Origin of the sequence: Candidatus Acidulodesulfobacterium ferriphilum (assembly GCA_004195035.1) — a bacterium.
GTDB classification, from domain to species: domain Bacteria; phylum SZUA-79; class SZUA-79; order Acidulodesulfobacterales; family Acidulodesulfobacteraceae; genus Acidulodesulfobacterium; species Acidulodesulfobacterium ferriphilum.
Genome location: SGBD01000001.1, coordinates 115,033 through 172,703, shown reverse-complemented (window position 1 = coordinate 172,703; position 57,671 = coordinate 115,033). Strand labels below are relative to the sequence as shown.

Sequence of the window (57,671 nt, the reverse complement as noted above, 5' to 3'; positions counted from 1 at the left end):
TTTAACAGGTATTACGTATCGCTTGAAAATGAATATGAACGGTTATACGGCAATAAATTAAGCCAAAAACAATTAAAAGAACTAAATTTATCGGGAGAGGCGCTATCTTCGTTAATCGCGGATAAAGTTCTTGAATCCAGAACAGATACATTTGGAATTTATGTCTCTAAAGGTTTTATAGCAAGAAATATCGCCTTATTTTCCGCATTTCAAAAAAACGGGGAGTTTAGCAATAAACTATTCAATTCCGTTTTGCTGGCAAACCACACCACGCCGTCCGCTTTCGAAAAGACTTATAAATCCGAAATAGCAAGGTCTTACATCAGAAGAATAATAGGAGAATCTTTCAGTATGGCTGATGGACAGTTTTTTGACAATTACAGTATCGACAATAAATCCGTTGCTTTCGAAATTGCGATTTTTAAATCTCAAAAGGACGCAAATAGTTTTCTTCAAAGGTCTATTCTATCTAACAATAATTTTAAAGGGCTGACAAAAGAATTTAAAGGAACCGTAAAATCTGCCCCGTTATATTCCGAAATTGACCTTGTCAAATCAAGTTATTTTAAAAAGTATGGGTTAAACGAGGATATATCGAAGGCTGTCTTTTCAACCCCCGTTAATGTCGTGATAAGCAGGGTTTTTCCCGTGAAATCCGGGTTTGCCGTAATTAAGGTATCGAAGGTTTATTTTCCGAAGTATGTGGCCGTAAATAGCGGTAAAAATAAAAAGAATGCAATGTTAAAGCAAAAGGAGGCATACGCGCTTCAAAAGGAACAGGAATTTTTATATAATTATGTAAACTATCTTGAATCGAAAACAAGCATCAAGATAAATAAAAAAGCGCTTGCCGCCTTTAATTTCTAAGATGGAGAATATCTTAAAAGATAAGATAAACAATCTCGAAAAGTTAATAGAAAATACGGGAAAGATTGCCGTTGCGTTTAGCGGCGGAATCGATTCTACATTTTTATTATTTATGTCAAAAAAGGTTCTCGGCAATAAAAATGTTATCGCTATTACTGGAAATTCTTTTGCCATTCCTGAAAAAGAGCTTAGTTTTTGCAAAGAAAGGGCTAAGGAACTTGAAATAAAACATATAGTCGTAAGAACTTCAGAATTTTTAGAGGAATCTTATATTAAAAATGACAGGATGAGGTGTTATTTTTGCAAAATCTCGCTGTTTAAAACGATAACTGCTTATATCCCAAAAACATACGGCGCGGCGGTTGGAACCAATGCAGACGATGCTTTGAGAGTAAACGACAGACCGGACATGCTTGCCGAAAAGGAATTCGATATTTTGTCCCCCCTAAAAGAGGCCTATTTTTGCAAGTCGGATATAAGGCAGGCGTCAAAATTTTTTGGCATAGATATATGGGATAAACCTCAAACGACCTGTCTTGCGACAAGAATACCGTTTGGAAACATAATAACGCATGATAAAATTAAGATGATTGCCGCATCGGAAGAGATTTTAGCGGAAAATGGTTTTAAAGAGGCTAAAGTTCGTCATTACGGTAAACTTGCTAAAATAGAATTACCTAAGGAACATGCGGCGTTACTTGTTAATTCAGGTTCAATAGGCAGCCTGATAAAAGATATTAAGCATACCGGTTTTAAATATGTCGCGATAGACCTGGAAGGCTACACAATATAGCGCCTATATTAAAAACGGGAAACGTCAAACGAGGTTCGCTCTGCGCTCAATGTTAAGACCCGGCCATGATTCAATGGATATGGAAAAATTTTTGGATTTTGCGGTATCCCTTGCAAAAGATTGCGGCAAAATTATATCTAAATCCTTCAGGAAAACACATTCCATTAAATATAAGGGACCCGTGGATATTGTTACGGAGGTTGACATCGCCTCGCAGCATTTAGCCGTCGGCGGCATTAAAAAAGCATTTCCGCATCATTCTATTCTGGCGGAAGAAGAAAACACTCTTATTTCAAACGAAACAAAATTTAAATGGATTATAGACCCCTTAGACGGGACCACCAATTACGCCCACGGGGTTCCAATTTTTTGTTTTTCCATTGCGCTTGAAGTAGATTCGGAAGTTGTACTGGGATGTGCTTATAATCCTGTTTTAAATGAACTTTTTTATGCTTTGAGCGGGCAGGGGGCATATTTCAACGGAAAAAAAGTAAATGTTTCAAAAAACGATTGTTTCGAAAAAAGCCTTTTATCGACGGGGTTTCCTTACGATAAAAAGACGAATCCTGATAATAATTTCGATCATTTCAGGGATATTTCTATCAGCGTCAGAGGCATTAGAAGGCTGGGGTCCGCCGTTCTCGATTTATGTTATACCGCAGCGGGTTTTCTCGACGGATATTGGGAACTCAATTTAAATCCGTGGGATATGGCTTCAGGAAGCTTAATGGTTAAGGAAGCTGGCGGCATCATAAGCGATTTCTGCCAAAAACCGCTTAATATTTATAACCGCAGGATACTGGCGTCTAACGGCCTAATCCACGATAAACTGTCAAAAATTTTATGCGGATAAGTGCAATATGTCGTCATTATATAATGAAAACGGAATATTAAAAGGGCAAAAAAACAGGATTAATTTATTAGCCATCATATTTACCGTTTTAATTTTTATTTTAATTGCCAGATTATTTTATTTGCAGATAATTAGGGGCGGTTATTATTATAAGCTGGCAAAGAATAATGCCACCAGAATTATATATCTTACGGCTCCAAGGGGCAATATACTTTCAAGCAAAGGTAAAATTTTAGTAGATAACGAATCCTCGTTTAACATTGCAATTACCCTTGCGCATATAGAAAATTTAAAGGCGGAATTAATATTTTTAGCAAGGTTAATGCATCAAAATTATAATAAGTTTTTAAAGACGGTTAAAAAAGAGGAGTTTTTACCCTCTTATGAACCGATTATTCTTATGCGCAATATTTCCGTTAAGGAGTTATCGAAGTTTGAAGTAAATAAGCTGTTTTTACCCGGTTTTTTTATTGCAAAAATTCCGATAAGGCACTACCCTTATAAGAAAATCGGAGCCCAAATTTTCGGATATGTCGGCCCCGTTTCGTCTTCGCAGCTTAAAGAAAAAAAATACGATTATCTTAATTCTTCCGATATTGTCGGTGAAACGGGACTTGAATATTATTACCAAAAATATTTGCATGGCAAGGACGGGGAAAAACGGGTTGTCGTAAATTCCCATGGCGAGCCTATCGGCAAAATTATTATCAAAAAGCCTGTCATGGGGGCAAATTTATATACGACTCTTGATTTGCCGCTCGAAAGGCTTGCGTATAAACTTATGAAAAAAAGGGAAGGGGCGGTAATTGCCATAAATCCAAACAACGGAAAAATACTTGCCATGGTTTCCACACCTTCTTTTAATCCGTTTTATTTTTCCGAAGGGATTAGCCAAAAACGCTGGGATAAAATTATAAAAAACGACCAGCATCCTTTGGAAAACAAAGCTATTCAAAATGCGCTTGCCCCAGGTTCCACTTTTAAAGTGATAGGCGCTTTAGCTGCTCTTTCTTTGCATTTAATAACGCCGAAAGAAAAAATTTATTCCGGTTCTACTTTTAAATTAGGCAATGCCGTTTTTTACAACTGGAATCCCAACCAGAAATCTAAAATAAATCTCTACAGGGCAATTGCGGAGTCCGTCGATACTTATTTCTATTCTATAGGGGTAAAAATAAGCGTGAATAAACTGGCAAATTATGCGTTTAAGTTTGGTTTTGGAAGAAAGACGGGAATAGACCTGCCCGATGAAAACCCAGGTTTTATACCGACGAGGCAGCTTGTTTATAAAATATATCACAGGCACTGGTATAAAGGTTCCACCCTTTCGGCAATTATTGGGCAAAGCTACGATATTGTTACCCCGATTCAGCTTGTGACGGCGTATAGCTCTATCGCCAACGGCGGAAATATGTACAGGCCTTATTTATTAAAAAAAATCGTCTCGCAGAACGGCAGGATTTTAAAGGAGATGAAGCCGAAGCTTATCAAACATATAGATATTAAAAAAAGTTATTTATCGGCGGTAAAAAAGGGGCTTTGCGATGTCGTGAACAAAGACTACGGAACCGCGGTAAACGGCAGGATCGACGGTATAACTTTTTGCGGAAAAACGGGAACGGCGCAGATTATATCGAAAACTTATTCGATTTACGACATTAAAAAGATACCTAGAAAATACAGGGATAATGCATGGTTTGTCGGGTTTGCCCCGCTTAAAAATCCAAAAATAGCCGTCGTCGTTTTAGATATGCATGCAAATTTTCTCGGCGCAAATGCGGCGGTCATAGCTAAAAAAATAGTCGAAAAATATCTGGAACAAAAAGGCTTATGGAAGCCGCCCGTCCGTAAAAAAGTTAACGGCAAGGTTAAGAGTAAAAGCAAAGTGCCGAGCTTTATCTATACAAGTTTTTAATTCCTTATTTCCCCTCCCTTTTATGGGAGGTGGCGGGGGAGGAAATTTATGAAATTATTAGACAACGAATACGCAAAAAATTTTGATTTTGTAATATTTTTTACCGTTATTATAATCTCTTTTATAGGCATTATAAATCTTTACGGGTCGTTAAGCGTAAACCATAAAGACTTTTTTGACCCTTATGTGATTAAGCAGATTATCTGGCTTATGATAGCCTATTTCCTGATGTTTGCAATTATATCAATAGATTATAACACCCTTATAGAAATTGCCTATTATATTTACGGATTTATATTCATATTAATAATAGCCGTGCTGCTAAAGGGCAGAATTACCCACGGCGCTTCCCGCTGGATTTCTCTCGGCATGCTTTCGTTTCAGCCGTCCGAATTTATGAAAATTGGATTGGTATTCGCTCTTGTTAAATATTTAACCTCTTATGAAAACAGAAATTGTTATTCCGTTAAGGAATTAATAATTCCGTTTATTATAATCCTTTTGCCGGCGCTGTTAATTGCTAAAGAGCCCGATTTGGGGACGGCGTTAATAGTTTTTTTTGTCGGTATTATCATAATTTATCTTGCAGGTATTAAAAGAAGCGCTATTTTAATTTTAACCGGCATAGCGCTATTTTTAGGACCTGTTTTATGGTTTCATCTAAAGTCGTACCAAAAAAGCAGGATACTGATTTTTTTACATCCCGCTAAAGATTATTTGGGAGCCGGCTACAATATAATACAATCGGAGGTTGCGGTCGGAGCGGGGAAGCTTTTTGGGAACGGATTCGGCAATGGTTCTCAGAGCACTTTAAATTTTTTACCCGCAAAGCATACCGACTTTATATTTTCCACATTTTCTCAGCAGTTTGGTTTTATCGGAGGATTAGTTCTTATCGTTTTATATTTTATACTCATAATAAGGGGATTTAAAATCGTATATCAGACAAAAAAAATACAGGGATTTTTGCTTGGGGCCGGAGCGCTCAGCATACTTGTGCTTCATACGATAATAAATATTTACATGACGATTGGTTTACTGCCGGTTGTCGGTGTTCCGCTGCCGTTTTTTAGTTACGGCGGAACATCCATTATCGTAGATATGTCGGCGGTCGCGATACTTTTAAATATAAAGGTGAGAAGATATAAATTTCAGTCGGCATAATTTCTATGAAGAAATTTAATTTATCGTTATTTATTTCAACATTTTTTTATGTCGGCTTATTCCCTTACGCGCCGGGAACGGCCGGTTCTATTGCAGGCTTTATTGTATATGTCTTATTAATGAGACTGCTAAACCCGTACGAATATATAATAATCTGCCTGTTTGTTTTTACCGCAGGAGTGTATTATTCCTCCAGAGCGGAAAAGCTGCTCAAGGTTAAAGATCCGCCGCCCGTCGTTATCGACGAGGTTCTGGGATATTTTATAACCATGGCGGGGGGATTCTGGCTGCCCTTTTCGATTCTTTACGCGTTTGCGGGGCTTTTGTTGTTTCGGGTTTTTGATATATTAAAGCCTTTTCCCATTAGATATGTGGATGAAAAAATGGGCTCCGGATTGGGTATAATGCTCGACGATGTCGTTGCCGCCGTATTTTCGGCAATTATTTTAAGGTTTATAATTATTTTAACCGCCGGTATTTAATTTTTAACTTTGAGGCAAGTAAAGTAAATGGATATTAAGATTCTTGTCATAGTGGATGATTATAATTTTGCCGATGCAGGAGAGGCTATTAAGGGTCTATCGGAGGTGCTTTTACACTATAACCTTAGATTTAAAGAGGCTGTCATACTTCCTCAAACCGAAAGAGACAGCATTTACAAGGTAGTGTCGTATATGGCGTCGGAGGGTTCGTTTGTGATAGTTTGCGGGGGAATGAAGGAAGATACCTGTATCACCCAAAATATCGCCTCCGAGGTTTTTAAAAAAGGGTTGGCGAGAAGCAAGGATGCCGCAGATTTAATGAGGCTTGTGTATGAGTTTAATAAAAAGCAGTTAAACTCCTCAAATGAAAAGGCATGTTATTTTCCTGAGAATTCTTTTATTATCCCCAATCAAAACTCCGGAATTTCCGGTTTTTATCTGACGGAGCCTATATTTTTTGCCGCTATGCCGCTTGAACCTAAAAACGCCGTCAATATGTTCAAAAGCCATATTTTGGGAAAAATGCTCGGGAAATTGGGAATTAATTATTTTATAAAATCCAGGAAATATAAGCTGTTTGGTTTAAAAGAAAAGGAATTCGAAAGGCTTTTCGAAAGATTAAAGAACGATTCGGAATATAATTTTAATTTTGAATATTCTTACGGCGAGATTATTTTGAGCGTCTATATAAACGGAATTTCAACGCAAAAACTTAATGAAAATATAAAAGCGGCCGATGCGGCAGTCTTAGGAATATTCAAGGAATATCTTTACGGTTATGACGACGACGAGCTCAATATAGTCTGTTCTTATTTGCTCAGAGAAAAGGGCGTCAGCATTGCTTTGGCCGAGTCTTTGACGGGGGGCTATATATCCAATAAGCTTACCGATTTACCCGGCTCGTCCGGTTATTTTATTTACGGCGGCGTAGTATATTCAAATTATTCCAAAACCGATATACTGGGGGTTGATAGCGGCATTATAGAAAAAGACGGGGCGGTTTCCGAAAGCTGCGCTATGGAGATGGCAAATCAGGTAAGAAAAAAGGCTCAAAGCGATATCGGTCTTGCGGTAACCGGTTTTGCTGGACCAAAAACCCCGTTAGACAATTATCCTGTGGGAACGGTTTTTATAGCCTTATCCTCGGCCAAAGTAAAAGAAGTAAGAAAATATTTGTTTACAGGCTCAAGGCTTGATGTTAAGGCTTATACGGCAAAAATGGCTTTGTTTTGGATTTACAGGCTGCTTAGCGGAACACCTTTGTCTTTAATAAAGGAAGAATGCTAAACTAATAATATTAACCATAATTTAACTTGATATTATTTTCTTTTTAAGCTATAACTTTTAATTAATCGGCTTAATAAAAATCGTATGTCCTCCCCGCGAAGTTTCGGGGCGGGGGATTACCTATAATCTAATTAAAGAATAATTATTATATGAATAAAGGAGCTAAAATGTCTTCAAAATCGGCAGATAACAGAGATAATAAGGTTAAGGAGCCTGTAAACGAGCAAAAGCTTAAAGCTTTGGACTTAGCCATTTCTCAAATAGAAAAACAGTTTGGCGTAGGCGCCATAATGAAACTTGGCGGTAAGCCGCCTGCCGAAAATATTCAAGCCATTCCGACCGGGTCTTTATCTTTAGATATTGCGCTGGGTATAGGCGGGATACCAAAGGGCAGGGTTATTGAAATATTCGGACCGGAGTCCTCAGGTAAAACCACCCTTACGCTTCAAATTGTCGCCCAAGCCCAAAAAAAGGGAGGGATTGCCGCTTTTATCGATGCCGAGCATGCCCTCGATTTACATTATGCCAAAAAAATAGGAGTTAATGTTGACGATTTATTGGTTTCTCAGCCAGGCACAGGTGAAGAGGCGTTAGAAATTGCGGATTCGCTTGTCCGCTCAGGGGGGGTAGATGTGCTGGTTATAGATTCCGTTGCGGCGCTTGTTCCAAAGGCCGAAATAGAAGGCGAAATGGGGGATGCGCATATGGGTCTTCAGGCAAGGCTGATGTCGCAGGCTTTAAGAAAACTCACATCGGCAATAGCAAAATCTAACACCGCCGTTATTTTTATAAATCAGATAAGAATGAAAATAGGAGTTATGTTCGGTTCTCCGGAAACCACGACAGGCGGAAATGCCCTGAAGTTTTATTCCTCGGTAAGAATAGACATAAGAAGAACAGGCTCTATTAAAAAAGGGGATGAGGTCATAGGTTCCCGCACAAAAGCGAGGATTGTTAAAAATAAAGTCGCTCCGCCGTTTAAAGAAGCCGAGTTTGATATAATATACGATAGCGGAATATCGCTTGAGGGGGATGTGGTCGATTTGGGGGCAGATAACGGCATAATAGAAAAGGCCGGAACATGGTTTAGCTACGGCAAGGAAAGGCTGGGACAGGGAAGGGAGTCGGCTAAAGAAACGCTTAAAAATAATCCTGCCTTGAGGGACGAGATATATTCTAAAATTATGGGAAAATTTAACCTTAAGTAAATACCTTAATCCGGCATTAGAATTTTATATTCTGGATTCCCGCTTTCGTGGGAATCCAGAATTATTAAATAATAGAAACGTTTAATTATTTTCTAATGCAGGATCAAAGTAAATATTAACTTTCGGAGGAATACTTATGAATGAACAGCCGTCTTTTATAGAAAAGCTTTTAAAAACAGCTACCGATATGAGGGCATCCGATGTGCATCTTAAGGTAAATTCATACCCTATATTTAGAATAGACGGGGAAATTTATCATCAAGAGGGTTTTGGCATATTGTCGAAGGATATGGTCGAAAAAATTGCATCGAGTATGATGGACAAACATCAGCTTCAGGTATTTCAGGAAAACAGGGATGTGGATTTGGCTTACAGCCTGTCCGAAGTCGGCAGGTTCAGGGTAAATATATTTTCCCAGAGAAATTCCATAAGCGTGGCAATGAGGTATATACCGTTCAGCGTTCCTTCTTTCGATTCTTTAAATCTTCCGAAAGTTATCAAATCTATTGCGCTAAAGGAAAGGGGACTTGTTCTTGTAACGGGTATTACCGGAAGCGGAAAATCGACTACGCTTGCATCGATGATAGATTATATTAACAAAAATAAGGCAGTTCATATGATAACGATAGAAGATCCGATAGAGTATTTACATAAAGATATAAAAGCTATAATAAACCAGCGTGAATTAGGCATGGATGTTTATTCCTTTTCGCACGGCTTAAGAGAAGCTTTAAGGCAGGATCCTGATGTTGTTTTAGTCGGCGAGATGAGAGACCTCGAAACTATCGAGACCGCGATAACGGCGGCTGAAACGGGGCATCTTGTTATGAGCACGCTTCACACGCTCGATGCTCAGGAAACCATTAACAGAATTATCGCGGTTTTTCCGCCGTATCAGCAAAAACAGATCAGAATGCAGCTTGCGTCGGTAATTTCAGCCGTAATATCGCAGCGCCTTATTATCAGAGCCAATAAAAAAGGCAGGCTTCCGGCTATCGAGGTAATGGTTGGGACAGAGACGATAAAAGACTGCATCGCCGATGAAAATAAGACGGCAAGCATCAGGGACTATATAAAAAGCGGCAATATTCAATATGGAATGCAGACATTCGACCAATCCCTCTACAATTTTTATAAGGCGGGTCTGATTACTTATGAAGATGCGTTAGCGCAGTCCACTTCGCCAAACGACCTTGCTTTATTAATATCCGGCGTAAACGCAACGGACGAGGGTATGGACAGGTCTTTGTCTTTGGGCAGTAAGGCAGCCGTTTGGGGTAGCAAGAGTTGAAAGTACTTTCGAATAATATATCGAAAAGAAAATTAAAGACAGCGGGGACGCCTTTGGATTATTCCCTTAAACTTCTTTCCATAAGATCTTATTCGGAAAAATCGATGCTGGAAAAGTTGATTAAAAAAAAATTTTCAACCTGCGAAATAAGCAGGACGGTTAAAAAATTAAGGGAATACGGCTATATAAATGATGAAACCTTCGCCGAACGGCTTATAGAAAGCGGCAAGAAGAAACTTATCGGAAGAATAAAACTAAGTTATGATATATATAAAAAAGGGATAAATAAGCAGCTTGCAGATGAACTTATCGATAAATTTTACACTAAAGACGAAGAAAAGGATATAGCCGTCAAAGCGTTAAACAAAAAAACGGTTTCATTAATTAAATATAAGGAAAACGACCTGATATTCAAAAAAAAGTTATATGATTTTTTACAGCGCAGAGGGTTTTCTTCTAATGTTATCGAAAACATTTTAAATATAAGTTCAGCCGATTAGAAGGGTTAATGGTTTTTTACCGATGAAAAATTTACTGTCAGGCGAATTAAGAGAAATATTTATAAACTATTTTAAGGGGAAAGGTCACACCTTTGTGCCAAGTTCCTCTTTAATTCCCGCCGGCGACGAGTCCATTATGTTTACTAACGCAGGCATGGTTCAATTTAAAGAATATTTTACGGGTCAGGTTAAACCGCCGTTTTTAAGAGCCGTAACCGTCCAAAAATGCATGAGGGCGGGCGGCAAGCATAACGACCTGGAAAATGTGGGCAAGACTTCCCGTCATCATACCTTTTTTGAGATGCTTGGAAATTTTTCTTTCGGGGATTATTTTAAAAAGGATGCCGTTATCTTTGCATATAAGTTCTTAAAAGACATTCTGGAGATGGACGAAAATAATCTTTATGTCTCGGTTCACAAAAAAGATGAGGAGGGGTATTCGATATGGAGAGATATTATCGGATTTGACGAAAGTAAAATTTATAAGCTTGGAGACGATTCGAATTTCTGGCAGATGGGGGAAACAGGTCCATGCGGCTATTCCAGCGAGATATTTTTCGATACGGGTTATTCCGAGCCGGGACATAAAGAGTGCGATATAAATTGCGATTGCGGGAGATATCTGGAAATTTGGAATCTTGTTTTTATGGAATTCAACAAAGAAAGAGACGGTTCCGTTGCAAGGCTTCCGAAACCGTCGATAGATACAGGCATGGGGCTCGAACGAATTGTGAGGGTTTTACAGAATGTAAAATCAAATTATGACACCGATGTCTTTAAGCCGTACATAAGCGAGATAGACGGCATCACGGGCAGAATGTATAACAGCGGCGACGAAAATTACGATACAGCCGTTAGAGTGATAAGCGACCACATCAGGACATCGATGTTTTTGGCTGCGGAATCGGTTTTCCCGTCAAATGAAGGCAGAGGATATGTCTTTAGAAGGATAATGAGGCGTCTTATCAGATTTTCTTTAAAGCTAAATCTAACATTGGAAAACTTAATATATTTGGGAAATATCGTCGTAATTGTAATGGGCGGGTTTTATCCCGAAGTAAGGGACGCCATCACGGTTTTTGAGAAGATAATGTCCGAAGAGCACGATAAATTTAACGATACGGTCGGTTTCGGCTTAAAACTTCTCGAAGAAAAAATATCGGAGTTAAAAAACAACAAGGGGAAAATTATACCGGGCGACTTTATCTTTAAACTTTACGACACTAACGGTTTTCCCTTAGATATGGCTATAGATATTGCATCGGAAAATAATCTGTCTTTAGATTTAAAAAGATTCGACGAACTTATGGATATTCAGAAAAAGGGTTCAAAACAAAAAAAGGAAAAATTTAACATTTTAGATATCGATTTAAATTTTCCAAAGACAGACTTTACCGGGTATAACAATCTTGACGTTCACGGCAAAATACTTGGGTTTTTGAATGAATCAGGTGAATTAACGGGGAGACTGGAAGACGGCGATGCCTGCTATGCAATATCCGATATTACTCCGTTTTATCCGGACGGCGGCGGTCAGTCTGGGGATAAGGGGATAATAGAATGGGAAGACGGGAGCTTAAGGGTTTCCAACACTTTTAAAACAAAAAACGGCATAATATTGCACTATGGAAGGATATTCGGTAAATATATTGCGCCGGCCGCGGCAAGATTTACGGTCGATAAAAATATCAGAAAAAAAACGGCATCGAATCACAGCGCCACACATCTTTTGCAGAGCGCTTTGAGAGCCGTTTTGGGAAGTTATGTCGTTCAACAGGGTTCGTCCGTGGATTCGGAAAGATTGAGGTTTGATTTTACGCAGGCAAAGCCTATTGCTGACGATGAATTGCGCAAGGTGGAATCTCTGACGAATGAATATATTTTTTCCGATTTGGAGGTCAAAGTTGAAGAGCTTGATGTCAAATCCGCGCTTAACGCGGGAGCGCTTCATTTTTTCGACGAGAAATACGAGGATACGGTCAGGGTTGTTTCGATGGGGGATGTTTCAAAGGAGTTTTGCGGGGGAACGCATGTATCAAGAACGGGAGAAATAGGATTTTTTAAGATAATGCGCGAGTCTTCCGTTGCTTCCGGCATAAGAAGGATTGAAGCGGTTACAGGTTACAACTATTTAAATCAATTATATATCGAAGAGGACAACCTGAATAATATCGCCTCATTGCTGGGCGCTTCAAAACCGGATGTGTATAATAAAATAATCAATCTTTATTATGATTACGAATATCTGAAAAAGGAGAACAGCGATATTAAGTTAAGACTGAATACCTTTGAATCGGAAAGGCTTGTTAAAGAATTTAAAAACATCGGCTCCGCCTCCTGTTTAATTTCTAAGTTCGAAGATTTATCTCAGGACGATCTCAAGGAATTGATTAACATATTAAAATTGAGGCGGGATTTTCCAGAGGGGGACAGCGCCGTGATTTTTGTTTCTTTAATTAATAAAGAGAGATTAATTTATATCTGCTCCGCCGAAGGCGGTATAGACGCATCCAAAATAGTTAAACTTTTAAACGGGCAGGTCGGCGGAAAGGGCGGCGGGAAGAGAGACTTTGCGCAGGGCGGCTCAACCGATATTTCAAAATTTAACGAAATCGAAAAAATCTTAGAAAAGATGCTGAGAGATTTATTGCCTTCTAAAATCCATGTCTAAGGACTTTATGCTTACTAAAACAATATGGTAAAGATATACGGAAGGTCGGGTTCGGGGATGTCTGAGGTCGAGGGTTTAATAAGAGAGTTTTTGCTTAAAAGGGAGAGTTTTAAGCTTTATAATATCGACAATTTTGAGCAGGCGCGCGTTGAATTTTCGGATATTACTAAAGGAAGCATTAACGCGCCGGAGGTATTGGTAATAGATGAAAAAGGGGATATTTATAAAAATTAAATTAATAAAATTTTGGAATCTTTAAAGCTGAAATATGTAGCTATATCCGCTATTCTTACTATTTTAATTTTTTCATCTTTAGGCTTTAGCGGATGCGGCTATTACATTAAAAAAACCGAAAAGTTTAAAAAACCGGTTAACACCCCATATAAAACTAAAAAAGAGGTTTTAACGGGGCTTGCAAAGAATTATGAAAATTTTAAAGGAATGTCCGGAAGGTTTGTAATAACGGCAAACGACGGGTATTTTCCCTTCGAAGAAGCAGGGCTTTATAAATACATCAAGAACAAATATATAAAGTTTACTATCCTTGATATGTACGGCACCCCGCTTTTTTATGCTAAAATAATCAAGGGCAAAGATAAAGTCTTTTTTCTTGATTCGGGGAAAAAATATCAAGGAAAAAGACTTTTGTATGGAAAACTTTTTCGGGCGTTTAGAATTTTTTTAAATTTAAACAGCCTTTATAAAATTAAGAATTCCGATGTTTTTTATAATACGGCCGGCGGATTCTTTTTCGAATATCATAAAAAACACGGCGGTCGTCACGGTCATCATAATAGTTATTATATTTATGTCAACAGAAAATACCTTATCGAGAAAATCACCGTCGTAAAACATAAAAAGATGCTCGAGACTATCTATTTTAAACATTATATTCTAAAGGGCGGAGTCATGGTTCCTTTAAAAATAGTCGTTGACGATTATCTTTATAATGTTAAAATAAAAGTGGCGGTTTCAAAAGGCAGCTCGGTATTTTATATGAACGATTTTAACGGGGAGTAATATGAAAAGTAAAATATACCGGTTATCGGTTATAACCATAATGACAATAACAGTATTTATGGCATCGCTTATCTTTTTAACCGGATGCGCTAAAAATGTCAAAAAACATATCCTGCCTCCCGATGTTTATTACAAAAAAGCCCTTTTTTATGCAGGTAAACATGATTATTCCAGTGCGGCTAAAAACTTTAAAGCCCTTATCGAAAACTACCCCACATATCACAATACGCAAGAGGCGGAGTTAAAGCTCGGCGATGCCTATTATCTTGGAGGAAAGTTCATAGAGGCGCAGGGGGCTTATATGGATTTTATCCGCCTCCACCCCAGCTCTAAATATACCCCTTTTGCGATGTATTATGCGGCTATGTCATATTATAAAAGGAAAGAGGCGGCAGGGAGAACACAGAGTCCCTTAAAGCATGCCAAGCTTATGTTCGAAGAATTGGTATCAAAATATCCTTATTCGAAATATTCTAAAACGGCTCTTAAATATATTAAAACAATAAATACAGATTTATCCGAAAACACTTTTTTTACGGGGCTTTACTATTTTAACGCAAGCCTTTGGAAGCCGGCCGCTTATATGTTTAAGACCGTCCTTAAGCAGTACCCCGGGATGCCCATTATTCCAAAGACTTTATATTATTTAACGGTATGCTATAAAAACTTAAACGATAAAAAGACGGAAAATTATTATAAGAATATTCTGCGGCGGGATTATCCGCAAAGTAAATATGCGAAAATGGCATAACGGTATGCTAAATTTTCTTGACACTAAGCGTGAATTATGCAATAATTTTAAAACTATAATTTAATGAATAAAGGAGAGATTCGCATACAAAAAAATACTAAGACAGATATTAACGAAGGCATCAGGGCAAAAGAAGTCAGGGTTATAGACGAAGAAGGCAAGCAGGTTGGGATAATGTCTTTATTTGCTGCTATTAAACTTGCAAAGGAAAAGTCTTTAGACCTGGTTGAAATGTCCAAAGATGCCGCGCCTCCTGTTTGCAGGATAATGGATTATGGCAAATTTAGATACGAGCAAAACAAAAAACTTCAGGAAGCCAAGAAAAAACAGGTTGTTATCCACATAAAAGAGGTTAAGTTTAGACCTAATACCGATGAGCATGATTACAGGTTTAAACTAAAAAATATAATTAACTTTCTTAAAGAAGGAAACAAAGTAAAGCTAGCCGTTACATTTAAAGGCAGAGAACTTGTGCATACCGATTTAGGAATTAGGGTAATATTAAGAGTCATAGAAGATATTAAAGAATTCGGCATCCCCGAATTCCCGATTAAGCCGGATGTTAAAAGAACATTTAGCACTGTAATCGTTCCGGTTAAAGCAAAAAAGGCGCAATAAGCCTGTTTATCGCAAAATATATTATTATAAAGCATAGTAAACTATACAGTTATCGTTATTTATTATTTTAAGGGGTTCTAAAATGGCTAAAATAAAGATTAAGACCAACAGGGGAGCAAAGAAGAGGTTTAAGATTACGGCTAACGGAAAGGTGGTTCATTATAAGGCGAACAAAAGTCATATATTGACTTCAAAGGCTCGGAAAAGAAAGAATAAACTTAAGAAAAGCGCTGTCGTTAATTCGGTTGACGCTATGAATATCAAAAGGCTTGTTCCTTATTTATAATAAAAAGGAGTTAAATAATGTCAAGGGTAAAAAGAGGGATTTTAACAAAAAAAAGGCATAAAAAGGTTTTAAAACTTGCGAAAGGTTATTACGGCGCAAGAAGCAGGCTTTTTAAATCGGCACAGGAAACTGTCTTAAAAGGGCTTAATTACGCTTATAGAGATAGAAAAGTCAAAAAAAGGCAGTTCAGAGGGTTATGGATAGTTAGGATTAACGCCGCATGCAGGGCAAACGGTATATCTTATTCAAAATTTATTAATGCGCTTAATAAGAAAGAGATTAATTTAAACAGAAAGGTTTTGGCTGAAATTGCGTTAACCGATCCGGCCGCGTTTTCCGGTTTGGTTAAAGAAATAACATCCAATTAAAATTTTTAAAGCCCTATTAAATTTAACCCTGATTAGACCTTAATAAACGAGGACCTTAATAATAAATGTCTTTAACTAAATCCGATTTAACAAATAAGATTCGCAGTAAGGTTGGCTTGACCTCCGCCGAATCTTTAACCTATGTAAACTCTTTTTTTGATCTTATAAAATCGGAAGCGGAAATAGACGGACAGGTTAAATTAACCGGTTTTGGAAGTTTTCTCATTAAAGAAAAAAAGCGAAGAAAGGGACGGAATCCCCAAACAGGCGAGCCTATTTATATCAGCGAAAGAAAGGTGCTAAAGTTTAAGTCCTCGGTTGTCTTGAAATCGAAAATAAATAAAAAATATAAAAATGGATCCGGTAGATGAGAAGCTTTATTATAAAATCGGGGAAGTTGCAAAAATAATAGAAATTGAGCCTTATGTCATAAGATACTGGGAAACAGAATTCAATTTCTTAAAGCCGCATAAATCTAAAAGTTCTCACAGGCTTTATTTAAAATCCGATATCGATAAGCTTTTGCTGATAAAGGATTATTTGTATAATAAAAAATTTACGATAGAAGGGGCAAAAAAAGCGATAAAGGCAAAATCATCTCAAAAAGACGATAATATCAAGCTTATAAAAAATATTCATAATGAACTTAATTCTGTTAAGTCCCTTTTGTTATCGAGAAAAAAATAGTAATGAATATTCTTCTTTCAAATGATGACGGGGTTTATGCAACAGGTATAAATATTTTATTCGAAGAGCTTAAAAAATTTGCCGATGTCGTAATTGTCGCTCCCGATAGAGAAAGAAGCGCAAGCTCACATTCTTTAACCATCGATAGGCCGTTAAGAGTCAATGAAATCAAACCTGACATATTTTCAGTCGATGGAACCCCTACGGATGCCGTTAATATTGCCGTTCATTCCGTTTTAAAGTCCAAGCCCGATTTAATCATATCCGGCATAAATTACGGCGGCAATATTTGCGACGATGTCATTTACTCCGGAACCGTGTCCGCGGCAATGGAGGGGGCTATTATGGGAATAAAGTCGATAGCCGTTTCATTGGTTGTAAACAAAGGCGGCGGGTATCTGCCGAAAGACCCCTCTCTCGAAGACAATCTTGAATTATCGTTCCAAAAGGCGGCAGAATTTGTTTCCAATCTTGCCTCTGCCGTTCATAAGCATTCTTTGCCTGAATATACCCTGCTCAATGTAAATATACCCCAAACGATAATAAATAAGCAAAACAGCTTCGAATATCTTATTACGAGGCAAGGGAAGCGTTATTTCGAGGACTTTGTCGTCGAAAAGATAGACCCCCGCGGGAGAAAATATTACTGGATTTGGGGTAAAAATATCAGGTTCGAAGATGTGGAGGGAAGCGATTACGAGGCCGTCCATAACGGGCTTATCTCCGTTACGCCCATACATCTCGATATGACAAATTATAAAGCAATGGAAAGATTAAAAAATATCGATTTTCTTTATAATATTAAATCCTGAACAGAAAGAGGGCTTAATGAATCTTATTGCCGGATTTGAGGGCATAACTTTATGGTAAATTTTAAAAACTCCCCAGACAGGGCTACCGAACAGGCTCTTGTTTCGAAAGGAATTACTGATAAAAATGTGCTCTATGCGTTAAGAACCGTTCCGAGAGAAAAGTTTGTCGAGGAATCGTTAAAAGAATTAAGTTATACCGGTGCGCCGCTTCCCATAGGTCATAATCAAACAATATCCGGCATTTACACTGTTGCTTTAATGACGCAGTCTCTTTGTTTAAATAAAAGCCACAAAATTCTTGAGATAGGAACCGGTTCGGGCTATCAGGCGGCTATTTTGTCCACGCTTTGCATGAGTGTTTTTACGATAGAACGGATAAGGGACCTGTCTTTAAAGGCGAGGGATATTCTTGAAAAACTTAACATTCATAATGTGACATTTATTATCGGAGACGGGACTATCGGGTTTAAAGAATACGCCCCTTACGATAGAATAATTGTTACAGCCTGTTCCCCCGATGTTCCCGAGGCGCTTTTCGCCCAGTTAAGCGAGGGCGGCATAATGATTATGCCCCTTGAAATGAGCGGTGCACAAAATATCTTTGTAATAGAAAAAAAAAATGGTAAAATGTATTCTAATAATATTGCCCCTGCAAATTTTGTTAGACTTATAGGCAAGGACGGTTTTAAATCCTGAGCGTTCTTCCATATAAGATTTTTCTTTATTATATTTGTATTATTATAAATAATTATAATCTTTTATCTTATATTTATAATGCCGGGAACAAAAATTAATAAAGATGAAGAAAAGCCTGCAGTTTTAGAAAACAGCGAAAAAGTCTCCATACCCCCGTCGTATGATAATGTTATATCCCGTCAATACTTAAAGTATCTTAAAAAAAACCCTCTTTTAACAAAGGAAGAGGAGTATAATCTCGCCTTAAAAGTGCAGGAAGGAGACAAGGAAGCCAGAGATTTAATGATTAAATCTAACCTTGGACTTGTTATCAATGTGGCAAAAAAATTTCTCGGAAGAGGTCTTTCGTTCGACGATTTAATTATGGAAGGAAATATCGGACTTATGAAGGCCGTAGATAAATTTATTCCTAAAAAAGGCTTCAGATTCTCAACCTATGCTATATGGTGGATAAGACAGTCTATCGAAAGGGGCATATTAAATTCAGGCAGGCTTATAAGGCTTCCCATACACATTTCCGAAAACCTTTTTAAATATTCGAGGGCAGCGAAAGAGATGACCGGCGAACTGGAAAGAGAGCCGAATATGGGCGAAATCGCAAAACACATGGGAATAGAGGAGAAAAAACTCGAAAAAATTTTGGGTTTTATCGGCAATGTGTATTCTTTAGATTCTTCCTTTCCGCAAAATCAAAATCAGGACGGCGAACAAAATTTAGCCCTTGCAAATATTATAAAAGAAGATGAGGAAGGCACATCCTCTTTTGATATGCTCGATAAAATAGAAACATTAAAGCTCTTAAACAAGTGGCTTTTTATGCTTGGCGATGTAGAAAGAAAGGTCATAATATTGAGATACGGGCTTAACTATGAAAAACCGAGAACGCTTAACGAGATAGGGTTAATTTTTAATCTCACCAAAGAGCGCATCAGGCAGATCGAGGTTAAGGCGTTAAAAAAACTTAAAAAAATGGCAGAGGAAGCAGGTATGGAGGGGTAATGCTAAGAACTAACCCCGAGGAAACTGAGGAAACCCAAAAAATTATTAATGCTATATCTAAATACGAAAAAATCTCTTCAAGCTTAATCCGCATTATCCAAACCCATATATCACGCGTTTTTATAACGCCAAAATTTGTCTATAAGCAAAAAAAAACCGTTAATTTTGGATTTGTCGATTATTCGTCCTTAGAAAAAAGAAGATTTTTTGCAAGGCGCGAACTTTCTTTAAACAGAAGGGCTTGCTCAGGCATTTATATAGATTTGCAGGAATTAAGGCAAAATAAGGGCGGTTATTTTATCGGCTTTAAAGGCGGTATATTAAAAGATGTTTTTGTAAGAATGAAATATGCGGCGGACGAAGGGTTTTTAAATAATATATTGGATTCGTTTAATAAAAATGGCGTTAAAAATTATAAATTTAATAAATTAGATGTTTTAAAAAAGGTTGCCAAAAGAATTTATCTATTTCATAAAAATGCAAACTCTTCAAAAAGGATAAGCGGTTTTGGTAAAACAGAAGTTTATAAGGAGAACTGGGACGATAACTTTTTAGCCGTAAGGAAACTTCTTAATAGTTTTAAAGACGATATAAAGGGACAGGTAAATATAAAAAGTTTTTTTGACCGCTGTCACTCCCGCGGAGGCGTTAATCCAGAGCTCAATGAGGAGCGGTTCAAAATAAATATAAAGAGTCTTTTTGATATTTTGAACTATATGGAAAAGTTTTACAATGAGTTTTTGCAATCGGAAATGTTTAACGAGTTTGTTAATTTAAGAATCAAAAACAGCTTCATCAGAGACCTTCACGGCGACTTAAGAATGGAGCATATTGCCGTGAGCGGCAGGGAAAGGATTAAAGGCGTATGCCTGATGGACTGCGTGGAGTTTAACGAAAAGTTTAGAAATCAGGATTTATATTTAGATATTGCGTTCTTGCTTATGGATTTCGAGTTTCACGGTTTTTTTTACGAATCCGCCGAATTCTTTGATTATTATAAGGGATTTTTTAACTATAAAAAGGATATAGAAAAGTATGAAAAATACGAACCTTTTATAATCCCCTTTTTTAAGGCATACAGGTCCGTCGTAAGAGCCAAAATCGACCTTCTTTCAGGCAGGCACTGCGGAGGACTGAAACATTTAAATTTAGCCCTGTTTTATACCCTGTTTTTTAAAAAACCTGTTGTTATTCTTAATATCGGTTTGTCAGGCAGCGGAAAGACCAACCTTTCCGATTTGCTGGCAAGCTATTTTTATGCCAAAAACATAAAGTCGGATAGATTAAGACAGGAAATGTTCGGTTTTACGGATAAAATATTCAAATACGGCAGGAAGGCAAGCGAAACGGTTTACGACAATATGTTTCAGGAGGGGGCGCAGCGGCTTAACGAGGGTAAAAGCGTAATATTCGACGCAACTTTTTTAAAAAAAGAGCACAGGGAAAAATTTATTAGCTATTTTGAAAAAAAAGACTGTAATTTTGTCGTTATATACTCTAAAATATATGAAGATAAAGAGCATGTTATATTAAAAAGGCTTGAAGACAGGCAGTCAGCCGAACATTTGGCAAATAAAAATGCCATCAAGGACTTAAAAAAGGAGACCGGAGGCGGGGAAAGGAAATTCAAGAAAGAGTATTCGGAAGCAGGTGTTTCGGTTTATCTGAACCAGAAAAAGGCGTTTGAGGAGCCTGAGCCTCAAGACTCATCATCACTTAAAAACCATGCGGAAACCCGGGGTTTTTGTTTTATAACCGTGGATGCGTCTTTGGAATTAAGCGAGCGGTTTAATTATGTAATGGAAGCCTTACGCATTGAAAAGCACAATAGACAAAATTTTGGATTATTTTAATACATATTACGGCAGGTACAGGTACGAATTTTATTTGGTTTCATTATCTATACTTGCATTTATCGTTCATCTGCACCTTGCCTCCACTTTAAACTTAGGCAATGACGAAGCCCACTATTTCGTTTGGTCGCTAAAGCCGTCATTGGGTTATCTTGATGACGCCCCGTTCGTCGGCTATGTTATTTATTTTTTTACGGGGCTTTTTGGAAAAAGCGAGCTTAATGTCAGGCTTGGCGCGGTTATTTTTTCGTTTTTCGACGGCTTTTTAATATATTACCTATCGCACCTGCTCTTTAAAAATAAGAGGGCGTCTTTTTTTGCTTTTTTGTTTTTTTTATCGGCGGTAATATTTAGTACCGCCCTATCAGTTATGATGCTGCCCGACGCATCCCTGCTGTTTTTCTACCTGTGTTTCCTGATATTATTTTATAAAGCCGTTAAAGGCAGCTCGAATAATGTAAAAAATGGGCCTGATTTAAAATCGGCCCCCTTTTTTCGTAATAACCTGATTTTATGGATGCTTGCAGGTTTGTTTTTAGGTCTTGCATTTTTAAGCAAGTATACCGCCGCTTTAATTCCACCTTCCGTTTTATTATATTTATTAGCTTCTAAAAAAAATAGAGCCGTTTTAAAAACTTTTTATCCGTATCTGGCTCTTGCCGCCGCCCTTCTTGTTTTTTCGCCCGTAATCTATTGGAATATTACTCATAATTTTATATCCTTTAAATTTCAGCTCTCGCACGGTTTTTCGCACCCGAAACCCGGAATATCTTTATTTATGCAAGGGTGGCTTGGACAATTTTTAGTGGTTACGCCGTTCGTCTATCTGTTTTTAATCGGGACATTCGTTTATTCCTTAAAATTTATTTCGCAATGGTTTGGCAGGAATATAAATGGGTCTGATTTGAAATCAGACCCATTTATAGATAAGTCCGAGGCTGCATCTTACGCGGATATTGCCGGGGGATTTTTGTATTCCGTCTGCTTATCGCTTCCTGTTCTGGTTTTTTTTATTATAAACGGATATTCCCATAGAATACTAGTTCACTGGCCGGATATAGGCTACATGTCCGCATTTCCTATCATGGGATATGTTGCGGATAGGATTAGTAAAAGCAGAAGCCAAATAAAACTGTGGGAAAAATTAAAATTGAAGGCCGCCAAATCATATCTGTATTTTGCGATATTTTCCGGTTTTTTCTTAAGTTTTGTATTATACAACCAGATATACTATAATTCGATACCGATAGGAAAAATAATAAGGTATATCGATAAGGAAAAAAACCTTAAAAGACGCTGGATATTTTCATTAATTCCCCATATACCCGGAAAACCCAAAACGGCCGACATAACAAACGACCTTTTTGGGTGGGGGAAAGGGGCAAGGTATATCGGTATTGTTTATAAAGGATATGAGGCGGTTTATCATCCGCTTTTTGTTTTAACGCATCATTATGCTATTGCGGATGAACTTGTGTATTACGGGGGCTATAAACCGGCGGTGAATATTTATAATATATCGGGGTTTTTAAATCAATACGACCTGTGGCAAAATTTAAACAAAATAAACGGAAAGAATGCCATCTTTATAATGGATAGCAAATATATTATAAATCCGATGCGGACATATAAGAAGGATTTTAAATCGATAAAAAAAATCGGCCGGCTGGATATTTACATTAAATTTAGACCGGTTAGGGTTTATTATCTGTATTTAATGAAAGATTTTAACGCAAAAAGGGCTATAAGGCATATTAAAAAAAGGATGTTTTAAAAGATATGAAAATACTTGTGGCAATACCGACATATAACGAAAGAGAAAATGTGGGAAGGATGATAGAATCCGTTCTAAATCTAAATGAGAATGAAGCGGTCAGGGGGCTGAATGTTACGATTAGCCTTGTAATAATAGACGATAATTCGCAGGACGGAACTCAGGAAATCATAAAGGGGTTTACCTTCGGCAACCAAAAGCGTTTCCATCCTGTTGAGGGAGGGGTCAGGGGAGGTAATCTGTTTCTTATTTCAAGGGAAAAGAAATTAGGTCTTGGGACGGCTTATGTTGCGGCATTTAAGTTTGCCATGGACGGGGGCTTCGATTATGTTATTACGATGGATTGCGATTTTTCTCATAATCCAGATGAAATTGCGGGTTTTATTAATCTTATGAATGATAAAAAGTGCGGAATGATTGTCGGTTCAAGATATAACGGCGGGATAAGAATAATAAACTGGAGTATGAAAAGGCTTTTGATTTCCTATTTTGCAAATATTTATGCCAAATTAGTTACGGGAGTTAAAATCAGCGATTTGACTGGCGGCTTCAATATGTACGATGTAAACTGCCTTAAAAAGGTAAATTTAAACGGCATTAGTTCGAGGGGATATGCCTTTCAAATCGAGATGAAATACAGGATGAAAAAGGCAGACTGCATCCTCTGGGAATACCCTATAATATTTTACGAAAGAACTAAGGGTAAATCCAAGATGTCAAACGGCATAATTTTTGAGGCTTTTTTCGCTGTAATAAGGCTCAGGCTCGGGCTTTATAAATAAAACCTCTGCCTCGTAAATACATGGGTATATATCCCCAAATTCCGATTTAGGATTTTATATTCTGGATTCCCGCTTACGCAGGAATGACTGAACTGCGATTTAAATATTCATCCTTTGGGGTGTCCCAACCCGCTTCAGCGGGAATCCAGAATTACTTAATTATTGGAATATCTTAAATATTTTCTAAATCGGGATTTGGATATATTTTTTGTATTTGAATTTCATTTTACGATATTGTATAATAATTTAGTTTTTTTAAGTCGGGGTATAATAAAATATGGATAAGTTAAATTCAGTCAATTCAATCGACGATTTAAAGGGCTTTGTCAGGGAGATTCCAGATTTTCCCAAGAAAGGAATTAATTTTAAAGACATAACGCCCCTACTTGCGAATCCCAAGGCTTTTGCATTTTCCATCGATAGCCTTGCAAACAAATATCTGAACGAAAAGATAGATTATGTCGTTTGCATAGAGGCGAGGGGTTTTGTGGTGGGTTCCGCGCTTGCTTACAGGCTTGGAGCAGGGGTAATAATTGTCAGAAAGCCGGGCAAACTCCCGTACGAGTGCAATTCTTTATGCTACGACTTAGAATACGGAAGCGCGACGCTTGAAATTCATAAAGACGCATTAAAAAAAGGGGACAGGGTAATTATCGCCGACGATGTTTTGGCAACCGGCGGTACGGCTCTTGCCGCAATTAACCTTGTGAAAGAGTTCGGCGCAGAGGTGGCGGATACCGCGTTTTTAGCCGAGCTTTCGTTTTTAAACGGCACGGATAAACTAAAGCCGCATACCATTAACTCTTTAATGAAATTTGATTATTAAATTATATAAGGGGGGTTTATGAAAAAGGGTTTTACGATTATTTTTATCGTTCTTGTTATTGTTATAGGTTATATCGTCGTTCACGCAATTACTGCTCCTGTTAAGTTATCGGCCGCGCAGCTTGGAGCCGAACTCATTCATTCCCACAAAAACGGCATCGATTGTTTTGCCTGCCACGCAATAAACGGGAAGGGCGGCAATGTCGGTCCCGACCTTTCGAAAGAAGGAGCGCTTAAACATTCTATTAAATGGCTTGAAGTCCAAATTGCGACGCCCGCAAAGCATTTTAAACCAGGTTCCATGGTGAAAATAAACGGCAAAACATATATGGCTATTATGCCTGACCACAAAATGCTTTCCAAAAAAGAGCTTTTTGAGCTTGCGTCCTATTTAGACTCATTAAAGTAGGTATCATTTTTGTATAGAAAAAAGGGGGCTGATTTGAAATCAGACCCCTTTTTTATTTTAACCCCTTTTTTCTAAATAAAAAATTTTTTTGCAATAATACTTGACTAATTTAGTAAAGTATGTTTTACTTAAAGAAAGTAAATCATTCAACCGGAAACTAATTTTTATATATTATATATAATATTTATTCTAGATTAGATTTGGAGGCAAAAGTGAAGATAATAAATTTTGACCATTTTGCGGCAACTAAGATGAGACCGGAGGTAAAAGAGGCTATGGAGCCCTTTTTTATGCAGGAATACGGCAATCCGCAGAGCATTCACACGCTGGGAGACGAGCCGAGAGAGGCGTTGAACAAGGCAAGGCTTCAGGCGGCGGAGCTTTTAAATGCGGCGGGTAACGAGGTGATATTTACGGGGAGCGGTTCCGAATCTAACAATCTTGCGATAAAAGGAACGGCTTTTGCCAGAATGGATAAAGGAAAACATATAATCGTTTCTAAAATAGAACATTTTAGCGTTTTAAACGCCGTTAAGGCTTTGGCCAAACTTGGTTTTGAGGTCAGCGAAGTCCCTGTTGACAAATACGGTTCGGTTGACCCTATGGACGTCAAAAACGCTTTAAGAAAGGATACGATTCTTGTCAGCATAACGCACGCATCGAACGAAATCGGCACCATTCAGGATATTAAAGAAATTTCCAAAATAGTTCATGAAAACTCGGCGGCGTACATGCACACCGATGCAAATACTTCATGCGGCTTTATCGAAACCGATGTCAAAGAGATGGGCGTCGATATGCTTTCGGCCGCTCCCCACAGATTTTACGGTCCGAAGGGAACGGGGCTTTTCTATCTTAAAAAGGGAATCAGGATAATGCCTTTAATAGACGGCGGCATTCAGGAGTTCGGAAGAAGGGCCGGCACGGAGAATGTTCCTGCCGTTGCGGGCGCCGGCGTTGCATGCGAACTGGCAAAAAAAGAGTTAAAGGACAGGACGGCGCATCTTTTACCTATTCAAAAAGATATAGTAAGCGGGGTATTGGGTTCCTTAGACGAGGTATATCTTAACGGGCATCCCGAAAAAAGACTCCCTAACAATTTAAACTTCGTGGTTAAATATATCGAGGGCGAATCGATGCTGATGTGGCTGAACAATAACGGAATTATGGTGGCAAGCGGTTCAGCCTGCACATCTAAAATTTTAAAGTCGTCCCATGTGTTAAGCGCGATAGGGGTTGACCCTGCGCTCGCGCAGGGCTCGCTGCTTATTTCTTTGGGCGAGGACAATTCGCTGGAAGACGCCGCTTATTTTGTAAAGGAGCTTCCGGGGGTGGTAAATAAATTAAGAGAAATGTCGCCCCTTTACGAAGAGGTTAAAAAGAAAAATAAAGTATAAATTTAAATCATAAATTTAATAATAAAAATACGGAGGTAGCATTATGCCGGTATATTCGGAAAAAGTTATGGATCACTTTCAAAATCCAAGAAATGTGGGAGAAATCGAAAATGCGGACGGGGTAGGGGAACTCGGCAATCCGACCTGTGGCGATATAATGAAAATATATATAAAGGTTAAAGACGATAAAATCGACGATATAAAATTTAAAACATTCGGCTGCGGAGCGGCTATCGCAACAAGTTCAATGGTAACCGAACTTGTAAAAGGAAAGACGCTCGAAGAGGCGGAAAGAGTATCTAACGAGGTTGTTGCCGAGGCTTTAGACGGGCTTCCCCCCGTTAAGATGCACTGCTCCAATCTTGCCGCGGACGCGCTTCATCTTGCCGTGGAGGATTACAAGGCAAGAAAGGCGGGTAAGGGACCGATAGGCAGGGTGGAAACGCCGGAGCATGACGAGAACGAACACGATTTACTCGAGCATGCGTAAAAGATTATGAAGCACGATTACGAGATTGACACATTCGGTTTATCCTGCCCGGTGCCTATCATGAAGGTGGCGGAGGAGTTTAAAAACATACCCGAGGGTTCCGTACTGAAGGTCGTGGCTTCGGACGAGGGTATCGTAGAGGATTTAAAAAGCTACTGCAAAAAAACTAACCACGAGTTCCTGTCTTATGAAATAAGCCTTCCTGAGTACATAGTTTATGTAAAAAAATAGAAAAAAATACCTTAATCCTGCATTAGAAATTACATTATATACTCAAAAGCTATGTTAAATCTGGATTAACGCTTCGCTCTCGCACTTCGTGCTCGTGAAGTTTATCCTGAACTTTCCCGCTGAAGCGGGTTGGGACTATGCGGAGATTAAGGTTTTAACCCTACAGTCGTCATTCCCGCGAAAGCGGGAATCCAGAGATACATAATATTTGTGTGCATTATTTAATTTCTAACGCAGGATTAAAGAAAGGGTTAAAGAAAGGGTTAAAGAAAGGTATTGACATTAACAAAATAGGTAATATAATTAAGTCATAAAAGAAAAATAACGATATTACCGATATATTAATCTATATATCAATATAGATTAATTAACAATTTTATTTTAAGTATTGACAAGCGATAAATTTAAGTATATATATTATATATATTAAATCATATATTGCTTATAACGGTGTATTTAAGCCTGTAGATGTAATATATGAGGAAACAAAAACGGTTAAAACACGGAATTAAAGTTTGGAAAAATAAATTAAAATATTAAATATAAGGAGGTGGAGAGGGAGAAAGAGATTAACAAATCATGCCATCCCCGCAGAGTATCAGGACGGGGGAGTTGCAGTTCAATAAATGTTTGTTAGTTCTGTTTTTTTATTAATTTTTAATTTTAACTTTAAGAGAGAGGAAAGTTATGAAAAAGAAATTAGTAGTAACTATGGTTGCCTTGTTTATTTTGGCGTTCTCCTTTGCTATCGCGCCGAAAAAAGCAAACGCAATTCCCGCTTTTGCTCAAAAGTATCATTTTTCATGCGCAGTTTGCCATACGGTATTTCCAAACTTAAACCCGTTCGGCAGGGCATTCTGGAGAAACGGCTTCAGACTTCCGGGAACAAACGGAACTCCGTCTGATGCAACGCAGATAACCGAAGGTTTGAGCCTTCCGAACCCATGGCCGATTCCGATAATGGTCGAGCCGATTATCAGCTATCAGCACTACACCAATGAAAATGTCAGTTCGGCAACCGACGCATTCGGCGCAAGCGTAGATGTGGTCGATGCGGGCGCATTTAAGTTATATACGCCTCTTGCGGATTCCTTATCTTTTTATGTTCATTATGGATTTGGCGCAGGAAAGGGTAATATTAACGGCAAACAGATATTCGCGTCTATCAACGGCTTAGGCTCCGGTTTTGGCGCTCCGTCGCACCTGTTTAATTTAAAACTTGGTCAGGTAACAACTGCAAGCCCGTATTTTTACAGGCAGATGCCGTTCTATATCCTTGGCGGGCCGGCAGGAAACGGGCAGGGATTAACTGTTGATAACCAGGGTGGTGGAGAAGGTGCATCTTTAATTCATGCCAGAAACGCAGGTTTTGCCCTTTACGGAACGCCGGGCTATCATTTGTGGTATAAAGTAACGGTTACGAATGATGCAGGGGCGGGAACAGGCGAAGCAGCGTATTACACCAAGTTGGTAAATCATGTGACCACAGATAAATCTGTATCTAATGCAATGGAATATTCTTATCAGTTAAAAGAATATTATCCAATTCCTATGGGTCAGCTTGAGTTTGGATATTACGGCGCAACGGTTGCCGAACCTTTAAATGGAAATGCTGGATCATGGACTAATAGGGTTACTGTAAATGGCGTGGATGTTGACCTTGCAAATGACATTTATGAATTGGGTTTGACATACATGGTTCAGAGTGACAACCATCCATATGGGAATCCATCTCTATCATCTACAAATGAAACACTTCCTGACGGCACTATTGTAGGTAGTTCTAATTCAAGCAATGGCTATTCAACCTTTGAAGTTTATGGCAGATATTTATTGCCGCAGATAGGTAACGGCTTAATGCTTTCCGCCGACTATGCCCAGTATTCATGGACACATAAAGATTTAGCAGAAGCGGCTGGCGGTAATGCCACAAGCACATGTGTTAATAGTCAATTATATGGCAGTGTTTATACAAATACATCTCTTGCCGGTGTTTGTGATGAAGGTATAAAAGACGCGTTTGCCATTAATGTTGAATATAACTTGGCTTACAACGCGCATCTTTATCTCGCATATTTAATAACCAACAAAAGCCAGGCTGATACAGTAGGCACGGGTCTTGACTTCGCATTCTAATCCTAATCCGGCTTTTGCCTGATTATGATTGCAATAAAATTAAAGCGGAAGCGGCTTTCTAAGCCCTTCCGCTTTTTTATTCCTCCCAAAATTATTTTTGCTTTATAAATTTCCTTTTTATATATTTTATGTGATATACTCCTTATCGGAGTAAGATAAAAGATAATTAAAATAATTGATAAGACGACCTTTCGGCATAATAAAGGGGTCAGATTTATTTATCCCCTTACTCCCGCCTGCGCTTTTCTTAACCGAACTGTAACAAAAAATTCATCTCTTTTTAACATTTCCGTCATAATCCTTTAACATTCGCCTGCTATAATAAAATAATTATCAATTTGCAAATCTTATGATTTGAAAAAAATAATTTGAATGTTATAATAAAAAAGGGGTTATAATGGAAGAAATTAAAAAAGGTGATGATTATATGAATATGAGCCTTTCGGTGTCTCCCGAAAAATACTTCGACAGCAGATTCGACGGTCAGGAGAAGCTTTTTACCGAGAAGTTTAACGGCCTTAAAACGCAATTCGATGAACGGTTTAACAGCCTCGAAAATAAATTCGACGAAAGGATTAACAGTCTTGAAATTAAATTCGATGCACGGTTGAGTAATGCCGAAACAAGAATCGATATTTTAGATACCAAAATAGATGCCATGGATAAAAGGTTAAAATGGAGTACTAATTTGACCTTTGGCGTCCTTGGCCTATTAGTGGCTATGGTCGGAACTTTATTGGCTATGACGGCTATACATCACTTTTAAGTCGCGCAAGAGGTGACGGCATGGTTCCCTCACTTGCGGGTTGGGACAAGTTTAAAACTATAAAGGGGGCAGGGTATATGGATTACGGTTTAAAGAACAGGCTTTCGAGGATTATCAAACCGAAGGATAAAAGAACGGTCATGCTTGCGATAGACCACGGTTATTTTATGGGTCCTACGGGCGGGCTTGAGGATGTTAAAGGCGCTATTACCCCGCTTTTAAATTATGCGGATTCGCTGATGCTCACAAGGGGCATATTAAGAAATCAAATCGATGCGGGTATCGATATTCCGATTGTTTTGCGGGTTAGCGGAGGGACAAGCATATTGAAAGACGACCTTTCGGACGAAGATATTACAGTTTCTATGGAGGATGCGATAAGATTAAACGTGAGCGCCGTAGCCTTGTCTATATTTATCGGCTCTAAAAACGAAAAGCAAGGGATAATAAATCTTGCAAGATTGGTCGATGAAGGAAATAGATACGGCATTCCCGTTCTTGCGGTAACGGCGGTCGGAAGAGAAATGACGAGGGATGCCCGCTATCTATCCTTAGCCGTCAGGATTGCGGCCGAAACCGGAGCAAGCATTGTAAAAACATATTATTGCGATGATTTTGAAAGGGTGGTAAATACCTGTCCTGTTCCGGTGGTTGTTGCCGGAGGGAAAAAGACGGGTGAAAAGGAGGCTCTGGAGCTTGCGTATAATGCCGTAAAGCGCGGGGCGGCAGGCGTGGATATGGGCAGAAATATATTCCAGTCCGAAAAACCCGTCAATATGATTAAAGCCGTAAAGGCCGTCGTTCATAAAGGACTTGCGGCGGAAGAGGCTTATAATACCGTTTACAATATAATAAAATAATAAATAATATAATATAACTACATGATTTATGATTAGCAATGCCGCCGCAGCCTTTAGATTTTGGCAATAATTTTATTTCTGTCAATCCCGCCTTTCTTTGTCTTTAGTATCTATAGAGCATCTATAATTTAGTATAATCATGGAACATTTTATTAAAAATTTAAGCATTAAATGGAAAATATTAATAAGCGCTTTTGCTATTTTTTTCTTCACTATTTTTCTAAGCGACGCCGTCTTTCTTTATACTATTTACAAAACATTATCAGGCAGACATTATTTAAAAAATACAAGGATAGCCAGAATCTTAATCTCGGAAATAAAATACTCTTTGTATTTCAATAAAATTAGGTTTTTGAAAAAATATTTAAAGTCTAATATAAAAAATTACCGCATAATCAAGGGTATTTCGATATATAATCCGGAAGGGAAACTAATAATGAATAGCGGAAAGCTTTATGCCGCGCATAATCCCGTTAACGATAAAAAAAAAGACGGTTCGGTTTTAATCAGAAATATTGACTATGGCGGCAAAATATTGGGGCTTGTTGCAATTAAATTTAATTTAAAAAAAGAGATTGAAGCCACTAATAACCGTGTTTTTTGGGTCGGGGTCAGGTTTTCGCTGATAGCGCTCATTTTTATAGCCTTAGGGCTTTTTATGTTTTATATTATAACTGTTATTATCACAAAGCCCTTGCTCGAGATAAAGGAAAATATCGAAAAGATAAAAAACGGCGATTATAAGATAAGTTTCACGAAAAGGTTAAACGACGAAATCGGAAGCGTTATAAGCGCGATTAGCTCGATGGCGCTGTCAATCGAGGATTATACGAAAAAGATTGATTTAGTGAATAAAGAAAAGAACGAATTGAATTGTATGGCGATTATGGGTGAAATGTCGGCTAATATAGCGCATGAGGTTAAAAACGCCATATATATTATTTCTTCCGCAAACGCGTATATATCCCACGAAACAAGAAATAAGATAGTATTAGAGGTTACCAATATAATAAATAATGAAGTAAAAAGACTCGATAAAATGACCGTAGATTTTTTAAGTTTTTCCAGACAAAGAAATCCCGAACTGGTTCCGGTAAATATAAACAGGCTGATTGACGATTCGGTAAGAATATTAAAATTAGAAATCGACAATTTAAATATAAAATTAATAAAAGAGTTTCAAGAAGACCTGCCTGTCATTAAGGGAGACCCGGAATTGCTTAAACAGGTTATCTTAAACTTAATAATAAACGCAATGGATAAAACATATAACGCAGGGAATAAAATTATTGAAATAAAAACGGTTTTAAGAGGCGATTTTATAAATATCGAAATTATCGATAACGGCGAGGTTATACCCGAAGAGAATATCGAAAAGATATTAAAGCCGTTTTTTACGACGAAAAAAAACGGTTCCGGGCTCGGTCTTCCGATATCTATGCGCATAATTAAACTTCACGGGGGAACGATAAATGTTTACAGCAAAGATAATAAAACCGCGTTTGTGCTTGTAATTCCTAAAGCCGTCGGGTCGGGTATCGTTAAATGAAGAAAATATTATTAATCGATGATGAAAAAAATCTTTTAAGAACGGTAAGCTTAAATCTTTCCAGCCGCGGTTTTTTTGTCGATACTGCTCTGAGCGCTGAAGAAGGATTTAATCTCTTTAACGAAAAGCGGCATGACATTATACTTTGCGATTTAAAATTGCAGGGGATGAGCGGTATAGACCTTTTGTCCAAAATAAGAATATTCGATAAAGATGTAATATTTATCGTAATTACGGCATTCGGGACAATAAAACAGGCGGTTGACGCCATGAAACTCGGAGCCGACGATTTTATTTCAAAGCCCGTCGATATAGACGGGCTAATCGAAAATTTAAAAATAGCCCTGCAAAAAAGAAACCCCAAAAAGATTAGCGATGACTTTCATAATGAAAACATAGAAAAAATCAGAAAAGATTTTATATTTAAAAGTAATGAAATGGAGGAAATTTTAAAAGAAGCCGTTTTAACCTCCAAATCCGCTTCAAATGTTCTGATAACCGGCGAAACTGGGACAGGCAAGGAAGTTTTAGCCAAAATAATACATTTCCTTTCGGAAAGAAAAGGTGATTTTGTGCCGATAAATTTAAGCGCCATTCCGATAGACCTTATGGAAAGCGAACTATTCGGACACGAAAAAGGTTCGTTTACCGGAGCGTCATTTACGCAAAAAGGCAAATTTGAGATTGTAAACGGCGGCTCGCTTTTTTTAGACGAAATAGGGGAAATGCCCTTTGCGATGCAGGCAAAGCTCCTCAGGGTAATACAGGAAAAAGAATTTTCAAGGCTCGGTTCTAACTTAAAAATAGAGCTTAATGCAAGAATTATATGTGCTACAAATGTTAATTTGGAGGAAAACGTTATCGAAAAAAAATTCAGGGAAGACCTTTTTTACAGGATAAATGTTTTACATTTTAAAATACCTCCGCTTCGTGAAAGAAGAGACGACATCCCAGCCCTTGCCAATTTCTTTGTCGGAAAATATAGCGCCGTTAATAAGAAAAATATTAAGGCCATATCGAAAGATACGATTAATATTTTGATGAGTTACGATTTTCCGGGAAATATAAGGGAACTTGAAAATATTATCGAAAGAGCCGTTGTTGTTGCTACTTCGGATGTAATCGAGCCGCCGAGTTTACCAAAGACTATGTTTTCCAAACAGATTCAAACATATAAAAACTTAACAGGTTCGGACGAGGGCGATATAAAGCTCGATGAAGTGGAAATTAATTTAATTAAAAATGCGCTTAAAAAAAATAATTACAATCAAACTAAAACGGCGATTTCGCTCGGCATATCAAGAAAGCAGTTAATAACAAAAGTGAAAAAATACGGCCTTTTCAGGCTTAAATAACCCAAAATTGCCGATAGAAAATTTTAAATCTGGATTAACGCTTCGCTCTCGACCTTTGGTCTCGTGAAGTTTATCCTAAACTTTCCTGCCTGCACAGGAATGACACCCGTGGGGTGAAAACCTAAAAACCTGCAAAGTCATTCCCGCGAAAGCGGGAATCCAGTGTTCATATAACTTTAAAGCCATTTTAACGGTTTCTATCGGCAATTTTGGGAAAATAAATAAAATATTTATTTTTTACAAAAAATGTGATATGTTGTAACATAGTATAAAATATTATTAAATATAAAATAAAAAAATATTAATTGTCCCAAAAGGGACAATTATGGAATTAAAAATTGTCCCAAAACGGCCAATGTTGCGGCAGAATTCTATCGGATTCATATTTTAACTGCGCCTTGAAAATGGCATTATTTTTGCAACATAATAATGAATTTAAGGTTTAACCTAAAATCATTATTTTAAATCATTAACAGTAATAATAAGCAATAATAAGCATTTTAAGGAGGCATCTAAATTAATTATGTTTCATCTTAATCTAACTTACGGTATTGCTTTTTTCGGCGGGTTATTGGCTTTCTTCTCTCCGTGCATCATACCGATAATACCCGGATATATCGCGTTTATAAGCGGCGTCAGCGTCGAAACCATTACTTCCGAAAAAAATTACAAGAATATGATAGCGGTTTTTACCGCATCGCTTGCTTTCGTAATAGGATTTTCCATTGTTTTCGTAGCCCTCGGCATGGGTTCCGTTACGATATTCAGCGGTTTCCTTAAATCTAATCTAAATACGGTAAGAATAGTCGGCGGCATCGTAATTATTCTTTTCGGGTTATACTGCCTCGGCTTATTTAGGTTGGGTTTTTTAAGCAGGGAGGTTAATATTCTTCCATGGAAAAAAAGGGGCGGGCATATACTGGGGGCGTTATTTCTGGGGGTTGCGTTTGCGGCGGGGTGGGTTCCGTGCGTAGGACCTATCCTTGCTTCCATCGTTCTTTATACCTCTATCGGCTCGTCTTTAACGAGGGCAGTCGAACTTTTATCCGTCTTCAGCCTCGGGCTCGGACTGCCGTTTATTTTGGCCGGCTTATTTCTGGCATATTTTATGGCATTTTTCAAAAGAATAAAGGGCTATTTAAGATTATTTTCGGTAGTCTCCGGAATATTTTTAATCTTAATGGGCATTCTTACCATTACCGGAAATTTCGAACTGCTTTCCGTGCATATAATAAACTCTCTATAACTTAAAAAGATTATGAAACCAAAAAGATTATTAACGGCATTTTTATTTTTACTATGTATTTTAACATTAATCTTGCCTAAGACAGCCTCCGCTTCCGATAAAATTCACTGGGAGAGCCTTGGCGCTGCCATTAAGCGCAATAAGACGGATAAAAAATACTTTTTGGTTCATTTCTATTATCCTACATGCGCCTACTGCATAAGGATGGATAAGCATGTTTTTACCGACAAGGATTTTATAGGTTATATTAACAAGCATTTTCATCCCGTTATGGTTGACATATACAGCAACAGGACCACGGAATATTTTAACGGAAAAATGATGTCCGGTGCGCAGATTGCGGCGCTTTTTCATGTTACGGGAGTTCCGCACGATATTTTTTTCAGCCCGTCTTATAAAAAGATATTTGTTTTGCCGGGATACTGGAATGCAAAAGACTTTTTGCTTGTAGCAAAATGGATAGGCAGCGGCAGATATAAAGTAGAAACATTGAGGAAATTTGCGGGCCCCGCCCAATGATATAGAGAAATACAGCAAGTATTATATATCTTATGTTATATTTAAAACAGCTTAACGATTAAAAACAAGGGAGGTTTTTAGAATGAACGATCATGTTTCGAGAAGAGATTTTATTAAGAAAACTGCCATGGCAGGCACTGCAGTAATAATTGGTTCGGATGTAATCTTAGGGGAAGCTGGAAAAGCCTTCGCCAAGCGTAAAAAAACCTTAATTAAACACATTAAAATCAACAAAGCTTATGTTAAAGAAGTTAACGGTAAAAAAGTTACATGGGTTAAAGGCACGCCGACGCCTGAAGAGAAACTTTTAATTCCAAAAATAAGGCTTCCGTTAATTGCTCAAAACGGTGCTATGGTTCCGCTAACCATGGAGGTAGGGCTACCGATGAAGCCGCAAAAATATCTTAAAACATTTTACATATACGACCTTAATAATCCACACTCTGTTCAAGGGTCATTTGACATTTCGCCTGCCAATGGGAAAGCTTATATATCCACAAGGATAAAGCTTCAGCAGGAATCTTATGTCCAGATCCTTGCCGAATATTCCGATGGGAGCGTTTATGGTGGAAGAAAGTTCGTTAAAGTGACAGTCGGCGGCTGTTAATTTTAGAGTTAATATATTTTATAACATTAACATATTACAAAGGAGTGTGAAAAATATGAAATTAGGCACAATTTTAGTTAGAGTCCCCAGCAGGGTGAAAATGGGAAAAATAATAAAGGTGTTGAGCTTAACTAAGCATCCTATGGATACAGGTCTTGTTAAAAACCCAAAAACAGGAAAAATAATACCTATGTGGATTATTAATAAGGTTGATATTTATTACGATAAAAAATTAATCACAACCTGTCATTATGGGACAGGTATTTCCGCAAACCCATTTCTTGCTTTTTATTTAAAAGCGGACAAAAAAGCGCCGTTAGAGTTCGTTATGTACGATACCCATCATAATGTTTATAAAAAAACAGTTATGATAAATGTAGTTTAAGGGGCTGTCTTTATGGTAATTAAAATTGCTTAAGAGTTAAATTAACTTTAAATTTTAGGAGGTATTATTTATGATGAACTTAAGAAAATTAAGTTTATTTGTAATGTTATTGGTGTTCGCAATAACATTGTATTTACTGCCTATACGGGCATTTGCAAAAAATAGCGTTCCCGTTAACGGGCGCTCTTATCAATATTTTAAGCATCACGCATTGAAAGCCGTTTGGCAGGCTCCGTTTAATCCAAAAAAATATGGGCTTTTTACGCTACAGCTGACGCATAATCTTATGTCCGCATTAGGCCACAATGTGCATGTAAAAGAGGTTGTTGTAGCTCCAGGTCCTGCAATACATTATCTGATGAAAAAATACGATGCAGCAAATTATAATAAAATTAAAAGGTTAAGCGAATTAGGCGTGAGATTTTTAGCATGTCATGCGGCTTTAGTTGCTTTTCATGTTAAGAAAAATGAATTGTTTCCTTTTGCTGGAGTTGCTTATCCAAGCGGTATATTCTACATAATAAAAAAAGAGGAACAAGGGTATGCTTATTTTAATATAGGTTGGTAAAGCTATATCAGTGAATTCAAAGAATTTAAATATAATTTATTATACCCATCATTAACTATCTAAATATCTTTTTGGAGGAAAAATGAAAAAAATATTTTTTTTAATTATCCTTATTTTATTTAGCACTTTTTTTTACATACCTCGAGCAAATGCCCGCACTTTAATAAGGATTTTTGCATCAGATGCTGTTGCAAAACCTTTGCATATCATCGGCAATATATTTGAGAAAGAACATCACGGGGTTAAAATGAATTACGAGTTTTCGGCATCAGGTGTATTTAGAGTTGGAATATTAGGCGGTGTACCGCCGGATATATATATAGCTTCAAATGAAAAATATCAAGATGATTTAATGGAGGTGGCCGCTATAAATTCATACAAGGTATTTGCGTATGACTACTTAGCTGCAGCCACTCCTTATGCTAATCAGGCAGGAATTACCAAATCTAACCTAATTAGCAAATTAACGAATAAAAATGTTAGCTTGACCGTTGCATCGCCAAACTTTAGCCCTGCAGGACATTATACGATGGACATGTTTAGAGCTATAAATAAAAGACATCAGGGGGCGTTTAATAAAATAGCCGATCATGCCAATCAACTATTAAGTCCGGCGTTAATTATGCCATTATTGAAAAATGATAAAACCGATATCGGCATACTTTATGCGTCGCAATTAGCAGGGCTCAAAAGATGTGGCATGGATATCAATATAATACCAATATCGTCGCAATACAATACAAGAGCTAAATTTACAATATCAATATTAAATAAATCTCCATTTCATTTTGTAAGTCATAGAAGAGAAAAACTTAATAAGGAATTTGAGAAGCTATTATTATCCAAGACGGGTCAAAAAATACTTAAACAATGGGGATTTTCACCTGTTTAATCCATTAAACAAGTGAAAATGGATTAAAAAAAGGCAATAAAAATAAAGAAATACCAGCCCGCCGCTTATTAAATAAGGGTTAAATTTCCCATAGATAATAAAGCGGCGGTTTCTTTTTGAATAGTTATATAATTTTCTAATTATCGCAGTAGTTTTAGTTCGAAAAAAAATATTGCAATATTATCTTAGTTTAATTTATAATATTTTATCTATATTGTCTTAAAAATCGTAATAAAATAGAAAAATTATTCGGTATCGAATCGATACTGTGCCGAACTGCCGGACTAAACTGTTTAATTTAGAATGATTATAAAAATAGGGGTTATAAATGTTAAAACATGATGTAGTTATTGTAGGGGCTGGACTTGCGGGCTTAAGGGCCTGCGTCGAGCTTAGAAAAAAAGGAATAGACGCAATAATAGTCAGCAAGGTTTATCCAACGAGGTCTCATTCCGGAGCGGCGCAAGGAGGAGTCAACGCCGCTTTCGACGAGAACGATTCGTGGGAGTCCCATTTTTTTGACACGGTTAAAGGAAGCGACTATCTTGGGGACCAGGATGCCATCGAAATTTTAACAAGCGAAGCCCCCGCAAATATATTAGAGCTTCAAAGGATGGGCGTAGTTTTCAATAGAAACGATCTTGGAGGCATAGCACAGAGGCCGTTCGGCGGGCAGAGTTTTCCCCGTTCATGCTACTATGCCGATGCGGTCGGGCATATGATGCTTCACGGGCTTTTTGACAATGTTCTTAAATACAAAACAAAAATACTGTATGAATATTTTGTTACAAGTTTAGTCGTTGACAACGGCAAGATCAGCGGCGTAGTTGCTTATGATATAAAAACAGGGAAGTTCGAAGGCATTGCCGCAAAGGCCGTATTATTTGCTACCGGCGGTTACGGGCAGGTCTATTCGTCCAACACAAACGCGCTTATAAATACCGGAGACGGAATGGCTGTTTCGATTAAGGCAGGCGTTCCGCTTATGGATATGGAATTTGTCCAGTTTCACCCTACAACCCTTAAAAGTACAGGAATATTAGTCACCGAGGGTGCAAGAGGCGAAGGCGCTTACCTGTTAAATTCATTGGGCGTCAGGTTCATGTCTAAATACGCTCCTAAGGCAATGGAACTTGCCCCCAGAGATGTGGTGGCAAGAGCCGAACAGACGGAAATAAACGAAGGAAGAGGCGTTGACGGGGCTATTTTATTGGATGTCCGCCACCTTGGGAAAGAAAGGATTATGGAGAGGCTCCCGCAAATAATGCAGCTCTCGATAGATTTTGAAGGCGTAAACCCGATTTACGAGCCGATTCCGATCAGGCCGGGCATGCATTATTCTATGGGCGGTATTAAAACTGATTATAACGGTAGAACCGCAATAGAAGGCTACTATTCTGCAGGGGAGTCTGCATGCGTCAGCGTTCACGGGGCAAACAGACTCGGCGGCAATTCTTTATTAGATACAGTCGTGTTTGGAAGAAGAGCAGGTATCGATATTACGGAATATTTAAAAGACGCCGCATTTGCTAAATTTGATGAGTCGCTCATAAAAAGGGACGAGGAAATTTTCGAGAAACTTAAAAAATCAAACGGAAAAGAAAGACACGGGCTGTTAAAAGCGGAACTTCAAGAGGAGATGAGGGCTAATGTCGGGGTCTTCAGGGAAGAAAAGGCCATGAAAAAAGCCGTTAAAAAGATTGAAGAGCTTAAAGAACGCGCCAAAAATATCGGGGTGGACGATAAATCAAAACTGTTTAACACCGACATTGTCGAGGCTTTTGAGTTTAGCAACATATTATTGATTGCAGAAGTTATCGCAAATGGCGCCATATTAAGAAAAGAATCGAGAGGGGCGCATTATAGAAACGATTATCCGGAAAGGGACGATGAAAATTGGCTTAAACATACTCTGGCAACTTTAGGCGATAACGGAAATATAAAATTCGATTTTTCCGAAGTTTCTATTACTAAGTTTAAGCCTCAACCGAGAACATATTGATATTTTTGGATAATTTTAAATATATATAGGGGACAGACTTAAGCATGTTCCCTATAAAGGGGTAATATAATGGAATTTAAGGTTAGGACATATAGATTTAATCCCGAGGTTGACGACAAGCCGTATTATAAAGAATATGCGGTACAGGATTTTCCCGGCATGACCGTTTTGAACGCCTTGATGAAAATAAAATCCGAGATTGACGGGACTTTAAGCTTTAGAAGGTCTTGCAGAAGCGCTATATGCGGTTCATGCGCCATGAAGATAAACGGCATTTCCAAGCTTGCGTGCAAGACCCAGGTAAACCCTGAAATCACAAAATTCGGCATAATTAATGTGGAACCTCTTGCCAATATGCCCGTCGTCAGGGACCTTATCGTCGAGCAGGAAAGTTTTTTTGATAAAATCAAAGAGATCAGGCCATACCTGTTAGGTCAAAGAGAGGACGAAGAACATCATAAGTTTCATGCCTTAAAGGAAGGCGAAAAGATAATACAACCTGTTTATTATAAATCCGAATTTCAAAATTTAACGGGAAATAACGATACCCCGAACTGCATTTTGTGCGAATGCTGTTATTCCGAATGCGGCGGCGTCGTAGGAAACAAAAATTATTTGGGACCTGCCGCTCTTGCCAAGCTATACAGGTATAGCGAGGACCCGAGAGACAACGACAGAAACGGCTCCCGCTTGGTAAACGGCTCAAAACCCGACGGCATGTGGGACTGCGTTCATTGCCAGGCATGCGAAGAGTTCTGTCCAAAAGGGATTTCGCCGGTGAAAGGAATAGTTAAAATGCACGAGAAGGCGATAAAAAATTCCATTAATTTTTCGAGCGGCGCAAAACACATTATTTCGATAGCCAAATCCATCGAAGAAACAGGAAGGCTCGACGAAGTTAAGGTTGCATTCGATACCGGCGGAATAACAGGGCTTATCAACGATTTGCCTATGGCTTTCGGCGCGGGATTAAAAGGGAAAATACCTCCCATCAGGCTTAAATTAATCAAAGATATGGACGATATAAGACTTGCATATAAAGAATTAGATCTGGAGGAAAAATGATAAGTTATGCTTATTATCCCGGCTGTGTGGCGCAGGAAAGCGGAAAAGAACTTGATAACGCAACCAAATTTGTCGCAAAAAAGTTGGATATTAATTTAATTCCTATGCCGGAGGCTTCATGTTGCGGCGGAGGCGTTATCGACGGATTCGATAAAAATTTGAAGCTTTTTATAAACGGCAGAACACTGGCTTTGGCGGAAAAGGAAGGGCTTGACATATTAACCATCTGCAATACCTGCACTTTAACCCTTAGCGAAGTTAACGAGGAGCTTATAAATAATAGGGAATCTTTAGATAAGACAAACGAATATCTTGCGCAAATCGGCCTTAAATATTCGGGCAAGGTTAGAATAAAGCACCTGTTGTATGCTATAAGGGACGATATAGGTTTTGATAATCTTAAGAAAAAAGCGGTAAAAAGTTTAAAAGGGATTAATATCGCCCCATTTTACGGCTGTCATATATTGAGGCCATCAAGCGTTGTTAAATTTGACGATGTCGAAAATCCGCAGGGATTCGAAGAATTAATAAAGGCGTTGGGCGGAGAACCGGTATCTTATGTCCGAAGAACAAAATGCTGCGGTTTTCAAACGATACTTGTCAACGAAGCCACATCCACTTCTTTAGCGGGAAACGCCATTTTTGAAGCTCAGGAGAAAGGGGCGGATGTTATGGTTACCCCATGTCCATTATGCCATTTAAGCCTTGACACATATCAGACCGTTGCGGCCAGAAGTATCAATAAAAAATTATCGCTGCCGATAACACACCTTCCGCAGCTGATAGGGATTGCGTTAGGGGGAGATTATGCCGAAATGGGGTTCTCGCGGCATAATGTTTCGCTCAGGTCCGTAATGGCAAAAGTTAGACAAAACGAAATTTAATATATTTATATATATTTAATATAATAAAATGGGGCAGGCTTAAATTTGCCCTCTTAAAAATAAATAAAAAAAGGAAGGTTCAGATGTCAGACAATATAAATTTGGTTCTTAAAGCACTTAAAGGTCTTTCGATTATAGCGCAGGAAAGATTGGACGATTATGTGGATATATCGGATGAGGAGAGCAGGGAAGCCGCCGACCAAATCATCGAAACCGTAAAATATGAATCGGGCGTTATATTTAAGTCTATAAAAGAAAAGTTAGCCGATATTTTACTTGACGAAATGCATTTTGCTTCGACTTACGATATTGAAGAATTAACAAGGAAGATTCAAAAATTAGAAAGCAAATTAGACGAATTATCCGGTAAAATTAAGTAGAGCATTCTTGCGTTTCCTGTTAAAGCCCTCCCTGATTTCCTTCCTTCCGTGGAATGACGGCGGAAATCAAGCAGAGTATTTTTTATATTCTATGAGTACTTCGACATTGGTTTTTATTTCAAAGTAGTCTCTTATACTTGACCGTAAATGCTTTATATCTTCCATTCCAAATATCTTTCCCTTATTATTTGTGAAAAAAATGAAAGTGGGTATGTTTTCTCCGGCCTTTTGGGAGCCGTAAGCTATGTATTTGAAGAGCCGCCCTCTTTTCTCGCTGTTCTTTGAATCTATTATAAATTTATTGACATCTTTTGTTTTGATTTTTACCTTTTTCGCATCGTTTATTTCAACGGATAAATCTATCAGCCTGTTAAGGTTTTTATTTGTTTTAGAAGATATAAAAATAAAGGGCGTTTCCGAAAATTCTTTTAACCCTGCCTCGATATCTTTTTTGAGTTCGGAAACTTGAATATTTTTGTTTCTTAAATCCCATTTGGTAAAAGCTATTATAAACGGTTTTTTTTCTAAATTTATCATTTTTAACAAAGATAAATCGTCATGCGTTATTCCTGCCGTAATATCTATAAAGACAATTATGACATCCGCCCTTTTTATCTGGTTTAAGCTTTGTTTCTGAAAGCCCTCCGAATAAATATCCAGCTTTGATTTTTTTCTTATCCCTGAGGTATCGATTATAGTTATTATCCGATTTTTATATTTAAGGTAAGTATCGATCGAATCCCTTGTCGTGCCGGGTTTTTCATCGGTAAACAGCAAATCTTCCCTCATAATTGAATTTATAAAAGTTGATTTGCCGCTGTTGGGTCTGCCGACGATTGCAATCTTTAGGCCGCTTTCGTAAAAATCTCTTGGCGATTTATTTGAACACTTTATTTCCTTGGCAATTTGCTCTAAAAGGTCGTCTATGCCAAACCCGTTTTCGGCGCTTATCGCAATAGCTTTTTTAATGCCGAGGGACGAAAATTCGGCGTATGCGTTTTCAATATTTTTTAAAGAATCGACTTTGTTTATCACAAGGATAATCGTCCCTCCATTCCCTCCGGGCGGCGGAGTAATGTTTTTAATAAGGTGAAGATAAATTTCTTTATCTTCGGGTATCATGCCGTTTTTAAAATCTACGACAAAAAGAATAACCTTCGCCTTTTTGGCGTAATTAAAGACGCGCTCCCGTACCTTTTTTTCCAATGAGCGAAGCTCGAACGGCGTTTCGTTAGAAGAATGCAGATTGAACCCCCCGCTATCTGAAACGAAAAAATTGACCCCGTTATATGAGGCAGGTTTAATGTTTAAATCGAGCGTCGTGCCTGAAATCTTTGAAGTTAACGCGTGCGAACCTCCCAATATTTTATTAAAAATAGTAGATTTGCCGACATTAGGCCTTCCGACGAGGATTACTAGAGAATCGTTATTTTTTATCATAAGATTGAGATTGAGTATGGGTTTGGGTTTGCAATGTCTTTAAAGCTTCGGATGCGGCAATCTGTTCGGCAAATTTTTTGGATAAGCCGCTGCCGTACCCTAATATTTTATTATTTATGTTAACGCATATCGTAAAAATAGCACGGTGGTCCGGCCCCTCTTTTTTTATTGTATAATATTTTGGCACGGTATTATACTGTTTTTGAACAAGTTCCTGCAATATTGTTTTAAAGTCCTTATTCTTAAAAATTTCTTCGTTTACTTTTGGTATTAACCTGGATAAATGTTCTAAAAATACCTCTTTTGACTTATTATAAGACGAGTCCAAAAATATCGCCCCTATTACAGCCTCATAAACATTGCCGATAATCCTTTTATTTTTTTGTTCCTCGATATTTTCCATTAATATAAATTCGGGAATTTTTAAATTATTGGCAATTTTGTATAAATTCTCGAGACTGACTATTACAGAACGCCTTCTCGAAAGCTCGCCCTCCGATAAATCTTCAAAATTCAGATAAAGATATTCGGAGACAATTGCGCCTATAACGGCATCCCCCAGAAACTCAAGCCTTTCGTAATTATATTCGGGGTTATAAGATTTATGGGTCAGCGCCAGCGTGATAAGCTCTTCGTCGTTAAAGTAATAACCTATCCTTTTTTCGATATCTTCAAAATTCATATTCTCTTAAATAAAATCCTCGAATGCGATTAATACTTCGTCCTTAGCGTGCAAATCTTCGGTTTCTATAATTTTACCTTTAAACAATTTGCCGGGAGGTATCGTTAAATTATCTTTGCGCAGTTTTGCCTTTATATAATTCGAACTCACTGCCTTATTGCCCGGAAGGCTTAAAAATTCCAGAGATTTATTTTTAAATTTAAGGTGGAAATCTATTTTCTTTTGCAGAGAAATTTCCATAATTTTATTAGTTCTTTGTTTTATAACCCGCCCGTCAATCTTTGGTTTCATTAAGCAGGCTTTGGTGCCGGTCCTGTCCGAATATGAAAAAGCGTGAATGTAATATATCGGCAATCTGCTCAGGCTGCCCGCGGCGTCTAAAAAATCTTCTTCCGTTTCGCCCGGGAATCCGCTTATAATGTCTGTGCCTATCGCCGCATCTTTGATTTTACCTGTTAATTTTTCGGCAATTTTCATATAATCCTCAAAATTATAATGCCTGTTCATAAGCGCAAGTATTTTGTTTGAAGCGCTTTGCAGGGGAATATGAAAATGGTTTTGTATTTTCTTGCTATTTGCAAAAATTTCGATTAGTTCGTCGTCGATATAAATCGGGTCGATAGAGCTTATTCTGATTTTTATCGGGATATTTAATTCCTCGATTCTTTTTAATAATTCCTTAAATCCCTGCCCCTTTCCGTTTTTGCCCGCCCGGATTTTACTTTCGTATGAGCCTATATTTACGCCCGTAAGTATAACCTCTTTATAACCGAGAGCATTAAATTCCTTAACGGAATTTAATACGGCTTTAATATCTAAAGACCACTTTACGGGTCTTGCTTTCGGTATGATGCAAAATGAACATTCCGTTTCGCACCCCTCCTGTATTTTCAGGTAGGGTCTTACCCTCTTTTGATTTAATATAGTGTCGGGGAGCGTTTCCGAGGCAGTTTTTAACAATCCTGCCTTCCTGATATTATCGATTAATTTTATATTCGGAAGCCTTGAGAAATCTTTTTTATTAAGCTCTGCCGAGCATCCGGTTAATATGAGGCGGCTTTCGGGATAATTTCTTCTAATCTTTCGTATGATTTTATTTGTATAGGTATCGGCCTTTTCGGTTACGGAACAGGTGTTTAAGAAAAACAGTTGAATATTTTTTGGATTGGATTTAAGGTTTAAATGCATATTTTGAGCGGTTAAATCAGGTTTCACGATATTTATGTTTAATTGCTTAAACATTTCCTCGAATTGAGACGATTCAAACTGGTTAAGCTTGCAGCCTGAGGAGATAAAAGCGCAATTGACGGCGCCGTTACCGTCTTGAATGTCCCTAAGGTCATCAAGATTTAAATTGAACGATTCGAGTATTCCGTTTTTTATGTCAGTTATGTTATTAGTTTCTATTTTTTCCATATTTAATAAGACTATTTACGATATTATTCCGCCGCCGACAACCTTAAGCCCCGAATATAAAACTGCGGATTGTCCCGGGGTTATAAATTTGACGGGTTCGTCAAATAATACTTTAATCTCCCCATTTTTCAAAACAAAGGCTTTACATTTATAATCCGGCGAAGAATATCTTATTTTAACGGTTAAATCCATTTTATTAAGCTCCGCCCCGCCGTAAGGGTTAATAAAATTAAAATCTTTTATATATAATTCGCTATTATAGCAACTTTCCAAGTTTCCGACAATTATCTCGTTGGTATCCGCAGATATTTTTACGACATATAAGGGCGATTTTGAAGGTAAGCCAAGCCCCTTTCTTTGCCCGACCGTATAGTTAAAAATGCCGTTGTGCTCGCCTACAATATCGCCCCTTAAATTTTTTATAAGCCCCTTATTTTTAGAAAGTTTAATCTGTTTTTCGATGAATCCGGAGTAGGTTCCCTCGGAAATAAAGCATAAATCCACGCTGTCTTTTTTGTTTGATATTTGGCTAAAACCCGCTTCCAAAGCGATTTTTCTTGTATATTCCTTGTCAAAGCCGCCCACGGGGAAAATAATGCTTTTAAGGCTGTTCTGGGTTAAATTGTAAAGGACATAAGACTGGTCCTTAAGAACATTCCTTGACTTTAAAAGGAAATATTGCCCGTTTTTATTTTTTGTTATCCGTGCATAATGTCCAGTCGCTAAAAACTCCGCGCCTAATTCCTTAATTCTTTTTAATAAAATATCGAATTTTAGAATGCGGTTACATGAAATACAGGGATTTGGGGTTCTCCCGTTAATATATTCGGAGACGAAAGGAAGGGTAACGAAGGTTCTAAACTCTTCTTCCAGATTTATGACAAAATGGGGTATGCCGAGCCTGACACATACCTTTTTAGCATCAAGAATATCGTCTATACTGCAGCATGTTTTTGCTTCGGAATGGCCGGCATTCAATAGGTGCATCGAAACCCCTATTACCCCGTACCCCTTTTCTTTAAGTATTATTGCGCTGACGGAACTGTCAACGCCTCCCGACATCGCCACCGCAACCGTTCTTTTGGATTTTATAAACATTTTTATTGGCTTGCCATTCCCGCAAAAGCGGGAATCCATATAATCAAATACCGTTAAACTTAATAATTTTTATACGGGATTTGCCCTAAGTTTTAATACCCCCTTTTTTATTGCGCTTATCGCGTAATCTATGTCATCCATAGTCGTAAATCTCCCTATACTGAATCTAATGGCCGATTCTATTCTTTTTATATCATAGCCGTGCGCTCTTAAAACATGGGACAAAGAAATAGCCCCCGCATTACAGGCAGAACCCGCCGATGCGCTTATTCCGTAAAGGTCGAGGTTAAATAATAAAGACTCTGCTTTAACGCCGTCAAAAGAGACATTTACGGTATTTTTGAGCCTGTTTACCGGATGGCCGTTTAACTTGATTCCTTCTATAGCCGAAAAAAGTTTGTCTAAGAAAATGCCTCCGAAAACGCTTATCCTTTTTAGTTCATCATCCATGCCGTTTTTAAAAACGCCGAGCCCTTTCGCAATGGAAACAATCCCTGCCGTGTTTTCCGTTCCGGCCCTTAAGCCTCTTTCCTGATGTCCGCCGTATATTACAGGGTCTATTTTTACCCCCTTTTTTATGTACAATGCCCCGCACCCTTTGAGCGCATAAAATTTATGTCCCGAGAAACTGCATAAATCGAGAGGAATATCTTTCAGGCTAAAACCGCTTTTTCCGATAATTTGAACCAGGTCGCTGTGAAATAAGATATTATCTTTTGCATTTTTTACCGCTTTAAGTATCTGTTTTAAAGGGAATATTGTGCCGGTTTCATTATTCGCCCCCATAACGGAAACCAAAATAGTGTTTTCTTTGATACTTGAAATAAGGTCGTTTATAATGAGTTCGCCAAATTCGTTAATGCCGATGTAGCTTGTCTCGACCCCCTGGGTTTCCAGAAATTTAAATGTATTAAGCACCGCGTGATGCTCTACCTGAGATGTAATTATATGGGGAGTTTTATTTTTATTAAGCCTTTTATATGCGTAAACCGCTCCGATGATTGCAAGATTAATCGATTCCGAACCGGATGAGGTAAAAACTATTTCACCCTCCCCGCCCGCATCCAAAAAAGATTTAACGAAATCCCTCGAATCTTCTATTAAAATCCTTGCGGCCCTTCCCTCTTCATATACGCTTGAGGGATTCCCCTGAAAGTTTTTTAATGTATTAATCACCTCTTCCAAAACTATCGGGTCTAACGGCGTTGTAGCATTATAATCTAAATAAATTCTCGGCATCTATTAAAATTTTAAATAAATATCAACCCTTTATTCGTTAAAGTATTCGGACGGCACCTAATTTAATAAGCATATTCAGCAATTTTTTGCGCTAATCTTTGCGGGTTTTTCCAGTAATTTCCTATTAGATTTTTGCTTATATTCATTTATAACATCTTCTATCGTAATCGAATTTAAAAACCCGGTTATTTTGGTAGAAATTGAATTCCACATATCGAAAGCAAGGCAGATAGATTTTCTCTCGCATTCTTTTTTATTTTTAGCTTTACTTATACAGCTGATTATTTCAATGGGTTCTACGGAAGCTATTATGTCGCCTATCAGGATATCCGATGGTTTCTTGTTAAGCACATATCCCCCATTCGGCCCTCTTAAACTTCTAACGATGCCCGCTTTTTTTAATGTAAAAAATATCTGCTCCAGGTAGTGGATAGAAATCGATTCTCTTTCGGCTATATCTTTTAAACTGATGGGTATAAGGTTATTTTTAGAATAATACGATAAATCGATTATAGCCCTTACCGCATATTGTCCCTTTGATGAAAGCCTCATGTTATTTTAACACCTCTTTGCAAATTGCAAATATTTATAATTTTAATTTATTGCGGCGAATTTTTTCCCGCAGTCCCGCTTTGCAGGTTTGAACCGTGCCTGTCTCCTGCTTCAATTCCTTGAATCCTTTTTTCAAGCTCAGATATTTTAGACTTTAAAAGCGAAATCTCGTAAAAAGCGGGGTCGAATAACCTGTTATGTTCAAGGTCGATATGGTCATGAACCTCCGATTCGTCCCTTTTTGCCGATTTTGCCGGTATCCCGACAACCGTGGAATGAGGAGGAACTCCGTTTACGACCACCGAATTAGCCCCTATTTTACTGTCATGCCCAACCGTCAGAGGCCCTAATATTTTAGCCCCTACTCCTATCATAACATTATTTTCGATTGTGGGGTGCCTTTTTTCCTTTTTCCAGCTCGTTCCTCCAAGAGTAACTCCGTGGTATATGGTAACATCATCCCCTATTTCGGCTGTTTCGCCGATAACGACTCCCATTCCGTGGTCTATAAAAAACCTTTTGCCGATCTTAGCCCCCGGATGAATTTCTATGCCTGTTATAAACCTTGCAAATTGAGATACCAATCTGGCCAAAAGCCGCAGCTTATGTTCCCATAAAAAATGGGATAATTTATGAAAGTAAACGGCATGAAGGCCGGGATAACACAATAATACCTCTAACGTGCTTCTTGCCGCAGGATCTCTTTCGTAAACCGAATTTATGTTTTCTTTTAATGTTTTAAACATCGAATATGATATTTTTTATTTAATTTTATTTTATGTTATAATGAATCCACCGTAATCTCATATCTTATTAATATAATAACAGAAATTTAACTAATTTGAAATAGTAAGCGGAAATAGGAACACGAATCCCGATTTAGAAAATATTTAAGATATTCCAATATTAAGTAATTCTGGATTCCCGCTTTCGCGGGAATGACACCCTTTGGGTTAAAAGTTAAATTCCCGCATTGTCATTCCCGCGAAAGCGGGAATCCAGAAAATAAAATTTCTATTACAGGATTAAGGAGGAAGGCAAAATAAAAAAGGAGGCAAAATGGAGCAGGTCGAAGTAAAAATTATTACGAAATGTCCCCCGCACGGCCGGTGTAAAATGTATTCGTCTATCGTGTGGCTTATTATTTCCACCTTTAGAAATGTCAAGATTTCGATAATTCCGGAGGATTTTAAAGACAAAAACGATCCCGCCGGCCCTTGCGTTATAATCAAAGGAAAGGTTGTAGAACCGTCAAATACGATATATGTTTCCGGCGAGGATTTTATTAATGCGCTAAAAGAGGCGGGCGCAGTGCCTTATGAAGGGGTAAGTCCGACCTCAACCGCATTTGACGAGGTAATCGAAAAATGCCTGTCCTGATTATTCATACCTTAGCGCTTCCACGGGGTTCATTCGCGAGGCTTTAAAAGCCGGATAAAAACCGAAAAATATTCCTACGCACAGAGAAAATACTAACGATATTATTATAGGTTCCGTCGTAACGATGGTTTTAAGCGGGGAAAAAGCCGATATCGAGTTTGAAATGCCTATTCCGGCGGCTATGCCCAGTATTCCTCCGAAAAGACTCAACACCGAAGATTCTATAAGAAACTGCTTGAGAATATCTTTCTTTTTAGCGCCTACCGCCAATCTGATTCCTATTTCTTTTGTTCTTTCCGTAACCGAAACCAGCATTATATTCATTATCCCTATGCCTCCTACAAGCAAAGAAACGGCGGCTATGCTTGCCAGAAGAATAGTAAATGTGTTGGCGCTGGAATTTGCGGCCTGTGCGATTTCGGTAAGGTTTCTTACAAAAAAGTCATTTGGCTTGTGCAGCGGGATATGATGTCTTTGTCTTAAAAGGGCGGTAATTTCCGACTGGGCTATAACGGTATCCTCCTTTGATTTTGCCGATACCGCTATGGCATGTACCCATGTAGTTCCGGCGATTTTTTCCAGCATCGTAGTTATAGGTATTACTACCGTGTCGTCCTGATCCTGGCCGAATGCGTTAAAGCCTTTGACCGATAAAATGCCGATTACCGTGAACGGGACATTATGTATGAGTATAATGTGTCCGATAGGATTAATAAGTCCAAAAAGCTCCGTTGCCGCGGTATTGCCGATAACGGCGACATTTGCCGCCGATACGACCTGCTGATGGTCAAAAAACGTTCCTTTGGCGACAGGCCAGTCTCTAATTTCAGGAAATGTCGAACTTGCGCCCATTATAAGTGTTGACCAGTTATTGCCGCGCCATATAACCTGCTGAGCCATGCCGAGATTTCCCGAATCGGTTTTTACGGCGGGGAGTTTCCTTATTGCGTAGGCATCGTCCAGGGTCAGCGTCGGCAATATTCCGAAGCCTGTGTGAACGCCCCCTAACGAAGATGAACCAGGAAGGATTATAAGCATATTGGAACCCATAGAATTTATCGTGCTCTGGATAGCTTCCGAAGCCCCCTGTCCTATGCTGACGGTTGCGATAACCGAGCCTACCCCTATAATTATTCCGAGTATCGTTAAAAGAGACCTTATTTTATTTCTAAGAAGCGTTTTGTAAGCCGATTTCAAGTCAAGAAAAAATGCAAATTTTACCCGTTTCATAGTTTTGCCTCAGATATAGCCGAAGATATAATTACCCCGTCTTTAACGGTTATAAGTCTTTTTCCGTAATTAGCTATGTTTTTATCGTGCGATACAAGAATAATCGTTGCCCCTCTTTCTTCGTTAATTTTTTTGAAAAATCTCATTACATCCGCTCCCCTCACGGAATCAAGGTTGCCTGTCGGTTCGTCCGCCATAATAATAGGAGCGTTGTTTACTATCGCCCTTGCTATAGCGACCCTTTGCTGTTCCCCTCCGGATATCTGGTTAGGAAATTTGTTTTCTTTATCCGCAAGGTCAACGAGTTTTAACGCTTCCATTGCCATCTCCGTCGCTTCCTTCGAATGCATGCCCGAATAATACAGGGGCAGTTCGACATTTTCGACGATCGAAAGCCGCTGGATAAGATTGAAACCCTGAAAAACAAACCCTATTTTTTTGTTTCTTATCTCGGCAAGTTCATCGGAAGTTAAATTAGAAACATCCCTGCCCTCAAGAAAATATTTTCCGGCGGTGGGTCTGTCAAGGCATCCCAATATGTTCATAAGAGTGGATTTTCCCGAGCCTGATGCCCCCATTATGGAGACAAATTCACCGTTTTCGACAATAAGATTTATACCTTTTAGCACCTCATAAGAAATATCCCCGATTTTATAAATCATACCGATATTTTCAAGCCTTATTAGAGGGGAATTGCCGCCCGGAATATCATAGTCCATATTCATAGTTAATACCTTACTTAGAACCCAAAATTGCCGATAGAGATTTTATTTTCTGGATTCCTGCTTACGCAGGAATGACACCCGTTGGGTGAAAACTTAAAAATCTGCAAAGTCATTCCTGCGTAAGCAGGAATCCAGTGTTTTTAATGCATTGCGATATATTTAACAATCTCCATCGGCAATTTTGGGTTAGAAAAAGAGTCTTCTTCCCGGCGTCCCGGTAGCCTGATAATTCGATTTTAAGCCCGTTATTATTTCCGTTCCCACTTTAATATCTTTGGAAATAATCTCGGTGTCGCTGTCGTTGTTTATGCCGAGATTTACTATTACCGGTTCCGGCATTTTGTTTTTCAATACCCATACGACGCCCTCGCCGACCTTCAGTTTTTTGGATAAGTTGTCTAAAATCTCTTTGTTTTCGTCCTGCGGAATGAATCTTAAGGCAGCATTAGGCACGCCGAGAACGCCTTTTTTTTCCGAAACATAAATTTTAGGAATTGCCGTCATCCCCGGAAGGATTAACCCGTCCGGATTTTTAAAGTATATCGTAACATTATAGCTTACCACTCCCGAAACTGTTGTCGGGTTTATCCTTATGTTGTGAACATATCCCCAAAATGTCTTATCGGGATAGGCATATACGGTGAACGATGCCCTGTCCCCCTTTTTTATGCCGCCGAGATCCGCTTCATTTGTCGTAGTATATATTTCCATTTCCTTAAGGTCCTCTCCTATAGTAAAAAGGCTCGGGGTCTGGAAGGTTGAAGCGACGGTCTGCCCGACTACGACGCTTACATTTATAATAACGCCGTTTACGGGTGAGTATATCTTTGTGTATGAAAGATTGGTTTCATCCTGAGCAAGCTGGGATTTAACGGCATTAGCGGCATCCTCTAAGAATTTAAGCTGGGCTTTGTCCTGAAGATATATGCTGTACGCATTTTGCTCCGTGGCGTGGGCTATGAGATTTTCTTCCCATAATTTTTTATCCCTGATGTATGTAAGTTTGTCGTATGCCAGAAGGGCTTTTTGCTTTAAAACATTTGCTCTTGCGGATGCAAGATTTGCTTTATCCTGGTCAACTTTTTGAATAAAAGGAGTAGGGTCTATTTCGGCAAGAAGCTGTCCCTTTTTTACGACGGAGTTATACCAGACATAAAGTTTTGAAAATCTTCCCGATACCTGAGCCCCTACATTTATTGTATTGATTGGATTTGCGGTTCCCGATGTCGTAACATATTTTTGTATCGTCATGGGCTTGACGGCGTAAAGCTCGTAAACAGGATGCTTTGACCCCGATTTTATTATAAAATAAGAAATAGCCGATATTATAATCAGAATAACTGCGATTATTAAAATAATTTTTTTATTTTTCCCCATTTTTTCACCTTAATTTTATCCCAGCCGGCTGCGGCAGGTATGTTTTAAAGCCGCCGGCATTTAGACGGCTCATCCAGTTCTTTATCGTTTTATATAATGTTCCAACATCAAACCCAGGTCGGAATAAAGCTTGGCCTTTTGGTAAAAATAGGTAAACTTGGCGTTTATGTAACTTGTTATGCCGGATATATACTGGGCGTTTGCCGTTACAAGCTGAACCATAGAGCCCACCCCGACCTCATAACTTTTTAGCGCAAGCTGATATGCGAGTTTTGAGGCATCCGCCGATGATTTGAGCGCCTTTACCGTTGAATACTGATTTAAAATAGCGTAATAATCGCCGGAGACGCCGTAAACAAGATTATCTTCGGTAAGCCGCCTGTTCCATATATTACTGTTTAATATAGCCCTGGAATATTCGATTTTATTTTGGGTTAAAAACCCGTTAAAGATAGGTATGGAAACGGAAAGACCGGCTGAATAATTTCTGTTTAGCGGAAACGAAGAGTTTTGCCCCGTATATGAGAAATCGGCGTTAAAAGTAGGAAAGTATCCGCTTGTTGCCGCCCTCACGGATGACTCCGAGGATTTAACCGCATATAAGGATTCTTTTAGCTGGGGGTTAAATTTTAATGCCTTTTTTATAAGTTTATCTAATGCTAAATTAAAAGGTTTAAATTTAAGCGTATTAACAAAATGGTATTGTTTTGAAGGAGGAAGCCCTATCGAGTTGAGCAGCGCCAGTCTTGCAATTTTTACAATGTATATCGAGTTTATATAAGCTGCCCTTGCCGTTTCCATCGTTGCCCTTGCCGTTTCGGCGTCTAAGAGGTTCCCCGTTCCGACCCTGTAAAATGCGCCGGCGGCTTTATACTGGATTTCGCTGTTTTTTAGATTTTCCTTATCGGCTTTCATTAATTCCTTGTCCGCAAAATATGTGGCAAAATTAAGGATTACATTGTAGAGGTCGTTATTTATCGTGAGGCTGTAACCGGCTTTAGCCCCCTTCATGTTATAATTTGCGCTGAGATAATTGTAATAACGGGAGCCGAACGAGTATAACATATAAGTTGCGTTAATGCTTCCCGAGTAATTGTTTAAAGAATAATTTATTCCCCTTGTACCTGTCTGATATACTTGCCCGTTAACTGTAGTTATGCCGCTGTTATTGACATCCATAACCGAATTCTTAGAAAACCCCGCATTTCCGGAAATTTGCGGATAATACAGATAAAGAGATTGATTTTTGGCGTATATGGATGATACATAAGAGTATTTGGATGCCATTATTCCGGGATAATGTTTGAGGGCAATTTCTAAAGCCGTTTTCAAACTTATTGCGGCGGGAATGTTTTCATCGGTTTCAGGCGCGTTGTTATACGCGTTAAATGTTAATAAATCAGGGTTTGTCTTGTTTGATTTTTTTGCCGAATAAGAAGACGCATAAGAAGAATGGTTTGAAATTAAAATTAAAGAAAACGGTATAAAAAATAAAAATATTAAGGATTTAATAAAAGATTTAAAATTTGGCATGATTTTAAATTTTTAATAGCATAAAAAAACATTTTATATTATATTATAACCTTATAATTTTAATTATAAATTTTATGGTTAAAATATTATTACGATACTTAAATATGATTGTAATGACTTTATAGTCATTTGTCAAGTTATTTTATTGCCATGTCCCTTCGTTTTAATCTTATCAGTTTAGGATGTCCAAAAAATCAGGTGGATTCCGAGGTAATGTTTACCCGTCTCAAAACCTCCGGCGTTGAATTTACATATAATCTGGACGATTGCGATGTTTGCGTGATTAATACCTGCGGGTTTATAGAGGCGGCAAGAAAAGAGTCCATAGATGTCATTATGGAAGTAATTCGAAAAAGGGAAGAGGGGCGTCCGAAATATATCGTCGTTACGGGTTGTTTAGTCAATAACAATTTGAAAAGCTTAAAAGACGAATTACCCGAGGTAGATCTGTTTTTGTCAACATTCGACGAAGATAAAATAGTTAGCGAACTCGGCATCGTAACGAATAAAAATTTGAAGTCTTGCGAAAACGCAGGCAGGGAGCATTTTAATCTGAAGAGGACCGCGTATATTAAAATTTCCGAGGGATGCGATAGAACCTGTTCTTTCTGTACTATTCCGTCCATCAGGGGGAGCTATAAATCGAGGTCCGTGGATGAAATAAAGCAGGAGGCGGCCGGTCTGGCGCAAACAGGGGTTAAGGAGTTAATAGTAATATCGCAGGACACATCTTACTACGGTTTAGATTTAAATATCAAAAACGGTTTATATAAACTTTTAAAGGAACTCGTGAAGATTAAAGGCATAGAATGGATAAGGCTTTTATATCTTTACCCGTCAAAGAGATTATTTAACGCCGATTTAATAAGCCTTATGAAAAACGAAGAAAAGATATTGAAGTATATCGATATGCCCGTTCAACACATAAGCGGCAATGTTTTAAAACTCATGAAGCGGGGTGAAACAAAAAAAGATATTATAGAATTAATTCAAAAATTAAAAAATAATATTCGGGATGTTGCCTTAAGGACATCTCTTATAACGGGTTTCCCGTGCGAAACCGATAAGGATTTCGAGGAACTTTTAGGGTTTATTAAAGATGTTAAATTCGATAATCTGGGGGTTTTTAAATATTCGGACGAAAGGGGGGCGGACTCTTTTAAATATCGGGGAAAGATTAGAGCCGGAATTAGAAACGAAAGGTATAAAATATTAATGGAAACTCAGAGAAACCTTTTGCCTGAGATATTGTCCAAGCACATCGGCAGGACTTATAATGCTATCGTTGACGGGATCGGCAACAGGACGGTTAAGGCAAGAACCCCCTTTCAATCTCCCGATATCGACGGCTGCACATATTTATACCTTGAAGACATAAAAGATGAAAGTCTTCAAGGTTATGACGGTCTTGTGCCCGTTAATGTCTTAAAATTCAAAGACTATGATTTATATGCAAATTGTAAATAAAAAAGTCGGAAATTTGCTTGACTAAAAGTTCAAAATAAACTAAAATAAAAAGACTGCATTTATAATTTTATTTAAATTTAAAAAATAAAAATTTTTTAGGATATTAACATGAAAACGGTTATAAACGAACAGAACAGAAGGAACTTTGTTTCGCAGGTGGAGGCGATGCTTCACGATAAGCTTTCCAAATGTTATCAGTGCGGAAAGTGTTCCGCAGGCTGTCCCGTCAACTTCGAGATGGATTATACCCCGAACCAGATTATAAAAATGACGGAACTCGGTATGGACGATAAGGTTTTAAATTCTAAGACCATCTGGCTTTGCGTTTCCTGCAATACCTGTTCTACCCGCTGTCCAAAGGGTTTTGAGGTTACAGGGATTATGGATGTTTTGAGAGAAATAGCCGAAAAAAGAGGCATAACGGCAAAAGCCGAAAAAGAGGTTCAGATGTTTCACGAAGTCTTTTTGGACAATGTTAAATCCAACGGAAGAATATTTGAACTTGAGCTTGTAGGAAAGTACAAATTTAAAACAAGGCATCTGTTCAGGGATATGTTTTTGGCCCCAAAAATGCTTGAAAAGGGCAAGCTTAAAATGCTCGGGGAAAAGATTTCGGATTTAAATCAAATAGCCAAAATTTTTAAGGACTTTGAGTAAATTTAAAACTATTGGGAGAAATTATATATATGAAATTAGCATATTATCCGGGATGCTCGCTTAAGGGGACATCGTTTGAATACGAAGTGTCGCTGTTAAAAATACTCGAGGCGTTAAATATAGAAATTAAAGAAATACCAGATTGGAATTGCTGCGGGGCTTCGGCGGCTCACAGCATAAATCACAATCTTTCAATAGCGCTTCCGGCAAGAAACCTTGCAATAGCGGAAGGGGAGGGATACGAGTCCGTTCTTGCCCCTTGCGCCGCATGCTCTAACAGGCTTAAAACCGCCCATCACGAACTTAAATCGGATGAGATTCTTAAAAAGAAGATAACCGACTCATTAGAGATGCCCTACAATGCGGATATGGAAATAAATAATATGCTTGAATTTCTGATTAAGATTGTCGGTAAAGACAAGATAAAATCCATGGTTAAAAAGCCTTTGTCGGGACTCAAGGTTGCCTCTTATTACGGCTGTCTTTTAGTCAGACCCCCAAAGATTATGCAGTTTGATGACCCTGAAAACCCGGTGTCGATGGATGAATTAGTCGGTCTTACGGGGGCGGAGACCGTCGATTATTCTTATAAAACCGAGTGCTGCGGCGCCATTAACTCGCTTTCCAAGCCG

General features: G+C 38.2%; 59 protein-coding genes (2 of these 59 only partly in view). 48 read left to right on the top strand and 11 right to left on the bottom strand.

Annotated elements, in window-relative coordinates; genetic code table 11:
* From EVJ47_00895 to EVJ47_00680, 44 genes are all read left to right on the top strand, one after another.
* On the top strand, window positions 1–867 hold the 3' portion of the coding sequence (locus EVJ47_00895) for a hypothetical protein (protein ID RZD14873.1). Its footprint begins 177 nt before the window's first position; 867 of the gene's 1,044 nt are visible here — the last part of the coding sequence; its start codon lies beyond the left edge, outside the window; the stop codon is at window positions 865–867.
* Between the two features lies 1 nt (window position 868).
* Window positions 869–1,660, top strand: a complete 792-nt coding sequence (gene larE, locus EVJ47_00890; GenBank protein RZD14872.1) for an ATP-dependent sacrificial sulfur transferase LarE — start codon at window positions 869–871, stop codon at window positions 1,658–1,660.
* 73 nt (window positions 1,661–1,733) lie between these two features.
* Window positions 1,734–2,513, top strand: coding sequence for an inositol monophosphatase (locus tag EVJ47_00885; protein ID RZD15528.1), 780 nt, complete (start codon window positions 1,734–1,736; stop codon window positions 2,511–2,513).
* 7 nt (window positions 2,514–2,520) lie between these two features.
* Window positions 2,521–4,428 (top strand): penicillin-binding protein 2, encoded by a 1,908-nt coding sequence (gene mrdA / locus EVJ47_00880; protein RZD14871.1) that lies wholly within the window; start codon window positions 2,521–2,523, stop codon window positions 4,426–4,428.
* A gap of 48 nt (window positions 4,429–4,476) precedes the next feature.
* Window positions 4,477–5,592 (top strand): rod shape-determining protein RodA, encoded by a 1,116-nt coding sequence (gene rodA / locus EVJ47_00875; protein ID RZD14870.1) that lies wholly within the window; start codon window positions 4,477–4,479, stop codon window positions 5,590–5,592.
* A gap of 5 nt (window positions 5,593–5,597) precedes the next feature.
* Window positions 5,598–6,074: a phosphatidylglycerophosphatase A gene (locus EVJ47_00870; protein RZD14869.1), complete on the top strand. Its 477-nt coding sequence runs from the start codon at window positions 5,598–5,600 to the stop codon at window positions 6,072–6,074.
* Between the two features lie 27 nt (window positions 6,075–6,101).
* Window positions 6,102–7,361 carry a nicotinamide-nucleotide amidohydrolase family protein gene (locus tag EVJ47_00865; protein RZD14868.1) on the top strand — a complete coding sequence of 420 codons (1,260 nt, stop codon included), beginning with the start codon at window positions 6,102–6,104 and terminating at the stop codon, window positions 7,359–7,361.
* A 167-nt stretch (window positions 7,362–7,528) separates the two neighbouring features.
* On the top strand, window positions 7,529–8,569 hold the full coding sequence (gene recA / locus EVJ47_00860; protein ID RZD14867.1) for a recombinase RecA: 1,041 nt from the start codon (window positions 7,529–7,531) through the stop codon (window positions 8,567–8,569).
* A 136-nt stretch (window positions 8,570–8,705) separates the two neighbouring features.
* Window positions 8,706–9,860 carry a type IV pilus twitching motility protein PilT gene (locus tag EVJ47_00855; GenBank protein ID RZD14866.1) on the top strand — a complete coding sequence of 385 codons (1,155 nt, stop codon included), beginning with the start codon at window positions 8,706–8,708 and terminating at the stop codon, window positions 9,858–9,860.
* The gene (locus EVJ47_00850) at window positions 9,857–10,360 is read left to right on the top strand and encodes a regulatory protein RecX (protein RZD14865.1); all 504 of its coding nucleotides are present in this window, start codon (window positions 9,857–9,859) and stop codon (window positions 10,358–10,360) included. Before EVJ47_00855 ends, EVJ47_00850 begins: the two co-directional genes overlap by 4 nt.
* 22 nt (window positions 10,361–10,382) lie before the next feature.
* Entirely contained in the window at window positions 10,383–13,031 is a 2,649-nt protein-coding gene (gene alaS, locus EVJ47_00845; GenBank protein ID RZD14864.1) for an alanine--tRNA ligase, read from the top strand.
* A 246-nt stretch (window positions 13,032–13,277) separates the two neighbouring features.
* A complete protein-coding gene (locus EVJ47_00840) occupies window positions 13,278–14,051 on the top strand; it encodes a hypothetical protein (protein ID RZD14863.1) in 774 nt (257 codons plus the stop codon).
* A 1-nt stretch (window position 14,052) separates the two neighbouring features.
* The gene (bamD, locus tag EVJ47_00835; protein ID RZD14862.1) at window positions 14,053–14,802 is read left to right on the top strand and encodes an outer membrane protein assembly factor BamD; all 750 of its coding nucleotides are present in this window, start codon (window positions 14,053–14,055) and stop codon (window positions 14,800–14,802) included.
* 63 nt (window positions 14,803–14,865) lie between these two features.
* Entirely contained in the window at window positions 14,866–15,420 is a 555-nt protein-coding gene (locus tag EVJ47_00830) for a translation initiation factor IF-3 (GenBank protein RZD14861.1), read from the top strand.
* An 82-nt stretch (window positions 15,421–15,502) separates the two neighbouring features.
* A complete protein-coding gene (locus EVJ47_00825) occupies window positions 15,503–15,706 on the top strand; it encodes a 50S ribosomal protein L35 (protein ID RZD14860.1) in 204 nt (67 codons plus the stop codon).
* Between the two features lie 17 nt (window positions 15,707–15,723).
* Window positions 15,724–16,074: a 50S ribosomal protein L20 gene (locus EVJ47_00820; GenBank protein ID RZD14859.1), complete on the top strand. Its 351-nt coding sequence runs from the start codon at window positions 15,724–15,726 to the stop codon at window positions 16,072–16,074.
* Between the two features lie 65 nt (window positions 16,075–16,139).
* The gene (locus EVJ47_00815; protein RZD14858.1) at window positions 16,140–16,445 is read left to right on the top strand and encodes an integration host factor subunit alpha; all 306 of its coding nucleotides are present in this window, start codon (window positions 16,140–16,142) and stop codon (window positions 16,443–16,445) included.
* The gene (locus EVJ47_00810; protein ID RZD14857.1) at window positions 16,429–16,761 is read left to right on the top strand and encodes a MerR family transcriptional regulator; all 333 of its coding nucleotides are present in this window, start codon (window positions 16,429–16,431) and stop codon (window positions 16,759–16,761) included. The genes EVJ47_00815 and EVJ47_00810 overlap by 17 nt, the downstream gene beginning before the upstream one ends.
* A gap of 2 nt (window positions 16,762–16,763) precedes the next feature.
* Window positions 16,764–17,573: a 5'/3'-nucleotidase SurE gene (gene surE, locus EVJ47_00805; protein ID RZD14856.1), complete on the top strand. Its 810-nt coding sequence runs from the start codon at window positions 16,764–16,766 to the stop codon at window positions 17,571–17,573.
* 51 nt (window positions 17,574–17,624) lie between these two features.
* Window positions 17,625–18,269: a protein-L-isoaspartate(D-aspartate) O-methyltransferase gene (locus EVJ47_00800; protein ID RZD14855.1), complete on the top strand. Its 645-nt coding sequence runs from the start codon at window positions 17,625–17,627 to the stop codon at window positions 18,267–18,269.
* A 78-nt stretch (window positions 18,270–18,347) separates the two neighbouring features.
* A complete protein-coding gene (locus tag EVJ47_00795; protein ID RZD14854.1) occupies window positions 18,348–19,268 on the top strand; it encodes a sigma-70 family RNA polymerase sigma factor in 921 nt (306 codons plus the stop codon).
* A complete protein-coding gene (locus EVJ47_00790) occupies window positions 19,268–21,121 on the top strand; it encodes a hypothetical protein (protein ID RZD14853.1) in 1,854 nt (617 codons plus the stop codon). The genes EVJ47_00795 and EVJ47_00790 overlap by 1 nt, the downstream gene beginning before the upstream one ends.
* A complete protein-coding gene (locus EVJ47_00785; protein ID RZD14852.1) occupies window positions 21,084–22,895 on the top strand; it encodes a hypothetical protein in 1,812 nt (603 codons plus the stop codon). The genes EVJ47_00790 and EVJ47_00785 overlap by 38 nt, the downstream gene beginning before the upstream one ends.
* Before the next feature lie 5 nt (window positions 22,896–22,900).
* The gene (locus EVJ47_00780; GenBank protein ID RZD14851.1) at window positions 22,901–23,677 is read left to right on the top strand and encodes a polyprenol monophosphomannose synthase; all 777 of its coding nucleotides are present in this window, start codon (window positions 22,901–22,903) and stop codon (window positions 23,675–23,677) included.
* 304 nt (window positions 23,678–23,981) lie between these two features.
* Window positions 23,982–24,503: an adenine phosphoribosyltransferase gene (locus EVJ47_00775; protein RZD15527.1), complete on the top strand. Its 522-nt coding sequence runs from the start codon at window positions 23,982–23,984 to the stop codon at window positions 24,501–24,503.
* Window positions 24,504–24,521: 18 nt separating this feature from the next.
* Window positions 24,522–24,911, top strand: coding sequence for a cytochrome c (locus EVJ47_00770; protein ID RZD14850.1), 390 nt, complete (start codon window positions 24,522–24,524; stop codon window positions 24,909–24,911).
* 251 nt (window positions 24,912–25,162) lie between these two features.
* Window positions 25,163–26,308 (top strand): cysteine desulfurase, encoded by a 1,146-nt coding sequence (locus EVJ47_00765; protein RZD15526.1) that lies wholly within the window; start codon window positions 25,163–25,165, stop codon window positions 26,306–26,308.
* A 43-nt stretch (window positions 26,309–26,351) separates the two neighbouring features.
* Window positions 26,352–26,798 carry a Fe-S cluster assembly scaffold protein NifU gene (gene nifU, locus EVJ47_00760; GenBank protein ID RZD14849.1) on the top strand — a complete coding sequence of 149 codons (447 nt, stop codon included), beginning with the start codon at window positions 26,352–26,354 and terminating at the stop codon, window positions 26,796–26,798.
* A gap of 6 nt (window positions 26,799–26,804) precedes the next feature.
* Window positions 26,805–27,029 carry a sulfurtransferase TusA family protein gene (locus EVJ47_00755; GenBank protein RZD14848.1) on the top strand — a complete coding sequence of 75 codons (225 nt, stop codon included), beginning with the start codon at window positions 26,805–26,807 and terminating at the stop codon, window positions 27,027–27,029.
* A gap of 687 nt (window positions 27,030–27,716) precedes the next feature.
* On the top strand, window positions 27,717–29,165 hold the full coding sequence (locus EVJ47_00750) for a hypothetical protein (protein ID RZD14847.1): 1,449 nt from the start codon (window positions 27,717–27,719) through the stop codon (window positions 29,163–29,165).
* 397 nt (window positions 29,166–29,562) lie between these two features.
* The gene (locus tag EVJ47_00745; GenBank protein RZD14846.1) at window positions 29,563–29,931 is read left to right on the top strand and encodes a hypothetical protein; all 369 of its coding nucleotides are present in this window, start codon (window positions 29,563–29,565) and stop codon (window positions 29,929–29,931) included.
* 20 nt (window positions 29,932–29,951) lie between these two features.
* Window positions 29,952–30,791 carry a 3-hydroxy-5-phosphonooxypentane-2,4-dione thiolase gene (locus EVJ47_00740; protein RZD14845.1) on the top strand — a complete coding sequence of 280 codons (840 nt, stop codon included), beginning with the start codon at window positions 29,952–29,954 and terminating at the stop codon, window positions 30,789–30,791.
* Window positions 30,792–30,930: 139 nt separating this feature from the next.
* Window positions 30,931–32,340 carry a sensor histidine kinase gene (locus tag EVJ47_00735; GenBank protein ID RZD14844.1) on the top strand — a complete coding sequence of 470 codons (1,410 nt, stop codon included), beginning with the start codon at window positions 30,931–30,933 and terminating at the stop codon, window positions 32,338–32,340.
* On the top strand, window positions 32,337–33,695 hold the full coding sequence (locus EVJ47_00730; protein ID RZD14843.1) for a sigma-54-dependent Fis family transcriptional regulator: 1,359 nt from the start codon (window positions 32,337–32,339) through the stop codon (window positions 33,693–33,695). The genes EVJ47_00735 and EVJ47_00730 overlap by 4 nt, the downstream gene beginning before the upstream one ends.
* A 523-nt stretch (window positions 33,696–34,218) precedes the next feature.
* The gene (locus EVJ47_00725) at window positions 34,219–34,941 is read left to right on the top strand and encodes a cytochrome c biogenesis protein CcdA (GenBank protein ID RZD14842.1); all 723 of its coding nucleotides are present in this window, start codon (window positions 34,219–34,221) and stop codon (window positions 34,939–34,941) included.
* A gap of 12 nt (window positions 34,942–34,953) precedes the next feature.
* Window positions 34,954–35,460: a DUF255 domain-containing protein gene (locus EVJ47_00720; GenBank protein ID RZD14841.1), complete on the top strand. Its 507-nt coding sequence runs from the start codon at window positions 34,954–34,956 to the stop codon at window positions 35,458–35,460.
* Between the two features lie 82 nt (window positions 35,461–35,542).
* Complete coding sequence (locus EVJ47_00715; GenBank protein ID RZD14840.1) at window positions 35,543–36,067, top strand: twin-arginine translocation signal domain-containing protein; 525 nt, start codon at window positions 35,543–35,545, stop codon at window positions 36,065–36,067.
* Between the two features lie 55 nt (window positions 36,068–36,122).
* Window positions 36,123–36,452: a thiosulfate oxidation carrier complex protein SoxZ gene (gene soxZ / locus EVJ47_00710; protein ID RZD14839.1), complete on the top strand. Its 330-nt coding sequence runs from the start codon at window positions 36,123–36,125 to the stop codon at window positions 36,450–36,452.
* Window positions 36,453–36,522: 70 nt separating this feature from the next.
* Window positions 36,523–37,020, top strand: coding sequence for a hypothetical protein (locus tag EVJ47_00705; protein ID RZD14838.1), 498 nt, complete (start codon window positions 36,523–36,525; stop codon window positions 37,018–37,020).
* Between the two features lie 82 nt (window positions 37,021–37,102).
* A complete protein-coding gene (locus tag EVJ47_00700) occupies window positions 37,103–37,912 on the top strand; it encodes an ABC transporter substrate-binding protein (protein RZD14837.1) in 810 nt (269 codons plus the stop codon).
* Between the two features lie 328 nt (window positions 37,913–38,240).
* Window positions 38,241–39,914, top strand: coding sequence for an FAD-binding protein (locus EVJ47_00695; protein ID RZD14836.1), 1,674 nt, complete (start codon window positions 38,241–38,243; stop codon window positions 39,912–39,914).
* 69 nt (window positions 39,915–39,983) lie between these two features.
* Window positions 39,984–40,979 carry a succinate dehydrogenase/fumarate reductase iron-sulfur subunit gene (locus EVJ47_00690; protein RZD14835.1) on the top strand — a complete coding sequence of 332 codons (996 nt, stop codon included), beginning with the start codon at window positions 39,984–39,986 and terminating at the stop codon, window positions 40,977–40,979.
* Window positions 40,976–41,863 carry a heterodisulfide reductase subunit B gene (locus tag EVJ47_00685; protein RZD14834.1) on the top strand — a complete coding sequence of 296 codons (888 nt, stop codon included), beginning with the start codon at window positions 40,976–40,978 and terminating at the stop codon, window positions 41,861–41,863. The genes EVJ47_00690 and EVJ47_00685 overlap by 4 nt, the downstream gene beginning before the upstream one ends.
* A gap of 159 nt (window positions 41,864–42,022) precedes the next feature.
* Window positions 42,023–42,082 carry a hypothetical protein gene (locus EVJ47_00680; GenBank protein RZD15525.1) on the top strand — a complete coding sequence of 20 codons (60 nt, stop codon included), beginning with the start codon at window positions 42,023–42,025 and terminating at the stop codon, window positions 42,080–42,082.
* 227 nt (window positions 42,083–42,309) lie between these two features.
* Here EVJ47_00680 and EVJ47_00675 read toward each other — a convergent pair whose 3' ends face one another.
* The 7 genes from EVJ47_00675 to cysE form a co-directional block, all read right to left on the bottom strand.
* The gene (locus tag EVJ47_00675; protein ID RZD14833.1) at window positions 42,310–43,683 is read right to left on the bottom strand and encodes a ribosome biogenesis GTPase Der; all 1,374 of its coding nucleotides are present in this window, start codon (window positions 43,681–43,683) and stop codon (window positions 42,310–42,312) included.
* On the bottom strand, window positions 43,670–44,365 hold the full coding sequence (rnc, locus tag EVJ47_00670; protein ID RZD14832.1) for a ribonuclease III: 696 nt from the start codon (window positions 44,363–44,365) through the stop codon (window positions 43,670–43,672). The genes EVJ47_00675 and rnc overlap by 14 nt, the downstream gene beginning before the upstream one ends.
* Window positions 44,366–44,371: 6 nt before the next feature.
* The gene (locus tag EVJ47_00665; protein RZD14831.1) at window positions 44,372–45,781 is read right to left on the bottom strand and encodes a MiaB/RimO family radical SAM methylthiotransferase; all 1,410 of its coding nucleotides are present in this window, start codon (window positions 45,779–45,781) and stop codon (window positions 44,372–44,374) included.
* A 15-nt stretch (window positions 45,782–45,796) separates the two neighbouring features.
* Window positions 45,797–46,918, bottom strand: coding sequence for a tRNA 2-thiouridine(34) synthase MnmA (mnmA, locus tag EVJ47_00660; protein ID RZD14830.1), 1,122 nt, complete (start codon window positions 46,916–46,918; stop codon window positions 45,797–45,799).
* 30 nt (window positions 46,919–46,948) lie between these two features.
* Complete coding sequence (locus tag EVJ47_00655; GenBank protein ID RZD14829.1) at window positions 46,949–48,118, bottom strand: cysteine desulfurase; 1,170 nt, start codon at window positions 48,116–48,118, stop codon at window positions 46,949–46,951.
* A gap of 75 nt (window positions 48,119–48,193) precedes the next feature.
* Complete coding sequence (locus EVJ47_00650; protein RZD14828.1) at window positions 48,194–48,670, bottom strand: RrF2 family transcriptional regulator; 477 nt, start codon at window positions 48,668–48,670, stop codon at window positions 48,194–48,196.
* Window positions 48,671–48,717: 47 nt separating this feature from the next.
* Complete coding sequence (gene cysE, locus EVJ47_00645; protein RZD14827.1) at window positions 48,718–49,416, bottom strand: serine O-acetyltransferase; 699 nt, start codon at window positions 49,414–49,416, stop codon at window positions 48,718–48,720.
* A 313-nt stretch (window positions 49,417–49,729) separates the two neighbouring features.
* Between cysE and EVJ47_00640 the strand changes: the two genes are divergently transcribed.
* The gene (locus EVJ47_00640) at window positions 49,730–50,050 is read left to right on the top strand and encodes a hypothetical protein (GenBank protein RZD14826.1); all 321 of its coding nucleotides are present in this window, start codon (window positions 49,730–49,732) and stop codon (window positions 50,048–50,050) included.
* Here the strand turns inward: EVJ47_00640 and EVJ47_00635 are convergent, their stop codons facing one another.
* The 4 genes from EVJ47_00635 to EVJ47_00620 all read right to left on the bottom strand — a co-directional run bounded on the left by EVJ47_00635 (window position 50,051) and on the right by EVJ47_00620 (window position 54,915).
* Window positions 50,051–51,280: an FtsX-like permease family protein gene (locus tag EVJ47_00635; protein RZD14825.1), complete on the bottom strand. Its 1,230-nt coding sequence runs from the start codon at window positions 51,278–51,280 to the stop codon at window positions 50,051–50,053. It abuts the gene before it with no gap.
* Window positions 51,277–51,999: an ABC transporter ATP-binding protein gene (locus EVJ47_00630; GenBank protein RZD15524.1), complete on the bottom strand. Its 723-nt coding sequence runs from the start codon at window positions 51,997–51,999 to the stop codon at window positions 51,277–51,279. Before EVJ47_00630 ends, EVJ47_00635 begins: the two co-directional genes overlap by 4 nt.
* 192 nt (window positions 52,000–52,191) lie before the next feature.
* Window positions 52,192–53,382, bottom strand: coding sequence for an efflux RND transporter periplasmic adaptor subunit (locus tag EVJ47_00625; protein ID RZD14824.1), 1,191 nt, complete (start codon window positions 53,380–53,382; stop codon window positions 52,192–52,194).
* A gap of 81 nt (window positions 53,383–53,463) precedes the next feature.
* A complete protein-coding gene (locus EVJ47_00620) occupies window positions 53,464–54,915 on the bottom strand; it encodes a TolC family protein (GenBank protein RZD14823.1) in 1,452 nt (483 codons plus the stop codon).
* 129 nt (window positions 54,916–55,044) lie between these two features.
* On the opposite strand from EVJ47_00620, the gene rimO reads away from it, so the two are divergent.
* The 3 genes from rimO to EVJ47_00605 all read left to right on the top strand — a co-directional run.
* Entirely contained in the window at window positions 55,045–56,382 is a 1,338-nt protein-coding gene (rimO, locus tag EVJ47_00615) for a 30S ribosomal protein S12 methylthiotransferase RimO (protein ID RZD14822.1), read from the top strand.
* Between the two features lie 108 nt (window positions 56,383–56,490).
* The gene (locus EVJ47_00610) at window positions 56,491–57,039 is read left to right on the top strand and encodes a 4Fe-4S dicluster domain-containing protein (GenBank protein ID RZD14821.1); all 549 of its coding nucleotides are present in this window, start codon (window positions 56,491–56,493) and stop codon (window positions 57,037–57,039) included.
* Between the two features lie 29 nt (window positions 57,040–57,068).
* Window positions 57,069–57,671: the 5' portion of a heterodisulfide reductase subunit B gene (locus EVJ47_00605; GenBank protein RZD14820.1), read on the top strand. Its footprint extends 276 nt past the window's final position; 603 of the gene's 879 nt are visible here — the first part of the coding sequence; it begins with the start codon at window positions 57,069–57,071; its stop codon lies beyond the right edge, outside the window.

Excerpts from the sequence above, each read along its gene's own strand:
- EVJ47_00825 (RZD14860.1), top strand. The coding sequence starts at position 15,503 with ATGGCTAAAATAAAGATTAAGACCAACAGGGGAGCAAAGAAGAGGTTT.
- EVJ47_00795 (RZD14854.1), top strand. The coding sequence starts at position 18,348 with ATGCCGGGAACAAAAATTAATAAAGATGAAGAAAAGCCTGCAGTTTTA.
- EVJ47_00675 (RZD14833.1), bottom strand. The coding sequence starts at position 43,683 with ATGATAAAAAATAACGATTCTCTAGTAATCCTCGTCGGAAGGCCTAAT.
- recA (RZD14867.1), top strand. The coding sequence starts at position 7,529 with ATGTCTTCAAAATCGGCAGATAACAGAGATAATAAGGTTAAGGAGCCT.
- EVJ47_00800 (RZD14855.1), top strand. The coding sequence starts at position 17,625 with ATGGTAAATTTTAAAAACTCCCCAGACAGGGCTACCGAACAGGCTCTT.
- EVJ47_00715 (RZD14840.1), top strand. The coding sequence starts at position 35,543 with ATGAACGATCATGTTTCGAGAAGAGATTTTATTAAGAAAACTGCCATG.
- soxZ (RZD14839.1), top strand. The coding sequence starts at position 36,123 with ATGAAATTAGGCACAATTTTAGTTAGAGTCCCCAGCAGGGTGAAAATG.
- EVJ47_00745 (RZD14846.1), top strand. The coding sequence starts at position 29,563 with ATGGAAGAAATTAAAAAAGGTGATGATTATATGAATATGAGCCTTTCG.
- EVJ47_00635 (RZD14825.1), bottom strand. The coding sequence starts at position 51,280 with ATGAAACGGGTAAAATTTGCATTTTTTCTTGACTTGAAATCGGCTTAC.
- EVJ47_00810 (RZD14857.1), top strand. The coding sequence starts at position 16,429 with ATGGATCCGGTAGATGAGAAGCTTTATTATAAAATCGGGGAAGTTGCA.
- alaS (RZD14864.1), top strand. The coding sequence starts at position 10,383 with ATGAAAAATTTACTGTCAGGCGAATTAAGAGAAATATTTATAAACTAT.
- EVJ47_00705 (RZD14838.1), top strand. The coding sequence starts at position 36,523 with ATGATGAACTTAAGAAAATTAAGTTTATTTGTAATGTTATTGGTGTTC.
- EVJ47_00690 (RZD14835.1), top strand. The coding sequence starts at position 39,984 with ATGGAATTTAAGGTTAGGACATATAGATTTAATCCCGAGGTTGACGAC.
- EVJ47_00815 (RZD14858.1), top strand. The coding sequence starts at position 16,140 with ATGTCTTTAACTAAATCCGATTTAACAAATAAGATTCGCAGTAAGGTT.
- mnmA (RZD14830.1), bottom strand. The coding sequence starts at position 46,918 with ATGGATTCCCGCTTTTGCGGGAATGGCAAGCCAATAAAAATGTTTATA.
- EVJ47_00650 (RZD14828.1), bottom strand. The coding sequence starts at position 48,670 with ATGAGGCTTTCATCAAAGGGACAATATGCGGTAAGGGCTATAATCGAT.
- rnc (RZD14832.1), bottom strand. The coding sequence starts at position 44,365 with ATGAATTTTGAAGATATCGAAAAAAGGATAGGTTATTACTTTAACGAC.
- EVJ47_00625 (RZD14824.1), bottom strand. The coding sequence starts at position 53,382 with ATGGGGAAAAATAAAAAAATTATTTTAATAATCGCAGTTATTCTGATT.
- EVJ47_00735 (RZD14844.1), top strand. The coding sequence starts at position 30,931 with ATGGAACATTTTATTAAAAATTTAAGCATTAAATGGAAAATATTAATA.
- cysE (RZD14827.1), bottom strand. The coding sequence starts at position 49,416 with ATGTTTAAAACATTAAAAGAAAACATAAATTCGGTTTACGAAAGAGAT.
- EVJ47_00685 (RZD14834.1), top strand. The coding sequence starts at position 40,976 with ATGATAAGTTATGCTTATTATCCCGGCTGTGTGGCGCAGGAAAGCGGA.
- EVJ47_00740 (RZD14845.1), top strand. The coding sequence starts at position 29,952 with ATGGTTCCCTCACTTGCGGGTTGGGACAAGTTTAAAACTATAAAGGGG.
- EVJ47_00725 (RZD14842.1), top strand. The coding sequence starts at position 34,219 with ATGTTTCATCTTAATCTAACTTACGGTATTGCTTTTTTCGGCGGGTTA.
- EVJ47_00695 (RZD14836.1), top strand. The coding sequence starts at position 38,241 with ATGTTAAAACATGATGTAGTTATTGTAGGGGCTGGACTTGCGGGCTTA.
- EVJ47_00655 (RZD14829.1), bottom strand. The coding sequence starts at position 48,118 with ATGCCGAGAATTTATTTAGATTATAATGCTACAACGCCGTTAGACCCG.
- EVJ47_00640 (RZD14826.1), top strand. The coding sequence starts at position 49,730 with ATGGAGCAGGTCGAAGTAAAAATTATTACGAAATGTCCCCCGCACGGC.
- nifU (RZD14849.1), top strand. The coding sequence starts at position 26,352 with ATGCCGGTATATTCGGAAAAAGTTATGGATCACTTTCAAAATCCAAGA.
- EVJ47_00780 (RZD14851.1), top strand. The coding sequence starts at position 22,901 with ATGAAAATACTTGTGGCAATACCGACATATAACGAAAGAGAAAATGTG.
- EVJ47_00665 (RZD14831.1), bottom strand. The coding sequence starts at position 45,781 with ATGGAAAAAATAGAAACTAATAACATAACTGACATAAAAAACGGAATA.
- EVJ47_00620 (RZD14823.1), bottom strand. The coding sequence starts at position 54,915 with ATGCCAAATTTTAAATCTTTTATTAAATCCTTAATATTTTTATTTTTT.
- EVJ47_00720 (RZD14841.1), top strand. The coding sequence starts at position 34,954 with ATGAAACCAAAAAGATTATTAACGGCATTTTTATTTTTACTATGTATT.
- EVJ47_00610 (RZD14821.1), top strand. The coding sequence starts at position 56,491 with ATGAAAACGGTTATAAACGAACAGAACAGAAGGAACTTTGTTTCGCAG.
- EVJ47_00885 (RZD15528.1), top strand. The coding sequence starts at position 1,734 with ATGGATATGGAAAAATTTTTGGATTTTGCGGTATCCCTTGCAAAAGAT.
- EVJ47_00630 (RZD15524.1), bottom strand. The coding sequence starts at position 51,999 with ATGGACTATGATATTCCGGGCGGCAATTCCCCTCTAATAAGGCTTGAA.
- EVJ47_00790 (RZD14853.1), top strand. The coding sequence starts at position 19,268 with ATGCTAAGAACTAACCCCGAGGAAACTGAGGAAACCCAAAAAATTATT.
- surE (RZD14856.1), top strand. The coding sequence starts at position 16,764 with ATGAATATTCTTCTTTCAAATGATGACGGGGTTTATGCAACAGGTATA.
- EVJ47_00770 (RZD14850.1), top strand. The coding sequence starts at position 24,522 with ATGAAAAAGGGTTTTACGATTATTTTTATCGTTCTTGTTATTGTTATA.
- EVJ47_00820 (RZD14859.1), top strand. The coding sequence starts at position 15,724 with ATGTCAAGGGTAAAAAGAGGGATTTTAACAAAAAAAAGGCATAAAAAG.
- larE (RZD14872.1), top strand. The coding sequence starts at position 869 with ATGGAGAATATCTTAAAAGATAAGATAAACAATCTCGAAAAGTTAATA.
- EVJ47_00700 (RZD14837.1), top strand. The coding sequence starts at position 37,103 with ATGAAAAAAATATTTTTTTTAATTATCCTTATTTTATTTAGCACTTTT.
- EVJ47_00755 (RZD14848.1), top strand. The coding sequence starts at position 26,805 with ATGAAGCACGATTACGAGATTGACACATTCGGTTTATCCTGCCCGGTG.
- mrdA (RZD14871.1), top strand. The coding sequence starts at position 2,521 with ATGTCGTCATTATATAATGAAAACGGAATATTAAAAGGGCAAAAAAAC.
- bamD (RZD14862.1), top strand. The coding sequence starts at position 14,053 with ATGAAAAGTAAAATATACCGGTTATCGGTTATAACCATAATGACAATA.
- EVJ47_00870 (RZD14869.1), top strand. The coding sequence starts at position 5,598 with ATGAAGAAATTTAATTTATCGTTATTTATTTCAACATTTTTTTATGTC.
- EVJ47_00730 (RZD14843.1), top strand. The coding sequence starts at position 32,337 with ATGAAGAAAATATTATTAATCGATGATGAAAAAAATCTTTTAAGAACG.
- EVJ47_00865 (RZD14868.1), top strand. The coding sequence starts at position 6,102 with ATGGATATTAAGATTCTTGTCATAGTGGATGATTATAATTTTGCCGAT.
- EVJ47_00750 (RZD14847.1), top strand. The coding sequence starts at position 27,717 with ATGAAAAAGAAATTAGTAGTAACTATGGTTGCCTTGTTTATTTTGGCG.
- EVJ47_00855 (RZD14866.1), top strand. The coding sequence starts at position 8,706 with ATGAATGAACAGCCGTCTTTTATAGAAAAGCTTTTAAAAACAGCTACC.
- rodA (RZD14870.1), top strand. The coding sequence starts at position 4,477 with ATGAAATTATTAGACAACGAATACGCAAAAAATTTTGATTTTGTAATA.
- EVJ47_00830 (RZD14861.1), top strand. The coding sequence starts at position 14,866 with ATGAATAAAGGAGAGATTCGCATACAAAAAAATACTAAGACAGATATT.
- EVJ47_00765 (RZD15526.1), top strand. The coding sequence starts at position 25,163 with ATGAGACCGGAGGTAAAAGAGGCTATGGAGCCCTTTTTTATGCAGGAA.